Annotated in this window: 29 protein-coding genes (2 of these 29 cut by a window edge); 17 read left to right on the top strand and 12 right to left on the bottom strand. The window is 72.5% G+C overall.

Features of this window, described 5'->3' with window-relative positions; all coding sequences use genetic code 11:
- Positions 1 to 810: the 3' portion of an SCO2522 family protein gene (locus AB0C02_RS15340; RefSeq protein ID WP_357548548.1), read on the top strand. Its footprint begins 159 nt before the window's first position; the window shows 810 of its 969 coding nt (coding positions 160-969); its start codon lies off the left edge, out of view; its stop codon occupies positions 808 to 810.
- Positions 811 to 816: 6 nt separating this feature from the next.
- Here AB0C02_RS15340 and AB0C02_RS15335 read toward each other — a convergent pair whose 3' ends face one another.
- Complete coding sequence (locus AB0C02_RS15335) at positions 817 to 1,773, bottom strand: SCO2521 family protein (protein ID WP_357548545.1); 957 nt, start codon at positions 1,771 to 1,773, stop codon at positions 817 to 819.
- Between the two features lie 308 nt (positions 1,774 to 2,081).
- On the opposite strand from AB0C02_RS15335, the gene AB0C02_RS15330 reads away from it, so the two are divergent.
- Complete coding sequence (locus AB0C02_RS15330) at positions 2,082 to 6,281, top strand: HEAT repeat domain-containing protein (RefSeq protein ID WP_357548544.1); 4,200 nt, start codon at positions 2,082 to 2,084, stop codon at positions 6,279 to 6,281.
- 44 nt (positions 6,282 to 6,325) lie between these two features.
- Here the strand turns inward: AB0C02_RS15330 and AB0C02_RS15325 are convergent, their stop codons facing one another.
- Positions 6,326 to 8,941, bottom strand: a complete 2,616-nt coding sequence (locus AB0C02_RS15325; protein WP_357548542.1) for a CHAT domain-containing tetratricopeptide repeat protein — start codon at positions 8,939 to 8,941, stop codon at positions 6,326 to 6,328.
- Positions 8,942 to 9,111: 170 nt separating this feature from the next.
- On the opposite strand from AB0C02_RS15325, the gene AB0C02_RS15320 reads away from it, so the two are divergent.
- From AB0C02_RS15320 to AB0C02_RS15310, 3 genes are read left to right on the top strand one after another with little or no spacing between them, the layout of a single operon-like run.
- Complete coding sequence (locus AB0C02_RS15320) at positions 9,112 to 10,422, top strand: S8/S53 family peptidase (protein WP_357548540.1); 1,311 nt, start codon at positions 9,112 to 9,114, stop codon at positions 10,420 to 10,422.
- Between the two features lie 22 nt (positions 10,423 to 10,444).
- Positions 10,445 to 11,080 carry a sigma-70 family RNA polymerase sigma factor gene (locus tag AB0C02_RS15315; RefSeq protein ID WP_357548538.1) on the top strand — a complete coding sequence of 212 codons (636 nt, stop codon included), beginning with the start codon at positions 10,445 to 10,447 and terminating at the stop codon, positions 11,078 to 11,080.
- The gene (locus AB0C02_RS15310; RefSeq protein WP_357548537.1) at positions 11,055 to 11,519 is read left to right on the top strand and encodes a hypothetical protein; all 465 of its coding nucleotides are present in this window, start codon (positions 11,055 to 11,057) and stop codon (positions 11,517 to 11,519) included. The genes AB0C02_RS15315 and AB0C02_RS15310 overlap by 26 nt, the downstream gene beginning before the upstream one ends.
- Positions 11,520 to 11,615: 96 nt before the next feature.
- Here AB0C02_RS15310 and AB0C02_RS15305 read toward each other — a convergent pair whose 3' ends face one another.
- Together AB0C02_RS15305 and AB0C02_RS15300 are read right to left on the bottom strand one after the other, a co-directional pair.
- Complete coding sequence (locus tag AB0C02_RS15305; protein WP_357548535.1) at positions 11,616 to 12,653, bottom strand: hypothetical protein; 1,038 nt, start codon at positions 12,651 to 12,653, stop codon at positions 11,616 to 11,618.
- Between the two features lie 178 nt (positions 12,654 to 12,831).
- Complete coding sequence (locus AB0C02_RS15300; RefSeq protein ID WP_357548533.1) at positions 12,832 to 15,663, bottom strand: condensation domain-containing protein; 2,832 nt, start codon at positions 15,661 to 15,663, stop codon at positions 12,832 to 12,834.
- Positions 15,664 to 15,802: 139 nt separating this feature from the next.
- Between AB0C02_RS15300 and AB0C02_RS15295 the strand changes: the two genes are divergently transcribed.
- From AB0C02_RS15295 to AB0C02_RS15280, 4 genes are read left to right on the top strand one after another with little or no spacing between them, the layout of a single operon-like run.
- Positions 15,803 to 21,313, top strand: a complete 5,511-nt coding sequence (locus AB0C02_RS15295; protein ID WP_357548531.1) for an amino acid adenylation domain-containing protein — start codon at positions 15,803 to 15,805, stop codon at positions 21,311 to 21,313.
- Position 21,314: 1 nt separating this feature from the next.
- On the top strand, positions 21,315 to 22,880 hold the full coding sequence (locus tag AB0C02_RS15290) for a class I adenylate-forming enzyme family protein (protein ID WP_357548528.1): 1,566 nt from the start codon (positions 21,315 to 21,317) through the stop codon (positions 22,878 to 22,880).
- A 14-nt stretch (positions 22,881 to 22,894) separates the two neighbouring features.
- A complete protein-coding gene (locus AB0C02_RS15285; RefSeq protein ID WP_357548526.1) occupies positions 22,895 to 25,981 on the top strand; it encodes an amino acid adenylation domain-containing protein in 3,087 nt (1,028 codons plus the stop codon).
- The gene (locus AB0C02_RS15280) at positions 25,981 to 26,232 is read left to right on the top strand and encodes an acyl carrier protein (protein WP_357548523.1); all 252 of its coding nucleotides are present in this window, start codon (positions 25,981 to 25,983) and stop codon (positions 26,230 to 26,232) included. The genes AB0C02_RS15285 and AB0C02_RS15280 overlap by 1 nt, the downstream gene beginning before the upstream one ends.
- 8 nt (positions 26,233 to 26,240) lie before the next feature.
- Here the strand turns inward: AB0C02_RS15280 and AB0C02_RS15275 are convergent, their stop codons facing one another.
- Complete coding sequence (locus AB0C02_RS15275) at positions 26,241 to 27,536, bottom strand: MFS transporter (protein ID WP_357548522.1); 1,296 nt, start codon at positions 27,534 to 27,536, stop codon at positions 26,241 to 26,243.
- A 177-nt stretch (positions 27,537 to 27,713) separates the two neighbouring features.
- Here AB0C02_RS15275 and AB0C02_RS15270 point away from each other — a divergent pair, with 177 nt between their 5' ends.
- Positions 27,714 to 28,931, top strand: a complete 1,218-nt coding sequence (locus AB0C02_RS15270; RefSeq protein ID WP_357548520.1) for an Ig-like domain-containing protein — start codon at positions 27,714 to 27,716, stop codon at positions 28,929 to 28,931.
- A 6-nt stretch (positions 28,932 to 28,937) separates the two neighbouring features.
- On the opposite strand, the gene AB0C02_RS15265 is transcribed toward AB0C02_RS15270, so the two are convergent.
- The 4 genes from AB0C02_RS15265 to AB0C02_RS15250 form a co-directional block, all read right to left on the bottom strand.
- A complete protein-coding gene (locus AB0C02_RS15265; protein ID WP_357548519.1) occupies positions 28,938 to 30,425 on the bottom strand; it encodes a hypothetical protein in 1,488 nt (495 codons plus the stop codon).
- A 3-nt stretch (positions 30,426 to 30,428) separates the two neighbouring features.
- Positions 30,429 to 30,869, bottom strand: coding sequence for a hypothetical protein (locus AB0C02_RS15260; protein WP_357548517.1), 441 nt, complete (start codon positions 30,867 to 30,869; stop codon positions 30,429 to 30,431).
- Between the two features lie 58 nt (positions 30,870 to 30,927).
- Complete coding sequence (locus AB0C02_RS15255; protein WP_357548515.1) at positions 30,928 to 40,692, bottom strand: pre-peptidase C-terminal domain-containing protein; 9,765 nt, start codon at positions 40,690 to 40,692, stop codon at positions 30,928 to 30,930.
- A 317-nt stretch (positions 40,693 to 41,009) separates the two neighbouring features.
- Positions 41,010 to 44,096, bottom strand: a complete 3,087-nt coding sequence (locus tag AB0C02_RS15250) for a discoidin domain-containing protein (protein ID WP_357548514.1) — start codon at positions 44,094 to 44,096, stop codon at positions 41,010 to 41,012.
- A gap of 210 nt (positions 44,097 to 44,306) precedes the next feature.
- Here AB0C02_RS15250 and AB0C02_RS15245 point away from each other — a divergent pair, with 210 nt between their 5' ends.
- The 3 genes from AB0C02_RS15245 (at position 44,307) to AB0C02_RS15235 (ending at position 50,001) form a co-directional block, all read left to right on the top strand.
- Positions 44,307 to 46,121, top strand: a complete 1,815-nt coding sequence (locus AB0C02_RS15245) for a discoidin domain-containing protein (RefSeq protein ID WP_357548511.1) — start codon at positions 44,307 to 44,309, stop codon at positions 46,119 to 46,121.
- A 43-nt stretch (positions 46,122 to 46,164) separates the two neighbouring features.
- Positions 46,165 to 48,366, top strand: a complete 2,202-nt coding sequence (locus AB0C02_RS15240; RefSeq protein WP_357548510.1) for a discoidin domain-containing protein — start codon at positions 46,165 to 46,167, stop codon at positions 48,364 to 48,366.
- Between the two features lie 84 nt (positions 48,367 to 48,450).
- Positions 48,451 to 50,001 (top strand): ricin-type beta-trefoil lectin domain protein, encoded by a 1,551-nt coding sequence (locus tag AB0C02_RS15235; protein ID WP_357548508.1) that lies wholly within the window; start codon positions 48,451 to 48,453, stop codon positions 49,999 to 50,001.
- A 112-nt stretch (positions 50,002 to 50,113) separates the two neighbouring features.
- On the opposite strand, the gene AB0C02_RS15230 is transcribed toward AB0C02_RS15235, so the two are convergent.
- The 3 genes from AB0C02_RS15230 to AB0C02_RS15220 all read right to left on the bottom strand — a co-directional run bounded on the left by AB0C02_RS15230 (position 50,114) and on the right by AB0C02_RS15220 (position 53,912).
- Positions 50,114 to 51,724 (bottom strand): NAD(P)/FAD-dependent oxidoreductase, encoded by a 1,611-nt coding sequence (locus AB0C02_RS15230; RefSeq protein WP_357548506.1) that lies wholly within the window; start codon positions 51,722 to 51,724, stop codon positions 50,114 to 50,116.
- A 121-nt stretch (positions 51,725 to 51,845) separates the two neighbouring features.
- Positions 51,846 to 52,823, bottom strand: a complete 978-nt coding sequence (locus AB0C02_RS15225; protein ID WP_357548503.1) for an SIS domain-containing protein — start codon at positions 52,821 to 52,823, stop codon at positions 51,846 to 51,848.
- Between the two features lie 12 nt (positions 52,824 to 52,835).
- A complete protein-coding gene (locus tag AB0C02_RS15220) occupies positions 52,836 to 53,912 on the bottom strand; it encodes a hypothetical protein (protein WP_357548502.1) in 1,077 nt (358 codons plus the stop codon).
- A gap of 132 nt (positions 53,913 to 54,044) precedes the next feature.
- Here AB0C02_RS15220 and AB0C02_RS15215 point away from each other — a divergent pair, with 132 nt between their 5' ends.
- The 4 genes in view from AB0C02_RS15215 to AB0C02_RS15200 are tightly spaced (each overlapping or abutting the next) and all read left to right on the top strand, a layout consistent with a single transcriptional unit that may run on beyond the window.
- Positions 54,045 to 55,157 carry a spermidine/putrescine ABC transporter substrate-binding protein gene (locus tag AB0C02_RS15215; RefSeq protein WP_357548501.1) on the top strand — a complete coding sequence of 371 codons (1,113 nt, stop codon included), beginning with the start codon at positions 54,045 to 54,047 and terminating at the stop codon, positions 55,155 to 55,157.
- Positions 55,158 to 56,081 (top strand): ABC transporter permease, encoded by a 924-nt coding sequence (locus tag AB0C02_RS15210; protein WP_357548499.1) that lies wholly within the window; start codon positions 55,158 to 55,160, stop codon positions 56,079 to 56,081.
- Entirely contained in the window at positions 56,074 to 56,844 is a 771-nt protein-coding gene (locus AB0C02_RS15205; protein ID WP_357548495.1) for an ABC transporter permease, read from the top strand. Before AB0C02_RS15210 ends, AB0C02_RS15205 begins: the two co-directional genes overlap by 8 nt.
- Positions 56,841 to 57,671 carry the 5' portion of an ABC transporter ATP-binding protein gene (locus AB0C02_RS15200; protein ID WP_357548494.1) on the top strand. The gene runs 228 nt beyond the window's last position, so only the first 831 of its 1,059 coding nucleotides appear in the window; its start codon is at positions 56,841 to 56,843; the stop codon falls past the right edge of the window. The genes AB0C02_RS15205 and AB0C02_RS15200 overlap by 4 nt, the downstream gene beginning before the upstream one ends.

The following is a 57,671-nucleotide window of genomic DNA, read 5'->3' as shown; positions in this document are numbered from 1 at the left end:
GCCCAGGCGATCCCGGCGCTGGCCCGTCGGGGGCTGCGTCCACACCGGCAACCACGGATCAGCACCTGCTTCCTGGTGGACGACTACTTCCACCGGTTCGGCAGCCCGGGAGAGGTGATCCCGCAGGTGCAGGATGCCGCGGCAGCACAGGGTCTGATGCTGGACTACGTGGCCCGGGAATCCACCTTCGCCCGGCACGACGATGTCGAGCTGGCCCAACTGATGCTCGACACGCTGGTCGTGGAGCCACCCCGGCATACCACCGGGAGCCGCCCGCCGCTGAGCGAGTCGGGCTGGCTGTCCAACGGCAAGCGCTCGCCGGGCCACGCTGCCGCGCCGGCGATGACCCTGCCGCTGCCCTGGTCCCCGCCGGCGCAGTCCGGTGACCCCCGGCATTCCATCTTCGTCGATGTCGAGCTGTGGACCGACGAGCCGGACGGCCGGGTGTGGGCCTGTGCGCTGCTCGCCTCGGTATGGCAGCTGACCCGGCTGGGTGCGCTGCGCCATCGCGGCGACACGGTCGCTCAGCCGTACCGGCTGCCATCCGGCGAGCCGTGGCCCGCCGACTGGGACGACCTGCCGTCGATCGTCCAGTTGAACCCGGCCGCCGCACCGTTCTGCGCGTACCGCACGGTGACGATGATGGACACCCGGTACCTGCCGGTGGAGCTGGCCGTGCGGACCATCCTCGGCCAGGTGGCGGTGCCACCGGCGGTCACTGAGCAGGTCGCCAAGCGGGCCAGCGGAGAGGGCCTGCAACTGCCCGGCGAGCTGGTCGACCGGTTGAGCTACGTGTTCATCGGCGACTGAGGCCGGTCAACGAGGGCACGGCTGGGTGATCTCCACCCGGTCGGCCAGATCGCGCAGCAGGGCCATGTTCGCCACGCTGATCTGGTCCCGGATCCAGTTGACCGACGACTTCCACTGCCGGCTGAACCCGGGCACCTGCTCCAACTTGTCCCAGATCAGCCGTAGCCGTGGGTCCACCCGCGCGCCGGGCAGCCACAGGTGCAGCAGGTGCTCCAGCACCGGTCGGAGCCGCTCGATGTGCTCCCGCGTCGGCACCGCTCGGGTCACCGCGACCTCCATGAGGGCGGACAGCGTGGTGAGCAGCCAGTCGTGCAGGGCGAGATCCTCGCAGAGGCCGGCGACCGCGGCCGGCACGTCCTGTGGGCCGACCACGAGTTCGACCGTACGCAGCGTCGGGGTGTCCACCGTGACCACCGCGCTGCCGGCCGCCTGCGGCCGCTGGTCGACCTGCGCGGTCCAGCGCAGCCGGGTGCGCGCCGCGCGCAGCGGCGGCCGTCGGTCCAGCAGATCGGACATCTGCACGCCGTCGAGCACCCGGCCGGTGATCGCCTCCAGGTTCAGCACGTCGGCCGCGTTGCCCAGCCGGAAGCCCCCGGCCAGGTCCGCGGCGTCCAGCTTGCCGACCGTCTCCAACACGCCGGGATTGGCCAGATAGTGCGACCACGGCCGGCGGCGCTCCCCCGCGACGACCTGGACGATCGAGGAGGACTGCACGATCCGGCCACCGGTGATGACCGCCCGGGTGACCACCGCACCCACCCCGCGCAGCTGACGGTTTTTGGCGCTGGGCAGCCAGCAGTCCACTCCCGTGCGGAGGTCGGGCGAGACCGCGTACAGCGACGGGCGTCGGGACGTCAGCACGGCCTCGCCCTCCACCAGGTTGAGCACCTCGGAGCTCTGCTCCTGGGCCAGTGCCGTGCTGTGCTGCAGCAGGCTGGTGTGCACCTCGCCCACCGTGAGCATGTTGGCCTCCGCATCGCTGCCACCGGTCCGCGGTCACTCCGCGGAATGCGGTCTCATGATGATCGACGTTCGCCGCCATGGCCGGCATCGACACGGACCCGCGTGCGAAACACCGGGACACCGGCAAGCCCCCGGCACCGACCCCGCGCCGGGTCGGAACCCGTCCCGTGGGCCATCATAGGCCCAACGGCGCACGGAACCGCGTATCGCCACGGGTGGCGGTCGTCCGCGGGGACAAATGGAAGTGAACGCGGCTGATATTTTGAAAGTGCGGTCGCCAGTCAGCCACCCCCTGGAGTTCTGCTGACATGAAGGTCTACATTTCGGCCACTCAGCTGGACCTGCTGGATTATCGAGCCGCCGTGCACGCCGCGGCCCGTCGCCTTGAGATCGAAGACGTGGCCATGGAGGCGTACGGCGCCGACGTCCGGCCACCTCTGGAACGCTGCCTGGCCGACGTGCGCCGGTGCGACCTCTACGTGGGGCTCTTCGCCTGGCGGTACGGCTACCGGCCGCAGGGCCAGAAATCCTCCATCACCGAACTGGAATATCGAGAAGCGCTCGCGGCTGGGAAACCCTGCCTGATCTTTCTGCTGGCCGAAAATGCGCCGTGGCCGGTGGACATGGTCGACAAGGACAGGCAGCAGATTCTCGCGTTGCGCCACGAGCTCAAGGAACAGCATCTGTGTGACTTCTTCACCAGCCCGGACGACCTCGCGGCCAAGGTGACCGCGGCCCTGGCCGACGTACGCGGCGGCCGGTCCCCGGCACGCGAGCCCGGCGACCCGGACACCCATCTGCCGGAAGCCACGCGCGACCAGTACCACAAGCGTCTGCGGCAGATGTACCAGGCGGTGCCCCTGGACGCGGTCTCGCCGCGGCCCACCATCGGCTACCTCACCGTGGGCCTGTCGAACGTGTTCGTGGAGCCGCGGGTGCACGAGGACGCCCGGCCGGAGATGCCGCTCGCCTGGTGGCGCTGGGCCGGCGCCACGGCCGGCGGCGACGCCGGCCGGTTGCCCGGCGTGGTGGACACGGAGGAGGTGGAGCGGCTCTGGGCGGAATACTCCGCGAAGGATGCCCTGGCCCTGTTCGACGTGGTGTGCGATCCGAGCCAGCGCGCGATGGTGCTGCTCGGTGACCCCGGCTCCGGCAAGTCGACGGCCGTGCGGTACCTGGCGCTGGCGCTGGCCGGGGTCTGCACCGAGCCCAGGCTGGCGGCGCTCGACGGGCACCTGCCCGTCCCGGTCGAGCTGCGCTCGTACTCGGCGCATCGCGGGGACGGCCGGTGCGACGGGCTACTCGACTACCTCGGTCACCGCCGCCAGCAGGGGCTGGCCGGCATCGACCGGGGCGTGCTGGAGGCATACCTGCGGCAGGGCGGTCAGGCGCTGTTCCTGTTCGACGGCCTGGACGAGGTGTTCGACCCGGCGCACCGGGAGGAGGTGGCCGAACAGATCGCCACGTTCGCCAGCGAATATCCGGGGGTGCGCACGGTCGTCACCTCGCGGGCGGCCGGATACCTGCGGCACACCTTCGCCAACGCCGGCTTCGACCATTTCACGTTGGAGGATCTCGACGACGAGCGGATCACCCGGTTCCTCGGCAACTGGTACCGCGATGTCATGCCCACCCCGAAGGCGGAGGCCGACCGGCAGCGGCGGCAGATCCTCGACGTGGTGCGCCGATCCCGCGCGATGTACGAGATCGCCGGCAACCCGCTGTTGCTGACGCTCATGGCGATCGTCGCCCGGGGCCACCCGCTGCCGCGCAACCGGCGCCGGCTCTACGCGCACGTCGCCGATGTGCTGATCTCCGAGTGGGACGTGACCAAGCAACTGCGGGAAAGCCACGGGGATGTGCCGCCGCTGGACCCGCAGGCGAAGCTGCGGCTGTTGCGCCACCTGGCGTACCGGATGCAGTGCCGGGAATCCGGCCCGGCGGGCAACTATATTGAATCCGACGAGTTGTCGCGCGTCTTTCGGGACCACCTGGTCGAGTTCTACGGCTTCGAGAACGAGCGGGCGCACGGCATGGCCAACTCGATGATCGAGAAATTGCGCGAGCGAAGCTTCATCCTGGAGCGGTACGGGCTACGACTGTTCGGGTTCGTGCACCGCACGTTTCTGGAGTTCTTCTGCGCCGAGGAGATCGTGGACAGGTTCGAGCACGACCCGGATGTCTGGAGCCTCGACCAGCTGCGCGCGCTGTTCCGCGAGCACTGGGCCGACCCGTCCTGGCGGGAGGTGCTGCGGCTCGTCGCCAGCGCGCTGCCGGCCGGGGCCGCCGACGACCTGATCACCCTGCTCGCGACCGAGGTCAACCAGCCATGGCCGCCGTTGAACCTGACCAGCCCACCGTGGAACCTGATACTGGCCGCGCAGTGCGTGGCGGAGGCGTCGCAGCCGGCCGATCTGGCCGGCGCCGGTGACGCGGTGCTCCGCCAGGTGGTGCTGCTGGTCGAGCACGGCATCTCCGCCGACGACCCGAACCTCGTGGAGCTCACCGAGCAGGAGTTGCTCTCCTCGATCCGGGCGCTCGGGTCGCGCTGGCCCGGCCGCGGCGTCTTCCTGTACTGGTACCGCCGCCGCGGGTTGCGGACCAGTTGGCACTCCGGCTCCACGTTCGCGACCCGGGCCGCCGCGATACTGTCCACCCCGAATGAGCGGTTGGAGGAGCTGCTGGTCCGGGAGCTCGGGCAACGCCGCGAACGGCAGGCCCGGATAACCCTGGTCGCCGGGCTGGCCGAGGCGGCCGGCCGGCCGGACAACACCGGCAGCAGCCATCGATACTGCCAGGAGCAGCTGTTCGCCCAGGCGCGGGCGGAGGGCTCGACCGCGGTACGACAGGCCGCGGTACGCGCGCTGGTCGCCCACTTCGGCGCCGCCTCCGACCTCGTCGATCTGTTGCGCGACCTCACCGGTTCACCCGATTCCGCGGTGCGGGCGCTCGCCGTGCAGTCCCTCGGCGGCCGGGCCGAGTCGTCCGAGGACATCCGCCAGTTGCTGACGCGCGTCACCGAGGACCGGGACACCGCGGTACGGCGGGCCGCCACGGCGGTGCTCGCCACGCGGGCCGCCCTGCCCGGCGTACCCGAGGCGTTGCAGCGGCTGCTCGCCGCCGACACCGACCCGGTGGTGGTGCAGTGCGCTGTGAAGTGCCTGTTGACGCTGCCCGATTACGCGGAGGTGGCCCGAGCGCGGGCCCTGGCTCGGGTGGCCGGCGACGGCCCGGACGAGGTGCGGCGCTGCCTGGTGGCCGAACTGCTGCCCGGTCGGCCGGGCGCGGAGGCGACCGAGCTGCTGCTGACGCTGGCGGGCTCGGACTCCGCCGCACCGGTCCGCGCGGTCGCCGTGCAGCGGCTGGTGCTGATGCCCGACCCGGAGGGGCGCTGCCGGGACCGGCTGGTGGACCGGATCGAGCAGGACGAGGACGCGTCCGTCCGGGCCGCGGCGGTGACCGGGCTGGTCGACCGGTACCGCCCGGACGACACCGGGTGGGCGGTGGCGGCGCACGCGGCGCGCGCCGACGAGGATGCGACGGTGCGCCTGGCCGCGGTGCGCGGGCTGGCCGAGTCCTGTCCGGACGACCGCACCGGGAAGCTGCTGTTGGAGCGGGCCCGCCAGGACCCCACCGCGAGCGTCCGACTTGCCGCGGTCGAGCTGCTCACCGGCCGGCCGCTGCTCGAGCGTGCCACGCGTGACCTGCTCATCAGCCGGGCCGCCGAGGAGCGGGATCCGATCGTCCGGTTGCAGGTCACCCGCAGCCTGACCCGCACCTCGATGGACGCGGACGTGCGCGAGTGCCTGGCCGAGCAGGTCCGGCGGGACCCCGATCCCAATGTGCTGCGGGCGGCCGCGCAGGCACTGGCCCGTCACGGCGAGGGCGGCGGCCTGGTGGCGGCGCTGTCTCGCCGGGCCCGCCGGGACAGTTACGCCGGCATCCGGCTGGCCGCCGTGCAGACCCTCTGCGCGTACGGGAGCGACGATGTGGTGACCGACGTGCTGCTGGAGTGCGTCGAGTCGGACACCGACCCGGCGGTGTTCGACGCGGCGGTGCACTGCCTGACCGAACGAGGTTCGGCGTCCATGGCCGTCACGCTGCGGCTGATGCGCCGGCTGTCCGACCCCGATCCGGCGATCCGGGCCCGCATCGCCGCCGCGCTCGGCGAACACTTCGGGGCCGACCCGGAGGTCCGGGTGCTGCTGGTGGGGCTGGTCCGCGACGATCCGGCGCTGGAGGTCCGGCGCCGGGCCGTGGCGCAGCTGGCGGCCACGCTGGCCGACGGGGTGGGGGTACGGGAGCTGCTGATGCGGCTGGTGGACGACGACGACTGGGAGATCCGCCGGACGGCCCTGCTGGCGATGGCCCGCCACTACGGTGCGGACGCCCGGACCCGTGAGGTGCTCGTCCGGCTCGCGCATCGGGAAGACGACGACACCGTCCGGCGGTTGGCCGCCCAACTGCTGGCCACGCTGCCGGGCACCGCCCCCGACGACTTCCCGTGACCCACTCGGCCGGGCGCTCGGACTCAGGGCGTGCCCCGCGCCGGTCAGCCGGCCCCGAAGCAGACGAAGGCCGCGGCGGTGGCCCGGGCCGGGCCGTCGCCGGCCGCGCCGAACGCCCGCTGGGCGTCGGCAAGGGCCAGCGCCGGACGGGCACCTGCCCGCATCCGCCCATGCAGGTCCAGCATCAGCGCGGTGGTGGGCTCGGCCGGCACCGGCAACACGGTCGCGATCAGACACCGGGTGCCGAGCGCGAGCAGCACCCCGGTGAACCCCAGGACCTCGTCGCCCGGGCGCACCCCGGTCAGGCCCGAGTCGCAGGCGGAGAGCACCACGCAACCGGGCGGGCGAGCCACCCGCTCCCACTCGTACGCGAACAGCGGCCCGTCGGCCAGCTCGAGCGTGGAGAACTGCGGATTGTCCGCGCGGAAGGTGCCGTGGGCGGCGATGTGTACCAGCCCGGCCCCGTCCAGGGCGGCGGTCAACGCCGCGGCGGTGGCGTCGGAGCCGGTGAGCAGCCGCGTCCCCGGCAGCACCTGCGCAAGCCGGCATACCTCGGCGTGCGCGGCCGGCAGGCGCGGGCCGGCGGCCAGGACCGGCGGGCCGGCCGGCGGCTCCCGCCGGTCCGCCGCGAGCCAGACGGTTGCCGACGGGGCGACCGCCACGGCACGCCCCGCGCAGGTCGGCAGCGCCGACCAGGGCACGGCGTGCAGCGCGCCGACCGGGACGATCACCAGAGGCCGGTCGGCCAGGCGCCGCCGCAGCGGGTCGAACAGTTGACGGTCCAGCGCCGCCGCGGCGTGTGCCGCCCCGGCCCGCGCGGCGGCCGCGTCGCCGGTGGTGACCAGCCGACGCAGGGCGAACCGGTGTCGCCGGGCCAGGTCCACCGCGTCGGCGAGCGGGCCGAGGTCGTGCAGGCTGGCGCGGCCCTCGCGGACCAGCACCGCCCGGAGCCGGTCGCCGTGGGCCACCAGCTCCAGCAGCACCCGGGAGCCGAGCCGCGCGGCCAGCGCGCCCACGCCGGGCGGGGCGATCACGCTGCCGCCGCCGGGCGCGCGCCGGGCCAGATCCCGGATCCGCTGCTCCAGGCGGGCCTGCCGGCCGCGCAGGGCGCGGGCCGGGCGGCCGGCCAGCACGTCGTCCTCGATCAAGCCGCTGACCAGTCGAAGTTCGGCGAGCGCCGCCACCAGGTCGGGATCGTCGGGGGGCAGCGCCGGCCGGGTCCGCAGCCCGTTGGCCCGCCACCGCTCCGCCCAGGTGAGCACCCGCGCCGGTGCACCCGCCCGGACCGCGATGTCCAGGCCCTCGGCGGCCAGCTCCTGGCCGTACGCTCCGCTGTGGGCCCGCAGCTCCGTGGCACCGAGCGACGTGCGGTGCCGGTCGAGCACGGTCAGCCCTCGGCGCAGCGCCCGGGCCGCCCCAGGGTCGTCCCCGGCGAGCCGGTGCGACACGGCCAGGGCGTACCATCCCTGCGCTCGCCGGTCGGCGATGCCCCGCCGGCGGGCCCGGGCCGCCACCGCCAGCAGGTCTCGGGCCTGGTCAGGACGCCCGAGCGCGGCGGCCAGCAGGCCGGCCTCGATCCGGGTGGTCAGCGCCGGGCCCGGCCACCCGGTGGCGTCGAGCTGCTCGGCGGTACGCGACATCGCGCTGAGCAGCGGGCCGGACCGGATCCCCCGGCGGTACGCGGCGCGCAGCTCGACGTGTCGAGCGAAGACGGCCCAGGTGCGGCGTCCCTGGCGCTGGAACCGGGACCGGGCCGCGGCGGCGGCCCCGCTCGCGGTGTCCAGGTCTTCGGCGAGCAGCGCGGCCCGGGCCCGCGCCAGAAGCGCCTCGGCGAGGTCGGAGGCCAGGCCCCGGCTACGCAGTTCCCGCACCGCCGTGCGGGCGACCTCGACCGCCTCGTCGACCAGCGGCACCGACAGCAGCAGCTCGAACCGGTCCAGCAGCAGCGCCGGCCGGGGGACGGCGAGCCGCCGGTACTCCTCGTCGACGGCGGCGAAGCAGCGCAGCGCACCGGCGATGTCGCCCCGCCGGCCGGCCGCGATCCCACCATTCCAGCGGGCGTCTGCCGCCGCCAGGTCCAGCCCCAGCCGCTGGAAGGCGGCTGCCGCACGCGACAGGTCGTCGTCGGTGCCGCCGGCCGCGCCCCGGTGGGCGTTGAGCAGGCCCCGGTTGTTGCGGGACCGCGCCTCCAGCAGCAGGTCGCCCTCGCGCTGTGCGATCTCGATGGCCAGTCCGTAGTCGCGCACCGCCTCGTCGTAACGCCCGCGGTAGTGCAGCACCACGCCCCGCTGCATCCGGGCTCGGCCGGCGTCGGCGCCGTTGAGCCGGGGCAGCGCGGCGGTCACGGCCCGCAGGGCCGCGCCGGTGCGGCCGGCGTTGGCCAGCACGTAGCCCAGGCTCATCCGGGCCAGGGCCCGGGCCCGGGGCGTTCCGGCGACCCGTACCGCCCGCCGCAGGTGATGCAGCGCGCCGGGCAGGTCGTTGAGCTCCCGCAGAGCCAGGCCGACGGCTCGTTCGGCGGTGGAACGCTCGTCGGCGGCGACGAGGGACCCGGCGGCCAGCACCCGCTGGGCGATCGCGATCGCCTCGCGTGGGTAGCGCTGGACGGCGTCGAGCGCCGCCTGGGCCGTACCGGCACCGGAACCGGTGCTGTCGGGCATGCCCCACAGACTCCCCCACTGATTCGCTTCCGTCAATGCCACCCGGCGGACGTGTCGGGAATCAAGAATCGTCATTGACATATGCCGATGCTTTGGCAGAATCGACGTCGTCCGGGATTTTGTCCACGCCGGCCATTGGCGGGCGCTTCTGTCGACCGCGTGGAGGACCCGTGTCACCTGACCACCCCGCCGCGCCGCGCCCGGCCGGCCGACTGTCCCGACGGCGGCTGTTGGCCGCGTCCGCGCTCGCCGCGGCGGCCTCGTTCGGCGTCGGATCCCACCCGACCCCAGCCCGCGCCGACGACTCCGACGACGCCGCCTACCAGCGGGCGTTCGACGAGGCGCTCGCCGCCGACCAGAACGTCCGCCGGCACACCGTCCCGGGCCGGGAGTTCCTCTACCGACCCCGGCAACTGCTCGCCGCCGACACCGACGCCCAGCGCGTCACCGCCTGGCTGCGCACCCGGGGCTACGCGGTGGCCCCCGAGAGTCGCTTCGCCGGCGTCACCCAGCTGCTGTTCGACCGGGAGACCGAGGTCCCCGCGGTCGTGACGAAGCTACGCGCCCCCGAACAGTGGCCCGGGCAGCCGGTGCCGGCGGTGCAGCCACACCACGTGTTGCTGGGCCTGGGCAACATCATGGGCAACCCGAACAGCCCACCCACGGCGGTCGCCGCGCTGCCGCCACCGGACCCGACCCGGCTCGGTGAGGGCGCGGGGGTGACGGTCGGGATCTGCGACACCGGTATCTGGCGGCTGGCCGGCAGCTACCACCCGCAGTGGCTCGGCGGGGCGTACGTGCCGGAGGTCGACGACGAAGACCCGCTGTACGTGCACACCGACGTGCTCGCCCCGCAGGGCGGGCACGGCACCTTCGTCGCCGGGGTGGTGCGGCAGGCCGCGCCGGGCGTACGCGTCGACCCGGAGCAGGCGTTGAACGCCACCGGCGTCGGCGACGAGGCGTCGGTGGTGGCCGCCATGAGTCGGCTCGCGCCGGCGGTGTCCGTGATCAACCTGTCCCTGGGCGGGTTCACCCAGGACGACCAGCCGTCGCTGCCCCTGGCCAACGCCGTGGCCGCGCTGCCCACGGCCACCGCCGTGGTCGCGGCGGCGGGCAACGCCGGCACCAGCCGACGGGTCTGGCCCGCCGCGCTGGCCCGGGTCGTCGCGGTGGCGGCGGTGCGCCAGGGCTCCGGTGGCGTGGTGCCGGCCGCCTACAGTGGGTACGGGCCGTGGGTCGACGCCTGCGCGGTCGGCGCGCGCGACAGCACGTACGTCGAGGGCCGGTTGCCCCTGGCCGGCCGGCCGACCCGGGTGTTCCACGGTTTCGCCGCCTGGGTGGGCACCTCGTTCGCCACGGCGCACGTCTCCGGCCGGCTCGCCGCACTGATGACCGCCGGCGGGCTGAGCGCCGACGCGGCGCGGCTGGCGCTGCTCGCGGCACCGCGCTGGCACCCCGACTACGGCGTGCTCGTCCCGTGAACCGCAGCCGCACGGTGTCGTCGTGACCGGCCGGAGCACGACCAGCCTGGTGGCCGCCGCGTCGGGCGGGGACGAGTCGGCGTGGGCGGAGCTGGTCCGCCGGTACACGCCGCTCGTCTACTCGGTGATCCGGTCACACGACCTGAGCCGCGCCGACGCCGCCGACGTCAACCAGACCGTCTGGCTGCGCCTCGTGGAGCACCTGAGCCGGGTGCGGGATCCGCAGGCCCTCGCCGCCTGGCTGGCCACCACGGCCCGGCGCGAGTGCTACCGGCTGTCCCGCCTCGGCCGGCGCACCCAGCCCTTCGACCCGTACGACGAGGCGCTCGACGCGTACCACGGATTCACCCGCACCGCGGAGGCGGCGGCCCCCGACGAGGAGTTGCTGCGCGCGGAGCGGCGGCAGGCGCTGCGGGAGGGCTTCGCGCAGCTGCCGCCGCGCTGCCAGGAGTTGCTGTCGCTGCTGACCGCCGACCCGCCACCCAGCTATCGGGAGGTCGCCGAACGGTTGAGCATGTCGGTCGGCAGCATCGGGCCGGCGCAGGCCCGCTGTCTGCGCCGGCTGCGCGACTGCCCGGCGCTCGCTGCGTTCCTCGGTGCATCGGCGACCCAGACGAACGGAGGTGACCGCGATGGAGCCGTGGCCGCCGGCCGGTGACGACGCCCTGACGGCCGAACTGGGCGCGGCGCTGTGGAACGCCGGGCCGGTTCCGGAGGAGTTCCTCGCCGCGGCGCATGCGGCGTTCGCCTGGCGGAACGTGGACACCCACCTGGCACTGGCCGAGCTGACCTTCGACTCGGCCAGCGACGCGGAGTTGGCGGGGCTGACCCGGTCGGCCGGCTCGGCGCGTACGCTGTCGTTCCGCAGCGGCCCGATCGTGCTGGACATCGAGGTGACCGACGCCGGGATCGTCGGTCAGCTCTCGCCGGCCACGGGTGGCCGGGTCAGCGCGCAGACCGCCTCCGGCACATACGACGAGGCCCCGGTCGACGCGGTGGGCTTCTTCTCGCTGGACGCTCCCCCGCCGGGCCCGGTCCGGCTTCGCGCCCGCACCGACGAGTACACAGTGGCCACCACCTGGGTCTTGCTGCGCTGACGCCGCCGCTCGCCGGGTGCGTCCGTCCGGCGAGCAGGCCCGGTGACGGGGTCGCGAGCCGGGATGGCCCGCGACCCCGCGCGGCGGCGAAGCAGACTAGCCCTGTCCGGCGCTGATCAGGTACTCCACCCCACCGAGATCGGTCCGCTGGGCCCCGCTGTTGTCGGGGCCGAACTGGGTCACGTCGAGCGCGAACTCCCGGTCACTGGCGGCGGCGGCCGAGAAGAGCAGCGAGAACTCGATCCGCTCGCCGGGGTTCAGCAGCAGGTTGCCCAGGCTGGCCTTGCTCGGCTCCACGATCTCCAACTGGGTCTTGCCCACCTCGCGCACGCCTGTGCCGACCTTGCCACCGGCCTGCCAGCGTTCGAAGAGGGCCTGGCCGAGGTCGACCACGACCCGGCCGCCGATGCTCTGCAGTCCGCCCTCCTTGGGCTGGGTGAAGACCAGGTCGTTCTTCGTCGCCACGGTAAGCGAGTTGCCGATGGCGAACGGCCGGACAATCTGCGGGCCACCCAGGATGTAGCGCACCGAGTCGACGTTGCGCCAGGCGATGTTGTTGTTGTAGCGGGTGTTGGTGCCGATGTCCGGGCCCTCGAAGTTCATCGGGTCGGTCGGCGACTCCCACCGGGCCAGCAGACAGAAGTGCCCGGGCCCGGGCACCCCGTTCCACGGGATGGTCACCGTCGTGGTGCCCGGATAGACGATCACGCTCGCCGCGCCGATCTGGGTCCAGTGCGTTGGCCAGACCGCGCCGCCGCCCGGCGTCGTCCGGTAGACCCGCAGCACGCCGCTGTCGGTGCCCGAGCCGTACGGGCCGGGGTTACGCAGCTTCACGAAGATGAAGTTGGTGGCGCCGACGATCGGGTTCTGACTGGCGGCGCACTCGACGGCGGTCGGGCAGACCTTGATGTCGGGGCTCTGCCACAGCGGATCGAACGAGTGCGGCTGGGCGCCGACGTCAGCGGCGACATCCCGGATGTAGACGTCGGTGCGGCCCGCCGCGACCATGTTCTCCTGCCGCTGCGCCGCGCCGGGCGCCGCGCCGGCAGAGGTGACCGTCAGCAGGGCGGCCAGCGCCGCGCCGGTGAGCACGGCCAGCGCCGAGCGGCGTACGCGTCTCCCTACATTGCCCATGACAGGCTTCTCCCATCGACGGGGGGACCGCCGGCCCGGCGTGGTCGTACCGGGTCGACAGCGATGACGGTGTTCAGGAGCGCGCCGCCACGCGGTTGATTCACCCTGATGCCGGTCACCGCCAGATGGCGTCAGGAGCGACGAACACGACAAGCGCCGCCGATGCGAGAATGCCGCCCTATATCGACATTGATGAATCAGATGACCGCGGCCAGGGCGCCTCGTGGAAGGCCGCTTCGACCAGCAGCGCCTCGACGCCGCGCAGGAACCGCTCGGCCCGTTCCGCCGAGAGGTAGCGGATGTCGGCGGTGACCACCAACTCGACCGCGCCGGGGGCGTCGAACACCTGGAGGCGGCAGCGCCAGGGGAACCGCTCCAACTCCGGCAGCCAGCGGAACTCGTCGCGGTCCACCATCGCCCGCAGGGCGGCCTCGTCCGGGTCCGCGACGCCGCTGCCGGCGTCGGGCGAGAGCCGGACGTCGTTGAGGTAGCAGAACGGTGCCAGGGCGGTCCGGTGGTCGTGGCCCAGGTCGGTGAGGGCACGCTCCAGCGCGGCCGGATCGTAGTAGGCGTGCCGGTAGGCGTCCAGCGCCGCGCGCCGGGCGCGGGCCAGCAGCTCGGCGAAGCCGGGCCGGTCGGCCAGATCGAGCCGACAGAGGCCGATCTGGTTGAGCGTGCCGACCGCGCGATCGTACCCGGGCTGGAAGCGGTTGTTCGCCATGACGACGATCCCACAGCCGTCCTGCCCGCTGTCCGTGGTCAGCACGGCGGCGGTCGCCGCCAGCAGGGCGGTGGAGCTGGTCACGCCGTGCCGGGCCGCGACCAGCCGCGCCGCGTGGTGGACCGCCGCGGAGACCAGCGAGCCGCGCCGGTGACGGGGTGCCGCCCCGGGTCCGACCGGGTCAGCCGGGCGCGCCGTGAGACCATCGAGCTGCCGGAGCCAGTACGCCACCGCCCGCTCCGAGCGTCGCGGCTCGACGCGGCGCTCGCGCTCGGCGAGGTCCAGCGACTGGAGGCCGGGCGGGGTGTCCAGCGAACCGCGCAGCAGCATCCGCAGGTCGCGCAGCACGGTCTCGGCGGCGTGGAAGTCGACGGTGGAGTGGCTGAACACCACCACGACCTGCCGTACCCGGTCGTCCACCGTCACCAGCGCGACCCGCAGCGGCCACTCGGCGACGAGGTCGAAACGTGTCTCGCCGAGCCGCGCGGCCAGGTCCGCCGCGGCGGACCGGCCGTCGGGGTCGTCCCCCGGTCGCGGCACAGCGTGCACGAGGACAGCCAGCCGACCCGTCGCCGCCGCCTCCTGGTGCAACTCCCCGTCCCGGTGGCGGATCCGGGTACGCAGCGACTCGTGTCGGGCGACCAGCGCGCCGACCGCCTCCAGCGCCCGTGGCACGGCCACGTCGGCCCGTGCGGAGACAGCCAGGGTGCGGGGCAGGCTCAACACGCGGTACGCGGCGGGGGACTCGAACTCCTCGACGGTCCGCCACATCGCCCGCTGCCCCCAGGTCAGCGGCCCGCTAGCGGCCCGTCCGCCGTGGAACTGCGCGTACGCCACCTCCTCGACGCCCTCGACATCGGGCGTCGCCGGAGCGGGGACGGCCACGGGTGCCGTGCCAACGGGCGACCACGGCCAGGGCACCTCGGCGAAGGCCGCCTCCACCAGCAACTCCTCCAGCCCGCGCAGGAACGGTTCGACGGTGTCCAGCGCGACGTGCCGGGTGTCGACGGTGAGCGTGACACCCAGCCCGGCCGGCTCGTCGACCACGTGGGTCAGCAGATGCCAGGACGCCGCGTTCAGCCCGGCGGTCCAGGAGAACGTGCTGCCCTTCGTCGCGGCCCGCAGCTCTTCCCGGGTCACCGCCGGCACCGGATCGACGCCGCCCACGGTCAGCCGGACGTCGTTGAAATAGTAGTGCGGTAAGAATGCCGAAACCTGGTCGACGCCCCGTTCCTCGAATGCGTGGCGCAGCGCGGCCGGGTCGTAATAGGCGTGGCGCAGGCCGTCCAGGGAGGCAGCCCAGACGCGGGACAACAGCTCGGCGAAATCGGGGCGTCCCGCCAGGTCCACCGCGCAGAAACCGATCTGGCCGAGATTTGCGACAGCATTCGCGTATTCGGTGCGGAACCGGTTGTGGGCCATCGGAAAGAGGCCGCAGATCTCTCGCCCGGAGCCGCCGGCGGCCAGCGCCGTCACGCCGGCCTGCAGCACCGCGGAGACGCTGACCCGGTGCCGGGCGGCGATCAGCCGGGCAGCCGTGTCGGCGGCCGAGGAGACCAGCACACCCCGGCGCAGCGGCGGCTCCAGCCCGGGGCCGACCGGGGACCAGGCCTCCGCCGGCAGCCGGTCGAACTCCCGCAGCCAGTGCGCCACCGCCCGCTCCGAGCGGCCCCGGTCGGGCCCGTGCTGCAACCGGGCCACGTCCGTCGACTGGGGGCCGACCGGAATCGACAGGCCACCGCGCAGCAGGATCAGCCGCAGGTCCCGCAGCACCACCTCGGCGGCGTGCGCGTCCACGGTGGAGTGACTGAACACCACCACGACCTGCCGTACCCGGCCATCGACCGTCACCAGCGCGACGCGCAGCGGCCATTCCGCGCCGTGGTCGAACGCCACGTCGCCGAGCCGGCCCGCGGCGTCCCGGGCGGCCTCGACGCCGTCGCCCGCGCCCACCTGGACCAACAGCGGCAGCACCCCGGCCGCCGCTGTCTCCTGCCGTGACCCGCCGTCGAACTCCCGGACGCGGGTGCGTAGCGACCCATGCCGGCCGACCCACGCGCCCACCGCGCGGGCCACGGCGGCCGCGTCCGCGCCGGCCCGCGCGGACACCGGCACCGTACGCCGCAGGTTGAGGAAGACGTGGTTCGAGCCGTACCGGGCGATCGACCGCCACATCACCTGTTGGGCCCAGGTCAGCGGCGCCACCCCGGCCCCCGCGCCGGAGAACTCGGCGTGGACAAGCGTCTCCGATGCCCATTCGACGGGCACCACCACGTCAGCGAATCGCATTCCCGACCATACGACGGCCGGCTCCGCGGCGAATCGCTCGATCGTGTTCTACATAGTGGACCATTCAGCCGATCCAGCGCCTCGCGCACGGCGGGCAGACTACTGACTCCTGCCCGTCATCCGCAGCGAGAAGGCACGCGTGACCAACGTTTACGTACCGGCGCGGGCCGCCCCCATCCCGCCAAATTCGACCATTTCCCGCTGCACCGGAAATCCCCGGCTGTCATTCGGGCAGGAACGGATCTGGTTCACCGAGCAGCTCACCCCCGGCACCGCCGCGTACGTCGTCTACGCCACCGTACGGCTGCGCGGGCCGCTGGAGGTCGAACTGCTGCGCGCCGCCCTCGACGCCACCGCGGCCCGGCACGACAGCCTGCGCATGCGGTTCACCGAGAACGCCGACGGCGAACCCGTCGTGGACGTGCTGCCCGAGGTGCGGGTACCGGTCACCGTCACCGCCGCGCCGACCGAGTCCGACGCCCACGAACTGGTGGCCGCCGGCGTCCGCACCCCGTTCGACCTCGGCGCCGCTCCCCTGCTGCGGGCGCTCGTCGTCCGGCTGTCCGACGAGGACCACTTCCTGCACCTTGCGATGCACCACATCGTCAGCGACGGCTGGACGCTGGACCTGCTCCTCGGCGAGGTCGCGGCCACGTACGCCGCCCTGCGCGACGGGGGCGCCCCGCCCCCGGCCCCGGCGATCGCCTACGCGGACTACGCCGCCTGGCAGCGGGACCGGCTCGACGGGCCGGCCACCGGCGACGGGTTCGCCTACTGGGCCACCGCGCTGGCCGGCGTGCCACCGCTGGAACTGCCCACCGACCGGCCCCGCCCGGCCGTGCAGTCGTATTCCGGCGACACCCACCGCTTCACCATCGACGCCGACCTCACCGACGGGCTGCGCCGGCTGGGCCGCGCCCACCGGGCGACCCTCTACATGACCCTGCTCACCGGTCTGCAGGCCGTGCTGTTCCGCTACAGCGGCCAGCGGGACTTCGCCATCGGCTCCCCCGTCGCCGGACGGGTGACGCCGGAGCTGGAAAACCTCATCGGCCTGTTCGTCAACACCCTCGCCCTGCGCGCCGACCTCTCCCCGGCCGGTGCGACAGGCGACGCCCCGGGCGTCGAGCCCAGCTTCGCGGACCTGCTGCGGCGCACCCGGACCACCGTCGTACGCGGCCTGGCCCACCAGGAGATCCCGTTCGAACGCCTGGTCAAGGAGCTCAACGTGGCCCGGGACGTCAGCCGCGCCCCGGTGTTCCAGGTGCTGTTCGCCCTGCAGAACTACGCCCGCGGCGACAGCCGGTGGCCCGAGGACCTGCGCGCCGAGGGCGTCGGCACCGACGCCGCCACCGCCCGCTTCGACCTGTCGCTGTACGTCGGCGAGACCGCCGACGGCCTGCGTGGCATGTTCGTCTACAACACCGACCTGTTCGACGAGCCCACCGTACGCCGGCTGGCGGCGAGCCTCGCGACGCTGCTGCGCGCCGCGGTTGCCCGGCCGGACCTGCCCGTCGCCGACCTGGACCTGCTCGGCGCGGACGAACGGGACCGGCTGCTGGCCCTCGCCCGGCCCGACCACGACGATCCGGCCGTCGGGGTCACCGGCACGGCGACCACCCTGGCCGATCTCGTCGGCCCGCACGTCGCCACCACACCCGACGCGCCGGCCGTGGTCTGCGGACCGGACGCGGTCAGCTACCGGGAGCTGGACCGGCGGGCCAACCGGCTCGCCCAATGGCTGCGCACCCGTGGCGTCGGCCCGGACCGGCTGGTCGGGGTGCTGCTGGAACAGTCGGTCGAGCTGGCCGTGACGCTGCTCGGGGTGCTGCGGGCCGGCGGGGCGTACCTGCCGCTGGACCCGGAACAGCCCGTCGCCCGGCTGGGCCTGATGCTCGCCGACGCCCGGCCGACCGTGGTGCTGACCAGCTCCGACCTGCGCGACCGGCTGCCCGCCGAGGCGGCGGCAACCACCCTGGACGAGATCGCCGCCGAGGTCGCCACCCGGCCCGACACCCCGCCCGCAAGCGGGACGACCGGCGGGAACCTCGCGTACGTCATCTACACCTCCGGCTCCACCGGCACCCCGAAGGGGGTGGCCGTCGCGCACCGGCAGGTGCTGCGCTACCTCGACGGGGTGGCCGACCGGTTCACGGTCGCCCCGGCCGCCCGGTACGGGCTGCTGCAGTCGATGTCGTTCGACTTCAGCGTCACCGTCTTCTACCTGGCGCTGGCCACCGGCGGTGCGGTGCACCTGCTGCCCCGCCGGTGCACCGGCGCCGAACTCGCGCAGCGGCTACGCGCTCACCGCATCGACTACCTGAAGATCACCCCGTCGCATCTGACCGCGCTGGCCGCCGACACCGAGCCGGACGGCCTGCTGCCCGCCCGCGCGCTGGTCCTCGGCGGCGAGGCGTCCGACCAGGACCGGGTCGCCGGGCTCGCGGCGGCCGGCCCGGCCCGGGTGTTCAACCACTACGGCCCCACCGAGGCCACCGTCGGGGTCGCCACGTACGAGGTGACAGCCGACGGGCCGGGCAGCGGCCCGGTGCCCACCGGCCGGCCCCTGCCACACGCCCGGGTGTACGTGCTCGACGAGCGGATGCGGCCGGTGCCGGTCGGGGTGCCCGGGGAGCTGTACCTCGGCGGGGACCGGCTCGCCCGCGGCTACCTGAACCGGCCGGGCCTGACCGCCGAACGGTTCGTGCCCGACCCGTACGGGCCGCCGGGGTCCCGCCTCTACCGCACCGGCGATCTGGGCCGCTGGCGCTCCGACGGGCAACTGATGTTCCTCGGCCGCCGCGACCACCAGGTGAAGATCCGCGGCTACCGGGTCGAGCTGGGCGAGGTCGAGGCCGCGCTTCGCGACAGCCCCGGCGTGGGGCAGGCCGCCGTGCTGCTGCGCGACGACCGGCTGGTGGCCTACCTGGAACCGGCGCCCGGCGCGGTCGTGCCCGACCCGGCCGAACTCCGCCGGGCCCTCGCCGACCGGCTGCCCGAGCACATGATCCCGAGCCGCTGGGTACGCCTGGACCGGCTGCCGCTGCAGGAGCACGGCAAGGTGGACCGGCGGGCCCTGCCCGAGCCGACCGACGACGGGCCGACCGGCGAGCGGGTCGCGCCGGCCGGGCCGGTGGAGACCCTGATCGCCGACATCTGGCGGGCCGTGCTGGGCGTGGCCGAGGTCGGTGCCACCGACGACTTCTTCGACCTGGGCGGGCACTCCCTGCTGGCCACCCAGGTGGTGGCCCGGCTGCGCCGGGAACTGACCGCCGTCGGCGGCGACGCCGCGCCGGCCGTCAGCGTGATGGACCTGTTCCGCCACCGCACCGTACGCGAGCTGGCCCACCTCGTCGCCGGTGCCGACGCCGGGACCGGTGGGCTGCTGCACGAGCTGACCCCGCCGGTGCCCGCCGCCGAGCGGGTCGCCACCCTGGTCTGCGTCCCGTACGGCGGCGGCAGCGCGGTGGTGTACCAGCCCCTCGCCGACGCGCTGCCGCCCGGATACCGGCTGCTGTCGGTGGCCGTGCCCGGGCACGACATCGGCATCGCCGACGACCCCGCGCCCATCGAGGACGTCGCCACGGACGTGGTCGAAGAGATCCTGGCCCGGGTGACCGGACCGCTGATCCTGTACGGACACTGCGGCCCCGGCGGGGCGCTGGCGGTGGAGGTAGCCCGTCGGCTGGAGGCGGCCGGCCGGGACCTGCTGGCGGTGTACCTCGGCGCGGTCTTCCCGTTCGGCCGGCCCGCCGGCGGGCTGCTCGGCCCGCTGCTGCGGCTGCGGCTGGCCGAACGCCTGCGCAGCGACCGGATCTACCGCACCTGGCTGCAGGCGCAGGGCACCGCCGTCGGGTCGCTCGCCCCCGACGAGGTCCGGTTCCTGATCCGCGCGATGCGCCACGACGCCCAGGTCTCCGAGGACTACTTCACCGAGCTGATGCGCCAGCGGGTCAGCCCGCTGCGCGCCCCGGTCGTCTCCGTGGTCGGCGAGCGCGACCGCAGCACCGACTACCACGAGGAACGCTACCGGGAGTGGCACTTCCTCACCGACCGCACCGCGCTGGCCGTGATCGACGAGGGCGGTCACTACTTCCTCAAGTACCGGGCCGGTGAGCTGGCCGAAATCGTCACCGGCGTGCACCGGCGGCTCGACGCCCCGCCCACGCCGGCCGGGCCCGACGCCGCGGAACCCGCCTGGCAGCTCGCCGGCGTTTCCCAGCGGCCCGCCGACGGGCACCCGACGCCGGACACGCCGACCCCGGCGGCCACCGCGCCGCCGCCGAGCATGCGCCGCTTCGGCCTGATCGCGGCCGGCCAGGTCGTCTCGGGCATGGGCACCGCGCTGACCAACTTCGCGATCCCACTGTGGATCTACACCCAGACCGGGTCGCTCGCCCGGTTCGCGCTCTTCGCCGTGCTCGGCCTGCTGCCCGGCCTGCTCGTCGCACCGCTGGCCGGGGCCCTGGTCGACCGCACCAGCCGGCGGCGCGTGCTGCTGCTCGCCGGTGCCGCCGCCGGCGGCGCGAACGCGGTGCTGGCCGGGCTGGTGCTGACCGACCGGGCCGAGGTGTGGCACTTCTACCCGCTGGTCGCCTGGCTGTCCGTGGCGTTGGCGTTCCAACGCCTCGCGTTCGTCTCGGCGGTGCCGCAACTGGTGCCCAAACGCTTCCTCGGCCACGCCAACGGCGTCACCCAGACCGCCGTGGGCCTCACCCAGTTCACCGTGCCGCTGGTCGCCGTGGCGCTGCTGGAGGCCGTCGGGCTGCGGGGCATCCTGCTCCTCGACGTGGCGTCGTACGCGTTCGCGATCGGGGTGCTGGCGCTCGTCCGGTTCCCCCACACCCTGGCCCTGCAACGCCGCGAGGGCATCGGCGCGGAGATCGTCGCCGGGCTGCGCTACTCGCTGCGACGCCGGGAGTTCCGCGCCATGCTGGCGTTCTTCGCCGCGTTGAACCTCTTCCTGTTTCCGGCGCTGTTCCTGCTCTCCCCCCTCGTGCTCGGCTTCGCCGACCTGACCGACGTGGCGCACGTGGCGCTGACCGGCGGGGTCGGCGCGGCCACCGGCGGCCTGGTGATGCTGATCTGGGGCGGCCCCCGTCGCCGCCGGATGCGCGCGGTGCTGCTGGGCACCCTCGGCATCGCCGCGGCCGCCGTGCTGACCGGGCTGCGGCCGAACCTGCTGCTCGTCGCCGCCGGCGCGTTCGGCATGTACCTCGCCCTCGGCATCGTCAACGGCGTCTACAACACGATCATCCAGACCAAGGTGCCGCCCCGCGTACACGGCCGGGTCTTCGCGCTCAACCAGATGGTCGCCCAGTCCACCCTGCCGTTGGGCTGGGGCCTGGTCGCGCCGTTCGCCGCCCGGGTGGTCGAACCGCTGCTGCAACCCGACGGCGCGCTGGCCGACACGGTGGGCGCGGTGATCGGCGTCGGTCCCGGCCGGGGCCACGGACTGCTCTACGTGCTGTTCGGGGTGTCCATCGCGCTGACGGCGCTGGTGTCGCTGGCCACGCCCGTCCTCGCCCGGTTCGACGACGAGGTGCCCGACGCGCCGCCGGACGACCTGGTCGGCATCGAGGAACGCCGGGCCCGGACCGCCGACGTCGAAGGAAGCCAGGCCGTCGCGGCCGGACGGAAGGAGGATTGAGATGACCACGACGACAGCGCCGCCGCCCCGGACCGTGCCCGAGCTGTTGGACTGGCGTACCGCCCTGCACCCGGAGCGGGTGGCGGTCGAGGTGCACGGCGTGGCGAGGCTGACCTTCGCCGAGTGGTCCGCCGGCGCGGCCGCCGTCGCCGCCGCGCTGCTGCACCGGGGCCTGCGCCGCGGCGACCGCGTCGGCCTGGTGTTCGACGCCCGCGACTGGACCCGGTTCGCCGTGGCCTACTGCGGGGTGCTGCGGGCCGGCGGCGTCGCCGTGCCGTTGTCCGACCGGCTCGCCGCCGGGCAGCTCGGGCATGCGCTGACCCACTGCGCGGCCACCGCCGTCGTGCACGGCGACGGCACCCCCGCCCCGCCGGTCCCGCCCGGCCTGTCGGTGTGGACCTGCGGTGACCTGCTCGCCGATCCCGGCACCGCCCCCGACCCGGCCGGCGCCCACGCCACCGGCAACCCCGACCCGGCCGGCGCCCACGCCACCGGTGACCCGGGCTCGTCGGCCGCCCGCCCCGGCGACCTGGCGCAGATCCTCTACACCTCCGGCACGACCGGCCGCCCGAAGGGGGTGGCGGCCAGCCACGCCAACCTCACCGCGGGCGCGCCCCACCACCCCCGTCGGCTGGCCCTGGCCCACTCGGAACGATTCCTGCACGCCTTCGCCATCGGCACCAACGCCGGGCAGACCATGCTGCTCAACGCGCTCACCGCGAAGGCCACCGCGCTCACCCTGCCCCGCTTCACCCCGGTCCGGTTCGCCCGGCTGATCGAGGCGCCGGGCACGGGGACCGTGTTCGTCGTCCCGTCCATCGCCGTCGAGCTACTCGATTCCGGGTCGCTGAACGGCCGGGACACCGGCGGCGTACAGCTGATCGGGTCCACCGCCGCGCCGCTGGCCCCGGCGGTCGCGGCCCGGCTGGCCGCGGCCTTCCCGCAGGCCACCATCGTCAACTACTACACGTCCACCGAGGCGGCCCCGGCCCAGACCACCATGATTTACGACCCGACGCGGCGTGACGCGGTCGGTCGGCCGGTCGGCGGCCAGCTGATGGTCGCCGACGCCGACGGCAACCCGCTGCCCGCCGGGACGACCGGCGACGTGTGGCTGCGCGCCCCGTACCCCCGCGCCTACTACCGCGACGAGACGGCCAACCGGGCCACCTTCCGCGACGGCTGGGTGCGGATGGGCGACGTGGGCCGCATCGACGCCGACGGCTACCTGTACCTCACCGACCGGCACCAGGACGTGATCAAGACCGGCGCGTTCAAGGTGTCCACCCTCGAGGTCGAGGCGGCGCTGCACGAGCACCCGCTGGTCGCCGAGGCCGCCGTCGTCGGCGTACCGCACCCGGTGCTCGGCTCGGCGGTCGCCGCCGCCGTCGTGCCCCGGCCGCAGGCCGGCCCGGTCGGGCTGACCCTGCCGGTGCTACGCGGCTTCCTCGCCGACCGGCTGGCCGACTACCAGCTGCCCGCCCGGCTCCTGCTGCTGGACCGGCTGCCCCGCAACGAGGGCGGCAAGGTGCTCAAGCGGCAGCTCACCAACCTGTTCGACAACTGATCACGAGCACGACCATGGGAGAGTATGTGGGCACCGCCGAGGCGACATTCGCGCAGCACGCCGTCTGGTTCACCGAGCAGGCCGGGGTCGCCGGCACGGCGTACCACATGGCACTGGGCGTACGGTTCGCCGCCGAACTCGACCGTCGGGCCCTGGTCGCGGCGTGCGCCACGGTGACCGAACGGCATCCGGTCCTGGCCGCCCGGATCGTCACCGACGGTGAGGGCATCCCCCGGCTGGCGCCGGCCGACACCCGCCCGGCGGTCACCTTCGGGGAGCTGACCGACGCCCGGGTCGCCGAGGAGATCGCCCGCCCGCACGATCTGCGGGCCGGGCCGCTGGCCCGGTTCACCCTGCTGACCGGCGCCGACGGGACGCACCTGCTGCTCGTCACCGCCCACCACCTGGCCTTCGACGGAATGTCCAAGGACGTGCTCGCCCGGGACCTGGCCGCCGCGTACACCGCCGCGCGCGGCGACGGCCCGGCCGACCCGCCACGCACCGACGGGTACGCGGGCCTCGCGGCGGCCGAACAGCAGCGCGTCGCCGTGGACCTGCCCACCGCCCGCGCCTACTGGACGCGGCACTGGTCCGGCCCCGGCGACATCGTCCTGCCCGGCCTGCGCCGGACGCCCACCAGCGCTGAGCCGGGCACAGCCGTGACCGTCGACCTGCCCGCCGACCTGGTCGACGGCGTCGAGCGGGCCGCCCGGGCGCTCGGGGTCACCCGCTTCGAGCTGCTGTTCGCCGTGCTGCACGCCGTGCTCGCGCGCTACGGCAACCGGGGCACGCCCGTCGGGGTGGCCCTGTCCACCCGCACCCCGGACCAGGCCGACCGGGTCGGGCTGTTCGTCAACGAGCTACCCGTCGCCGCCGACCCGGCCGACGGAACGTTCCGCGACCACGCCCACGCCGTCCGGGCCCGACTGCGCGAGGCGTACCGGCACCGCGCCGTGCCGCTGGCCCACGTGGTGTCCGGCCTGCGGCCCGCGCCGGCGCTGACCCCGGTCAGCATCGGCTATCGGCGGCGCGGCGCCGAGCCGGTCTTCGCGGGGGTGGCCAGCGCGGTCGACTGGACGCTGTTCTGCGGCGCCGCCCGCAACGCCCTGCACGTGCAGATCGTGGACGGCCCCACCGGCGTCACGGTCAGCCTCCAGCACAGCCCGTCAGCCATCGACACCGACGCGGTCCGCCGGATCGGCGGGCACCTGCGCACCATGCTGACCGCCGTCGTCGCCGACCCCGACCGACCGGTGGCCGACCTGCCGGTGCTGCCCGTCGACGAGCTCGACCGGGTCACCCGCGCCTGGAACGACACCGCCCGGGCGTACCCCGCCGAGGCGACCGTGCCCGCCCTGTTCGCCGCCCGCGTCGCCACCGACCCGGACGCGCCGGCCGTGGTCGACGGCGACCAGACGCTGAGCTACGCCCAGCTCGACGCCGCCGCCGCGCGGCTCGCCGCGCTGCTGCGGCAGCGGGGCGTCGGCCCCGGGGCGCTCGTCGCGGTCGCGTTGGACCGGTCCTGGCAGGCGGTGGTGACCGTGCTGGCGGTGCTGCGCTGCCGCGCCGCTTACCTGCCGATCGACCCGGGCCACCCGCCGGCCCGGCAGGAACTCGTGCTCGCCGACGCCGCCCCGGCGCTGGTGGTGACGCCCGCCGCGACCCAGACGGCCCGACCCACGCTGGCCCTCGACTCGGTCGACCTGCTCGGTGGCCCCGCTCCGGGCGAACCGGTCGGCGTGCCGGCGGCCGACGACCTCGCGTACGTGCTCTACACCTCCGGCTCGACCGGCCGCCCGAAGGGCGTGGCGGTGCGGCACGGGGCGCTGACCAACCTGCTGCTGGGCGTACGGGACCTGTTGGACAGCGGCCCGCAGCACCGTTGGCTGCAGCTGACCTCGCTGTCGTTCGACATCTCCGCCGTGGAGGTCTTCCTGCCACTGATCACCGGCGGTCGGGTGGTCGTCGCCTCGACCGTCAGCGCCCTGGACGGCGCGGGCGTGCTGCGACTGATCCGCAGCGCCGGCGTGACCCACGCCCAGGCCACGCCGTCGGGCTGGCGGGTGCTGCTGGAGGCCGGTCTGGGCGCGTCCGCCCCGGGCGGGGTCGCCCCGCAGCCGCTGGTCGCGGTCGCCGCCGGCGAGGCGCTGCCGGTCGCCCTCGCCCGGGACCTGCGGGCCCGCACCGCCCGCCTGGTCAACGGGTACGGGCCGACGGAGGCGACCGTGTACGCGACGACGGCGGACCTGCCCGCCGACCCCGGCGAGGTCACGATCGGGCGACCGCTGCCGAACGTGCGCGCGTACGTGCTGGACGAGGTGCGTCGGCCCGCACCGGTCGGAGTGCCCGGCGAGTTGTACCTGGCCGGCGCCGGGCTGGCCGCCGGCTACCTGGGGCGGGACGACCTCACCGCCGAGCGGTTCGTGCCGGACCCGTTCGGGCAGCCCGGCGAGCGGCTCTACCGCACCGGCGACCGCTGCCGGTGGCTACCGGACGGGCGGATCGACTTCCTCGGCCGCACCGACGACCAGGTCAAGATCCGAGGTCACCGGATCGAGCTGGGTGAGGTCGACGCCCGGCTCCTCGAGCATCCCGGCGTGGCCGCGGCGGCGACGGTACTGCGCCCGGACGCCGACGAGCCCTGCCTCGTCGCGTACGTGGTGGCCGCGGCGGGCACCGCCCCGGAACCGGCCGAGCTGCGCCGGCACCTGGCGCTCAGCCTGCCGCAGGCCGTGCTGCCGACCGACTTCGTGGCGCTCGACCGGCTGCCGTTGAGCCCGAACGGCAAGGTCGACCGGGCCGCCCTGCCCGCCCCCACGCCCCGGGACCCCGCCGCCGACGCGCCCGAGGACCTCGCTGACACCGGCGATGACCCCGTGGTGGAGCAGCTGCGGCTGATCTGGCAGGAGGTGCTGCGGATCCCCGACGTCGGCGTACACGAGGACCTGTTCGACCTGGGCGGCCACTCGCTGACCATCACCAGGATCAGCGGCCGGATCCAGCAGCGGCTCGGCGTCGAGGTGCCGCTCGACGCCTTCTTCGACACCCCGACCATCGCGGAGATCGCCGAGATCATCCGGCAGTCCGGAAAGGAATTCTGATGGGTGGCACCGAACTGCGCGAGCGGATCGCGGAGCTGGTCAGCGAAGCCACGGGAGGCGAGGTGTCGGCCGGCGACGTGCTCGCCGGCGGATCCATGATCGCCCTCGGCGTCGACTCGCTCGGGCTGCTGCGCCTGGTCGACGCGATCGAACTGGAGTACAGCGTCGAGATCGAGCTGAACCGGCCCGGTCGCCCACTGGACACCCTCGACGACCTGTTGGCGTTGCTGACCGACGCCAGCGTCACCTGAGCGAGGAGTCAGGTACGGGCGGCCGACTCGGCGGGTGCGGTGGGCGAATCGTCACCCGGCCCGCCGTCGGCTGTCTCGGTCGGTGCTGTGTCGGCGGCACGGGCGGGGGCCACCGCCCGCAGCCGGCGAACGTCCCGGCTGGACAGCATGCCGAGGACGGAGAGCACCACCAGCCCCGCGAGGAGCAGCAGCGTCTCGCGGGTGCCGACCGCAGCGGCGACCGGCCCGACCGCCACCTGGCCGAGTGGGATGGCGACGAAAGACCCCAACATGTCGTACGAGTAGACCCGCGCCAGTCGATCGGCCGGGATGTGCTGCGCGATCGACGTGTCCCAGGCCACCGCGAACTGTTCGACCGCCAGCCCGACCACGACCCCCGCCGTGACCAGCACGGCGATGGTCGGCGCCAGGGCCAGTCCCAGCAGCAGGAACGACTCGGCGAACATGCAGGCCACCCCGAGCAGCAGCAGCCGACGTACCCGGATCCGCAGGGCGATCAGCCCGCCGACGACCATTCCGGCGGTCTCCGCCGCCAGCACCACGCCCCAGGCGCCGCGGCCGATTGTCTGGTCCGCGACCGCCGGGCCGAGCACGTTCACACCACCGGCGAGCGCCGCGTTGAGGATCATGAAGCCGAGCACCACCACCCAGACCCAGGTCCGCGCGGTGAACTCGGTCCAGCCCTCCCGGAGGTCGGCCACGATCCTCGCACCGGTCCTCGTTCTCGGCGGGGTGGTGACCCGTACGCCGGTGAACGCGGCGGCCGCGACGGCGAAGGTGAGCGCGTCGATGCCGAGGCCCCATCCGGGTCCGACGGCCGCCACCAGGAGCCCACCGAGGGCAGCGCCGCCGATCATGCTGGCGTTCATGCCGAGCCGGATGAGCGCGGTCGCGGGCTGAATCAGCTCCGGCGGCACGGTCTGCGGCGTCGCGGCGGCCGAGGCCGGCTGGGCCAGCGCGCTCACGATGCCGTTGGCCGCGCTCACCGCCAGCAGCAGCGGGATCGTCGCCGTACCGGTGAGCACCAGGGCGGCCACCGCCGCCTGGGTCAGCGCGCCGAGCAGGTTGGAGCCGACCAGCACCAGCCGGCGCGGAATCCGATCGGCCACCACCCCGCCGAAGAGCACGAACAGGACGTTCAGCAGCGATCTCGCGCCAACCACCAGGCCCAGGTCGCGCACCGAGCCGGTCAGGTCGAGCACGGCGAAGGCCAGCGCGATGGGGGCGACCCCGTTGCCCAGCATGTTCACCAACCGGCCGGCAGCCAGGTGACGGAACGCGGCATATCGCAGCGGAGCGAACATCCGATCCTCCCTCCGGAACAGGGCTGACGCTACCGCCGCCGTGGATCGCGCCGTAGGCGCGTGGCGCCGGGTCCGGTCCGCCCACGGCGCGCACCAGGTCGCACTTCGGACAAGGATCCGGCGGCGGGCTCCCATGGCGCGCCGCCGGCAAGTACTCTCCCCGCGGAGAGGAACACGATGATCAGTCGTCGAAAGTTGATCGCCACCGGCCTGGGCGTCACGGCCGGCCTGGCGACGGCAGGTTGCAAGCAGGAAGCCTCGTCCGACGCCGCGTGGTCGCAGCCCGGTTCGGCCGAGGCGAGTCCACCCGCGGAGGAGGTGCGGGTGACCGTCACGCCGGCCGCCGATGCCACTAAGGTGTCGCCGCTCGACCAGATCGTGGTGGCGGCCGAGGGCGGCACGCTCAAGGACGTCGCGGTGGCCACGGGAGGCAAGACCGTCGCCGGCAAGCTCGGCGACGACGAGACCTGGCGGTCGACCGGCAAGCTGGCCTACGGCAAGACCTACACGGTCACCGTGTCGGTAGCCGACTCCGCCGGCGCGCTGACCGAGCACAAGAGCAGCTTCAGCACCGTCAAGCCGTCCGGGGTCGCTTCCGTCACCTTTCAGGCCAACGCGCTGGCCGCGCTGCAGACCGGCGGCACGTACGGGGTCGGTCAGCCGGTCATGGTGAACTTCAGCAAGCCGATCAAGAACCGCGCCGAGGCCGAGAAGGCGATGCTGGTGGAGACCACGCCGGCCGTCGAGGGGCGCTGGCGTTGGATCGACGGCCAGAACGCGCACTGGCGGCCGGCGAAGTACTGGACTCCGGGCACGAAGATCTCGGTGAAGGTCGCTCTCTTCGGCCAGAATCTCGGCAAGGGCGTCTACGGCGGCTCCAACGCCAGCACGAACTTCACCATCGGCCCGTCCCGGATCGCCATCGCCGATGCCAACACCCACCGGATGAAGGTCTACATCGGCGGCAAGATGGTGCGGGACATCCCGATCAGCATGGGCAAGGGTGGCACCACCAAGGGCGCCGACGGGCAGGTCATCGACTTCTGGACCCGGTCCGGCCCGCACGTGGTGGTGACGCGCGAGCCCTCGCACCAGATGAGGTCGGCCAGCTTCGGGATCAAGGATCCCAAGGACCCCAACTTCTACGACGAGGTCATCCAGCTCTGCCTGCGGATCTCGTACTCAGGCGAGTACGTGCACATGGCGGACTGGAACATCGGTGCGCACGGCAACCGGAACACCTCGCACGGCTGCATCAACGTCGGGCCGGCCCACGCCCGTTGGTTCTACGACACGTTCCGCCTCGGTGACGTGGTCGACGTGCGCAACACCCCTAAGCAGTTGAGCCTCACCGACGGGCTGGGCGACTGGACCATCCCGTGGGACAAGTGGTGACCACGCTCAGTCCGCGAGTTCCACCAGCGGGAAGGCCCGGTGCCGCCGGGGCGGGACGAGGAAGTTCTGCCGGCGGGTGCAGGTAAGGAAGCGTTCCAGGCCGTTGTCCTGCTCGGCCACTCGGTGCTTGCGGGCCAGGTCCACAGCCGCCTGGCTGCGCCGCATCCGGGCAAAGAAGTCTGCGGTCGGCACGAAGACGCTGAAGTGCAGCTTCGGGTGGCTGCTGCCGTCGGGCACGTCCAGGGCGTCGAAGCCGGGGCCGTCGATGCGCAGGTGCATCGGGGTGCCGTCCGACGCCCGGGACGTGCGCTGGAGGGTGGACAGGTGCCCCATCCGGCGCTCGCCCCGGGGCAGGCCGATCCCCTGGGCGGTCCGCTCGGCGTAATCCGGGCCGCGGTTCTCCGCCGGCAGGAACGACGGCCCGCCGCCGTCGGTGAGCTGGTCGGGGTTGCCGGGGTGCACGGCCGGGGCGTGGAACATGTACTGCACCCGTTTGGTGAAGTTGCCGTTGTCGCTCGGCGGGGTGTCCGGCGAGGCCATGTCATAGAACTGGAGCATGTCGAGGATGACGTGCGACAGGTGCTGGATGCCGCCGTTGTCCAGGTAGTCGCCGGCCCGGGCGGTGGTCAGCCGGGCCGAGGGGTGGCCGGCGAAGGTGCAGATCGCCGGCGGGCCGGAGGCGTTGGACTGCTGGTCGGAAAAGCCCATCCACATCGGCGAGTCGGGCTGGATGAACCGGGCGTAGGGAAGATGGTTCTGCTCGGCGACCGAACGGGGCAGACCGACCTGGGTGAACATGTGCCGACTCGAGGTGACGGTGAGCAGCCCGGCGAAGGCCGGCGAGGGCGTCGGCTGGGCGGCCAGGGTGTCGCTGCCGTCGAACCAGGCCAGCACGTCCTGGATGACCGTCGCCCGGTCGCTGCGGAAGGTGAACAGCAGGTCGTTCTGCTCGATCCGCACCGGCACGGTGAAGCGTCCCTTGGTGACCCCCGCGTTGTCCGGGTGGACGTCGGTCGGGCCAGGTGTCGCCTCCTCCAGCACAGACCGGGACGGGTCCGCGAGCAGCCGCGGCAGGTGCGCGCCGACCAGGTCACCGGTGAGCCCGCCCGGCAGCCGCCGGAAGTACGGCAGCCCGTACGAGACGAACGTCATCAGGCCGGCCGCGCCGAACGGGTACCGCGACTCCAGCGCGGCGAGCACCCGGGTCAGCTCCCGCTGGTCGTCCCGGCCGGGGCTGCGCGACAGCGCGGCGGTGAGATAGACGGTGTGCACCGGCGGCATGACGAACGGGCCGCCGGTGGGCGAGGTCTGCTCGGGCGCGCTGAACCGGGCGACGTCGAACTGAATGTCGGGCAGGCCGGCCGCCGGGTCGGGCACGGCGGGGCGGTCCGGGGTGCGGGCGCCGGTGGAGCAGGCGGCGAGGGCGGACGCGGCCATCGCCAGCGCGCCGCCGGCCAGCACGGTCCGGCGGCGGATCCGGGACTCGTCAACCATGCGTCAGCGGGACCGGTCGAGTGCGGCGAGCAGGGCCTCGCCCAACTCCGCGTCGCCCGGGTCGGTCAGCCGCACCGCGTGCTCGGCGAGCCCGACGAAGCCCTCCCGCGCGCCGCCGTTGCGGGTCGGGATCACCGTCACCGCGCCGGTGTCCTGCTCGACGTGGACATGCCGGGTGCCCCTGGCGTAGCCGTTGAAGGAACGCAGGCCGAGCGCGTCGAGGATGGGCGCGAACTGCGACGGTCCCTGGAAGTCAGGCGTGGGGACGCCGCCGCGTGAGGCATCGAGCATCCGGCGTACGGCCGCGCCCAGGGTCGGGGCGTCGGCCGGCCCGTCGAGGATCTCGAAGACTCCGTTGGCGATCCACATGCCGTCGGTGGTGCGCGAGGATGAGTACGCGACGTACTGCCCTCTGCGCAGGTCGAGCGCGGCGAGTCTGGTCATGGTGTCCTCGGTGGGGAGGGGAACGCCCCCAGATTACCCTCGGAGCGTCCCCGTCGGTCTATCTGATGGGGATGATGCGGACGGTGACCCCCCTGCCGGCGCCGTACTCGACGATCTGGTTGAGGACGTTCTGTTGGGCGGCGGTGGCCGTCCCGTGGGGAATCGCGACCTCCAGTTCCCGGGCGCGGACCATCCCCTTGGTGTATGTGTCGCCGCCCCAGGTGACCGGGCTTTCCTTGGCGAAACCGGCCACCTTGTCGACGTAGCCCTTCAGCCGGCTGGTGAGCTGGCTGGCATTCTGATACGTCTTCGCGGTCAGGTCGACGCTCTTGATGCTGGTGGCGGCGCCGGTGCTGGGGGTGAACCGGTCGATGGTCGGGAAGCCGGGGCGCAGGTTGCCGCCGAGCCTCTTCTCGATCTCCAGACCGCGTTCGAACTGGTTGAGCTTCCAGACCGAGCTGCCGCCCTTGAGGGCCGCCCCGAGACCGCCGCTGAGGGCGCCCAGCGCGCCGCCGATGGCGAAGTCCGTGAGGGCGTCGCCCAGGGAGTACTTACGCCCGGTCAGCGCCGCGATGCCGGCGCCGATGCCGACGGAGGTGGCACCGCCGATCAGCGCCCCGATCACCATCGGTAGGCAGACGGGACAGTCGCCGTTGGGGTCGGAGAGGTTGACCGGGTCGTTGAGGGCGTAGGTGTAGAGGTTGGTGCTGCCGCCGCCGAACCCGGCCGGGTCCTGGCTGAGGAAGCGGCCCGTCTCCGGGCTGTACCAGCGGGCCCGGTGGTAGGACAGCCCGGTGTCGGCGTCGTGCTCGCGGCCGGTGAACTGTTGGGTGTTGCCGCTGGCCGCGCCGCCGGTGGTGACCGCGCCGAACGGGTCGTACTGATACTCGGTGGTCAGGGCGCCGGCGGCGTCGGCGAGGCCGAGGATGCTGCCGAGCGCGTCGGTGACCGGCACTCGGGCGCCGTCGGCGTCGGTGCGGACCAGGGTCTGGTCGAGCCCGGCGGTGAGCCGGTCGACGGCGGTCGCGCCGGTCACCTCCCGGACCAGGTTGGGGCCGTCGTAGAGGTAGCCGGTGGTGGTGCCGCCGGCAGTCCGGCTGGCCAGCCGCCCGGCGGCGTCGTAGCCGTAGGAGACGGCCAGACTCGGGCCGGTGACGCCGGTCAGTTCGCCCCGGGCGTTCCAGGCGTAGCCGAGGACTCCGTCGCCGGTCAGGTTGCCCTCGTCGTCGTAGCTGAACGTCTGGGCGCCCCGGCTGGTCAGCCGGTTCGCGGCGTCGTAACTGGCCGGCGGGCCGGTGCTGGGGATGGTGACGTGGGCGAGGCTGCCGGTGAGGCCGAGCACCCGGCCGGCGCCGTCGTAGGAGTAGGCGAGGTTGCCGATCGGCACGCCGCCGGTGCTCTCGTAGGACATCCCGGTGAGCTGCGACGCCACGTCGTACGCGTACCGGGTGACCACGCCGGCCTGCTCGACGCGGTCGGTGCGGCCCGCGGCGTCCCGGTGCCAGGTGGCGGTGGTGCCGCCCTGGGTGATCTGCTCGATCAGGCCGGTCGGGTCGTAGCGGTAGGAGATCGCCGACTGTCCGGGCACGGTCATCCCGGAGCGGCGGCCGTCGGCGTCGTAGGAGTAGCCGACGGTGCCGGCCGGGCTGGTCACGCTGACCACCTGGTCGAGGTCGTTCCAGTCGAGGGTGAGCAGCCCGCCGGCCGAGTCGTTGATGGTGGTGAGCCGGTCCAGCCCGTCGTAGCCGAACCGCTTGGTGCTCTCGTAGCCGCCGCCGGTGATCGCGCCGTAGCCGATGAAGGTGGTGCGGCCGAGGGGGTCGTACTCGGTGCGGGTGGTCTTGCCGCGCCGGTCGGTGGCGGAGACGATCCGGCCGAGCTCGTCGTACGTCTGCCGGGCCTGCTTGCCGAGCGGGTCGGTGACGGTGACCGGCCGGTCGGACTGGTCGTACGCGACCGTGGTGCTGTTGCCCCGGGCGTCGGTGACCTTCGTCAGGTTGCCGTTGGCGTCGTACTCGTAGCTGGTCACGCGGCCGAGGCCGTCGGTGCTGGTGACGACCTGGTTGTCGGGGTCGTAGCGGACGTGTTCCTGAACGCCGGTCGCGTCGGTGACCGCGGCCGGGCGGCCGACGGCGTCGACGAAGCTGCGGGTGGTGCGGCCCAGCGGGTCGGTCACCGCGACGAGGTCGCCGTGCTCGTAGGTGTACCGGGTGGTGTTGCCGAGCGGGTCGGTGACCGCGGTGACCTGGCCGGCGCCGTTGTAGGCGTAGCTGCGGGTGCGGCCGGCGGCGTCGGTGGCCGCGGTGAGGTTGCCGCGGTCGTCGTACGTCATCCGGGTGGTGTGGCCCTGGGCGTCGGTGACCGAGGTGACCTGCCGGTATGGCCCGCCGGAGGTGACCGTGGCGGACTGCGCGGCGGCGGTGCCGGCGAGCGAGGTGAGCGAGGTGAGCTGCCCGGCCGCGTTGTAGTCGAGGGCGGTCCGCCGCCCGTACGGGTCAACCAGCCCGGTGGGCAGGTGGGTGACCGGATCCCGCGCGGTGGTGGAGGTCCGCGCCTGGGCGGTGCCGGCGGCGGTGGTCTCGGCGACCACCCGCCGGTTCTCGTCGAAGCTGGTCTCCCGGACCTGGCCGTCCGGCTCGGTGACGGCCGTCTTGACCACCTTGCCCGCGGCGTTGGTGGTGTAGGCGAACCGGTAGGTGACGCCGTTGGGCATGGTCTGGGTGGCCACCCGCCCGGCGGTGTCGTAGGTGTTGGTGAGGTAGGTGATGCCGCGGGCGTCGGTGACGGTGGTCATCCGGTTGGCGGTGTCGTAGGTGTACGTGGTGGTGCGCCCGCCCGGCGAGGTGACCGTGGTGAGTCGGCCGGAGCTGTCGTAGCCGTACTGCACGACCCGGCCCGCGTTGTCCTGGGCCCGGGTGACCCGGCCGCTGGTGTAGGAGAGTTTGATCCAGCGGCCGTTGGGCGAGGTGATCTGGGTGATGTCGCCGGACTGCCCGCCGCTGGACCGGGTGAGGGTGATCTGGTTGCCGTGCCGGTCCCGGATGGACTGCAACGGCGCGTTCTCGCCGAAGACGTAGGTCATGCCGTCGGTGCGGACCAGGTCCCAGCCGTTGCCGTTCCAGGTCATCACGGAGTCTCGGAACGGCCCGGTGGTGTCGACGGCCTTGTACACGGCGTCGGCCCAGCCTGTCCCGGGGCTGATCCGGTCCATGTGGACCTTGCCGCTGTCCGGGAAGACCAGGTCGGCCTCGCTGTACTGCTGCTCGGAGTAGATGAAGATGCCGTAGGTGAAGTTGGCGCCGATGCCGAACTCGCGGGTCTGGGTGTCGTTCTGCCGGTAGGTGCGGGTGATCGCGATCGGCAGGACGTCGTTGACCGCCAGGTCGGTGTGCTCGTCGACGAAGAGGCCGCTGGCCAGGTCGACCGGGTCGCCGCCGGAGTCGCCGTCCTCGCCGGGGCCGGTGCCGGCGGGCCGCTTGCCGCTGCCGTTGAACATCGCGCCGGTGAACTCCCAGACCCGCACGTCCGGGTCGGGCATGATCTGCCGGCCGTCGGGGGTGACGGTGCCGTGGCCGTAGATGTACCAGCCGGCCTCCGCGCCGGTCACCGCGCAGACCGAGGGCGCCTTCGCCGCCTTGGCCGGCTTCTTCGGGTACGACTTCACCGGCGCCTTGACGCACGGCACGCGGCCCGGGTCGTAGTCCCAGAAGTCGAGCCGGCTGCCCGGCGCCAGGCCCTGGGTGTTCGGGTAGATGATCTGCGCGCCCTCGGGCAGGATCACCGAGCCGCCGGGCTGGACGGTGAAATAGACCGGGGTGCGTACGCCGGCCGGGAGCGGGAACGGCGGCTGGTCCACCGGAAGGGCGGTGATGGACAGTTCGGTGACCCGCTTGCCGGCCCGGTCGCGGATCACCGCCCCCTTGGGCAGCCGTACCTCGAAGCCGGGGATGGCCGGGGTGGTGATGACAGTCTGCTTACGGGTGGGCGACGGGAAGCGGACGCTGTGGTCGGTGTCGAGCCGGGTCATCCAGATCGGGTACGACAGCTCGACCGTCTCCCCCGCCCGCAGGTCCACGCCGGTCTCGAAACGGCCGAAGGCGCGGCCGGGGCTGCTGGCCGTCGCGCCGTCGATGACCAGGACGTGGTGCCCGGCCGTCAGCCCGGTGAGCAGGAACCGGCCGCTGGCGTCGGTGCGGGTGCTGCGCCGCCCGACCGAGAGGGTGACGTCGGCCAGCGGCCCGCCGTTGAGCAGCAGGGCCTGCCCGGCCAGCGCGGTCACTCCCGCGTCGGCGCGCAGCGCCGGCTGGAGGTGGCCGTACGCGCCGGTGCGGTGGCTCGCCCAGTCCTCGCCGGCGAGGTTGAACCGGTCCGGCGTCCAGATCTCGGTCACGTCGACGGCGGCCCGGGTGGCCGTGCCCGTCGAGGCGACGCGCTCGGCCGACGTGGTCCGCGCGTTGACGCCCTTCGCGGCGAGTCCGGCGGGCAGCCGGACCTCGCCGGTCAGCGCACCGATGCTGGTGGACGCCGGGTCGATGAAGACGGTGTACGTGCCGGTGACCGGCAGGGTGACCGAGGTGAAGGTGCAGGTGTCGCCGCAGTAGACGCTGCTGCCGAGGTTCGACCCGTCCGGCTTCCGGATGACCACCGTGGCGTTGTAGCGGGTGTACGTGCCGGCGCTCATCACGACGGTGACCACCTGGCCGGCCGTGCCGGGGAAGGTGAGCGCCGCGTTCTGCCCGGGGACGGTGGTGGTGAGGGTGACCGCCGGTCCCCCCGGGGTGGTGCTGGCGGTGGCGTCGGCGGGCACGTCGTACACCTGCAGGGTGACCGCGCCGAGGTAAGCCGCGTCCGGGTTCAGGAAGACCGTGTACGTGCCGGTCACCGGCAACGTGGTGACGTCGATGAAGCAGGTCGCCCCGCAGTACGCGTTACTGGTCAGGTTCGACCCGTCCGGTTTCCGCACGTTCGCCGTCGCGTTGTACGTCCCGTACGTACCGCCCCTGCCCTCCACCGAGATCCGCTGACCCGCCGTACCGGCGAACGACAACACCGCGTTCTGGCCCGGCACAGTCGTGGTCAGGGTGACCCCGGCCCCGCCGGGGGTGACGGTCGCGGTCGCGTCGGCGGGCACGTCGTACACCTGCAGGGTGACCGCGCCGACGTAAGCCGCGTCCGGGTTCAGGAAGACCGTGTACGTGCCGGTGACCGGCAACGTGACAACGTCGATGAAGCACGTCGCCCCGCAGTACGCGTTACTGGTCAGGTTCGACCCGTCCGGCTTCCGCACATTCGCCGTCGCGTTGTACGTCCCGTACGTACCACCGGTCCCCTGCACCGAGATCCGCTGACCCGCCGTACCGGCGAACGACAACACCGCGTTCTGGCCCGGGATGGTGGTGGTGAGGGTGGCACCGGCCCCGCCAGGGGTGACGGTCGCAGTCGCGTCGGCAGGCACGTCGTACACCCGTAGGTTGACCGCACCGATGTAGACCCCATCGGGGTTCAGGAAGACGGTGTACGTGCCGGTCACCGGCAGGACCGTGGTGTCGACGAAGCACGACGCCCCGCAGTACGCGTTACTGGTCAGGTTCGACCCGTCGGGCTTGCGCACGATCGCCGTCGCGTTGTACGTCCCGTACGTACCACCGGTCCCCTGCACCGAGATCCGCTGACCCGCCGTACCGGCGAACGACAACACCGCGTTCTGGCCCGGGATGGTGGTGGTGAGGGTGGCACCGGCCCCGCCGGGGGTGACGGTCGCGGTCGCGTCGGCGGGCACGTCGTAGACGCGGACGGTGAGCGCGCCGGTGTAGGTGCCCGGGCTGAGCAGCAGGGTGTACGTGCCGTCGACCGGCAGGACGGTGGTGTCGAAGATGCAGGAGCTGCCGCAGTAGGTGCTGCCGATCAGGTTGGACCCGTCCGGCTTGCGCAGCACCGCCGTGGCGTTGTACGTGCCGTACGTGCCGCCGGTGCCCTGGATCAGGATGCGCTGGCCGGCGGTGCCGGGGAACGACACCACGCCCTTCTGCCCGGGAACGGTGGTGGTGACGGTGACCGGGTCGCCGCCCGGGGTGGTGCTGACGGTGGCGTCCGGCGGCACGTCGAACACCTGGACGGTCAGGCTGCCGACGGCCGCCGCGGCCGGGTCGACCAGCACCGTGTAGGTGCCGGCGGCGGAGAGCGACACCGAGCTGAACGAGCAGCTCGTGGCGCAGGACGAGGTGCTGGTGACGGTGCTGCCGTTGGGGGCGCGCAGCGACACGGAAACGCTGCCGCCGCCGAACGCGCCGGCGGAGGCGTTGATGGTGACGACCTGCCCGGCGGTCGCCGGGAACGAGACGACCGCGTTCTGCCCCGGCACGGTGGTGGTCACCGTGACGGCCGCGCCGCCGGGAGTGGTGGTCGCCGTGGCGTCGGCCGGCACGTCGTGCACCTTGACGGTGAGCGCGCCGACGGCGGTCGTCCTGCCGTCGATGAGCACCGTGTACGTGCCGGTGGCTGACAGGGTGGTGGTGTCCAGGAAGCACGACGTGCCGCAGGACGAGTTCGACACGATCGACGTGCCGTCGGGCCGGCGCAACGTCACCGTCGCCTCCGACGACCCGAACGTGCCACCGGAGAGCTGCACCGACACCCGCTGGCCCGAGGTGCCGGGGAACGACACCACCGCGTTCTGCCCCGGCACGGTGGTGGTCACCGTGACGGCCGTGCCGCCCGGGGTGGCGGTCGCCGTGGCGTCGGCCGGCACGTCGTACACCTTGACGGTGATGCTGCCGACGACCGTGCCCTTCGGGGTGATGAGCACGGTGTACGTGCCGTCCGTGGGCAGCGCGGTGACGTCGAAGAAGCACGACGTGCCGCAGGACGAGTTCGACACGATCGACGTGCCGTCCGGCCGGCGCAACGTCACCGTCGCCTCCGACGACCCGAACGTGCCACCGGAGAGCTGCACCGACACCCGCTGCCCGGCGGTGCCGGGGAACGACACCACGCCCTTCTGCCCCGGCACGGTCGTGGTCACCGTCACGGCCGTGCCGCCTGCGGTGGTGTTGGCGACCGCGTCGTTGGGCAGGTCGTACACCCGGGCGGTGATCGCGCCGAGGGTGGTGCCGGTCGGGTTGATGTACACCGTGTACGTGCCGGTGCTCGGGAGCGTCACGGCGTTGAACGTGCAGCTCGTGCCGCAGTAGCTCTCGCTGACGATGGTGGAACCGTCCGGGGCGCGCAGCGTGACGGAGGCGTTGTAGGTGCCGAAGGTGCCGTTGGCCAGGGTGACCGAGACGGACTGTCCGGCGGTGCCGGGGAACGAGACGACGGCGTTCTGCCCGGGGACGGTGGTGGTCACCGTGACGGCGGCGCCGCCAGGGCTGGTGGTCGCCGAGGCGTCCGCCGGGACGTCGTACACCTGCGCGGTGACCTCGCCGATGTAGGTGCCGTCCGGGTTGAGGAAGATCGTGTACGTGCCGTCGACCGGCAGCACCACCGTGTCGAAGAAACACGACGCCCCGCAGTACGCGCTGCCGGTCAGGTTCGACCCGTCCGGCTTCCGGATCACCGCCAACGCGTTGTACGTCCCGTACGTGCCCGCGCTGAACTGCACCGACACCCGCTGCCCGGCGCTGCCGGCGAAGGAGATCACCGCGTTCTGCCCCGGTGTGGTGGTGCGTACGGTGACCGCCGCGCCGCCCGGGGTGGCGGTCACCGTGGCGTCCGGCGGCACCACGTGAACCTGCGCGGTCACCTGGCCGCGGTAGACCCCGTCGGGGTTGAGGAAGATCGTGTACGTGCCGTCGACCGGCAGCACCACCGTGTCGAAGAAACACGACGCCCCGCAGTACGCGCTGCCGGTCAGGTTCGACCCGTCCGGCTTCCGGATCACCGCCAACGCGTTGTACGTCCCGTACGTGCCCGCGCTGAACTGCACCGACACCCGCTGCCCGGCGCTGCCGGCGAAGGAGATCACCGCGTTCTGCCCGACGGTGGTGTTCACGGTGACCGCCGCGCCGCCGGGCGTGGCCGTCACCGTCGCGTCCGCGGGCACGTCGTACACCTGCGCGGTGACCGCCCCGACGTAGCTGGTGTCGGGGTTGAAGTAGATCGTGTACGTGCCGTCGACCGGCAGGACGGTGGTGTCGAAGATGCAGGAGCTGCCGCAGTAGGCGCTGCCGGTCAGGTTCGACCCGTCCGGCCTGCGCACGATCGCCGAGGCGTTGTAGGTGCCGTAGGTCCCGCCGGTCAGGTGGACGAGCACCCGCTGGCCGGCGGTGCCGGGGAAGGTGACGGCGGCGTTCTGGCCGGGCACGGTGGTGGTGACGGTGACCGGGTCGCCGCCCGGGGTGGCGCCGGCGGTGGCGTCCGGCGGCACGTCGTACACCTGGACGGTGATGGATCCGGTCGCGGTGGACTGCGGGTCCACATAGACGGTGTAGGTGCCGTCGGTGGGCAGCACAGTGGTGTCGAAGAAGCACGACGTGCCGCAGGAGCCGTTGGAGACGAGCGTTCCGCCGCCGCCCGGCTTGCGTAGCGTGACGGCGGCGTTGTAGGTGCCGTACGTACCGCCGCTCACCTTGACCGAGACCCGCTGGCCGGTGCTGCCGGGGAAGGTGACGGCGGCGTTCTGGCCGGACACGGTGGTGGTGACGGTGACGGCGTCCCCTCCCGGGGTGGTGGCCGCGGTGGCGTCGGCGGGCACCTCCCGCACGGTCGCGGAGATCGAGCCGGTGGCCGTGCTGGACGCGGCCAGCAGCAGCGTGTACGTGCCGGCGGTGCGGGCCGTCACGGTGTCGATGAAGCCGGTGGCGCCGACGCAGCCGGACGAGGCCGCGGTGCGCCCGAAGGGGTCGAGAATCTTCGCGGTGGTGATGCCGCAGGAGCCGAAGGTGCCGTCCGCGAGCTGCACGCTGGCCTGCTGCCCCTCGGCCAGGTCGAACACGACCAGCGCGGCCCGGGCGGCGGTGGGGATCGACACCGTCCTGGTGCCGCCGAGCGCGACCCGGGCGGTGTACACCACATCGGCGACCGTGTACGGGGCGGGCGCGACGAAGACGTCGGTGGCGCCGTCGCCGCTGCCGTGGCGGGTGCGTACCCCGATGCGGCCGGAGGCGACGCCGGAGGGCACCTGGACGGTCAGGCTGCCGGCCGCGACCGCGGAGGTGAAGGCCCGGGTGCGGTTCAACGTGACGGCGTTGTCGGCGGCGTCGGGGGCGAAGCCGGTGCCGGTCACGGTGACCGTGCCGCCGGGGGCGACGACGGTCGGGGTGACGCCGGTGACGGTGGGCGCGGACTCGTCCGGGCCGGTGACCACGAAGGACTGCGGGCTGGTCGCGGTGGCGCCGCCGACGGAGACGGTGATCGGGCCGGTGGTCGCACCGCCGGGGACCCGGGCGACCAACCGCCGTCCGCCGGCCGAGGTCACCGTGGCCGGTACGCCGTTGAACTCGACGGTGTTCTCGCTCGCCACGTTCGAGAAGCAGCCGCCCTGCAGGGTGACCTCGGCGCCGACCGCCGCCCGGGCCGGCACCACGGACAGCAGGGCGAGCGCCGGACTTCCGTCGTTGTTGACGGAGGTGATGTTGCCGGCGGGGTCGTACCGGTAGCGGGCGGTGCGACCGGCCTGGTCCTGAACGCCGGCCAGCTGCCCTACGGCGTCGTAGGCGTAGCCGACCGAGTCGCAGGAGACCGAGGCCGGGACCATGTCGGGCAGGTCCGCCCGGGCCGCGAAGGCCAGCAGCAGGGCGAACGCGCCGAGGCTGGCGGTGAATCGTAGGCGGGCTCCGGCCCAGATCCTCGATCGGATGCTGCGGCGGTCGAGTGGTCCTGACACGATGCCCTCCCCAGACGCACGACTGCTGTCTGCAAGGTAGGCGAGAGCCATCGGCGGGCATAGATTCGTAAGGGAAACGGAGATCGGACAATCGGAATCACGCTCGGTGACCGAACCATCTACCGGCTGAAACGGCCGGGCCGCCCGTGATCGTGTCGGCTATCTGACAGTCAGTTGCGTTGCCCGATCCCCGCAGAAAAAGGGCAGGTCAGACCGATCCCCGCAGCGTGCCCGAAGCCGGCCCGAATGGCATGGCCGCCGGTCCGGTTTCGCGGACCGGCGGCCATGCCGCCGAGATGGCCTCGATCGGTCGGGGCTCAGAAGCCGGTCAGCCCGGCGCCGTACGGATAGAGCGGATTGCCGTACGTCGTCGCCGGTGGCTGGCCGGCGTCGATGCTGGCCCGGATCTGGTTGCGTTCGGCCGCGGTGGCCCCCAGGTCGTACGGCAGGTCCCAGGCCTCGACGGCGTCGGCCGGCACATCGGTGCCGCCGGGCCGAAGCACCTGGTCCAGGCTGCGTGGCAGCTGCCACGGCAGCTTGCCGCTCGGCGGGTAGTCACCGAAGAGCAGGCTCGCCAGTGCCGGGCCCATCTCCTCGCCGCCCCGGTAGGTGACGACGATGGCGTTGGCCAGGTCACGCCACTCGGTGATGACGTACGGCCGGGGCAGCACCAGCGCCACGACCACCGGGATCCCCCGGGACCGGAAGCCCTGGATCAACGCGAGCTGATCCGGTGGCAGGTACGGCTGCTCCTTGGGCCAGTTGGTGGCGTGCGTGTAGGAGGCCTCCCCCACCGCCACGACGGCCAGCTTCGGGTTCGGCCCGTCTCCCGAATAGACGTTCACGCCGTTCTTCGTAGCCCTGGTCCGGATCGCGTCGAGAATGGTCTGCGAGCCGTACTCGGAGTGGAAGAAGCTGGTCCAGACACAGCAGCCGGCGGGGTCGGCCGCCCGTGGCCCGGCCACCACGATGTTGTCGCCCGAGTTCAGCCGGATCGGCAGCACCCCGCCGTCGTTCTTCAGCAGCGTCATCGCCTCGCGCGACGCCTGGTTGGCCAGCGTCGTGTAGGCCGGCTGGTGGAAGCGGTACGGTCCGTTGACCGGGTCGCCGTACGGATTCTCGAAGATGCCGAGCTGGAACTTGATCCGCAGCACCCGCCGTACCGCGTCGTCGATCCGGGCGGCCGGCACGTTCGCGGTGAAGGTGGCCATCGAGAAGCCGGCCGCGCCGGGGTCCGCCCCGCCCATGACGTCGGAGCCGGCCTTCGCCGCGCCGACCCACGAGCCGGACGGCAGCCAGTCGGTGGTGATCAGACCCTGGTAGCCGAGGTTCTGGCGCAGGTACGCGAGGATCGGCGCGCTGTCACCGGCGCCCGGCCCGCCCGGGTCGAGGAGGGAGCTGCCCGCGTACCCGGGCATGATGTTGACCGCGCCCGCCTCCATCGCCGCACGGAACGGGATCATGTGGTATTTGATCGTCACCGCGTCGTAGACGATCAGCGCCTCGCCGCCGGCGCCCTCACCGGGCCAGTGTTTCACGGTCGCGAGCACCGACTGCGGGTTCAGCTCCGGGCCGCCCTGCAGCCCGGCCACCAGCGCCCGCACCTGGGCGGCGGCGACCTGCGCGTTCTCGCCGTTGCCCTCCTGGATGCGCGGATAGATCACCTTGGTGCCGACCTCGGCGAGCGGCCCGAGCACGCCCCGCGTGCCGACTTCGAGCTGTTCCCGCCGCTGCATGTCGCCGAGCTTGTAGTCCAGGGGGTAGTCCTTCGCGGCGGCCAGGGCACTCTGCATGGGATAGGTGGTCTGGTAGCCGTGGATGGTGTCGCCCGCCGAGACGAACGGGATGCCCAGCCGGTTGCCGGACGACGCGAGGAGTTGACTGTGCAGGTCCTGCGCCTGCGCCGGGCCGAAGTGCCAACCCGAGCGGGGATACGCCTGGGCGTTGTAGAACATCTGGTACGCCTTCTCCTCGGCCGTCATCCGGCTCAGGAGGTCGTTCACCCGGGTCTCGACCGGCTGCCGCCAGTCCTCGTACGGCTCGATGGTGCCGTTCTTGTTGAGGTCCCGGCTGCCGGCGACGATGTTGACGCCGTCGGCGACGGTCTCCAATGTGGGCAGGTAGACGCTGAACCGACGGATGTTCGAGGTGGTCGTGGTGGTGCCGACCGAGGTGACGTACCACTTGTAGGTCCAGCGGTCCGGCAGGTCCCAGGTCGGTGTGTAGGAGGTGCCGGTCGGTTCGGCGACCTTGGTGTAGAGATCGAGGAGGTTGCCGGACGCGGTGAAGTCGTAGTCGGTGCGGCTGATGTTGATCCACACCTGGTAGCGGGTGGCTCCGGCCACGGCGGCCCAGGAGAGGGCGGGCCGCCGGGTGGTGGTGATCATGGCGGCGTCCGCCGGGGCGGTCAGCGCGAACTGGTTGAGCGTGCCGGGCGCCTTGGTGGGGCCGGAGAGCATGGGCGCCGTGGCCGCCGCGTTGTCGACGGTGCCGTAGACCTGGAACTCCCACAGCGAGTAGCCGTAGCCGGTAGCCCGGGCGGTGCCGTAGAACCGCAGGTAGCGGCCGGTGCCGGCGACGGTGACCTGCTCGACGCCGCCGCGCCCGGTGGTGGTGGAGTAGATGGTCGTCCAGGTGTTCCCGTCGTTGGACGTCTCCAGCCGGTAGCCGGTGGCGTACGCGGCCTCCCAGTTGAGGACGACCCGGTTCACCGTGGCGACACCGCCGAAGTCGACGCTGAGCCACTGCGGGTCGCTGAACTCGCTCGACCAGCGGGTGCTCGTCCGGCCGTCGACCGCGGCGGCGGGTGCGTTTCCACCCTCCCAGGAGGACGCGGCGACCTTCTTGAACTCCGAGATCGGCTGGCCGCTGGGGGGCGGGCCCGAACTGCCGGTGTTGCCGTAGACCTTGAACTCCCAGAGCGAGTAGCCGTAGCCGGTGGCGCGCGCGGTGCCGTACATCCGCACGTAACGCCCGGCACCGGAGACGGTCAGCGTCTGGGTGCCGCCGGTCGCGGTGGTGGTGCTGTAGATGGTCGTCCACGGCCCGCCGGGATCGGCGGCGACCTGGATCTGAAAGGCCCGCGCGTACGCGGCCTCCCAGACCAGCTCGACCTGGTCGATGGTGGCGGACGAGCCCAGGTCGACCTGGAGCCATTGGGGATCGCTGAACGCGCTGGACCAGCGGGTGCCGAGGTCGCCGTCGGTGGCGGCGGCAGCCGGGGTGGCGGCCTGCTCGACGGAGGACGCCGTGGTCGGCCGACCTTGCGAGAGCAACGATCCGGCGGCGCCGGCGGGCTGGACGGGTACGACCAGAAAGGCGGCGATCAAGACGAGAAGCGCCGCGATCGAGTGGGCGGGGCGGGGCCGCGGACGGGGTGATGACGGCCGAGGGATCGTCGGCATGGCGGGGCTCCCGAACGGCTGGGGCGGCGATGGACGGAGAGCGCTCGGCACCAGGGTCATCGAGCCATTTCGATCAGTCAAGGGTGCTGAGGAAGTCCGGTTCTGATCTTCTCCAGCGCGGCGACGTGCGCCTTGACAGAAGCGGGGACCAGGGTGACTCTTCCTCAGAGAGCGCTCTCCGCCGGATCCCACCCCCCGCAGGAGACATCCATGATCACCACTCCCCCGATCCCCCGCCGGCAACGGCCGGCCGCCACCGGCCGGCGCCGTCCGGCCCGCCTCCTCCTCACCGCCGCCGCCATCCTGACGCTCCTCGCCGGCTACGTGGCGGCGACCACGTCCACGCCCGCCGGCGCCGCGTCCGCCCTCCTCTCCCAGGGCCGGCCCGCGACCGCCTCGTCCACCGAGAACGCCGGCACACCCGCGTCCGCCGCCGTCGACGGCGACCTCGGCACCCGCTGGTCCAGCGCGTTCAGCGATCCCCAATGGCTCCAGGTCGACCTGGGCTCGTCCGCCACCATCGACCAGGTGCAACTGGCCTGGGAGGCCGCGTACGCGCGGGCCTTCCAGATCCAGGTCTCCGCCGACGGCTCCGCCTGGACGACCGTCTACAGCACCACCGCCGGCACCGGCGGCACCCAGACGCTGACCGTCACCGGCACCGGGCGCTACGTGCGGATGTACGGCACCACGCGGGCCACGGCGTACGGCTACTCCCTGTGGGAGTTCAAGGTCTACGGGACCCTCGCCGCCGGCTGCACCGGCAATGCCGCGCTCAACCGTCCGGCGGCCGCCTCGTCCGTGGAGAACGCCACCTTCCCCGCGTCGGCGGCATTCGACGGCGATGCCGGCACCCGCTGGTCGAGCGCCGCCGCCGACCCGCAGTGGCTCCGCGTCGACCTGGGCAGCGTGCAGACGCTCTGCCAGGTCGTGCTGCAGTGGGAGGCGGCCTACGCGCAGGCGTTCCAGATCCAGGTCTCCACGACCACCGCCGACGGACCGTGGACCACCATCTACAGCACCACCAACGGGACCGGTGGCACCCAGACGCTCACCGTCTCCGGCACCGGCCGCTACGTGCGGCTATACGGCACGACCAGGGCCACCGCGTACGGCTACTCGCTGTGGGAGTTCGTCGTGCGGACCACGTCGTCGGGCTCGACAACGCCCCCGACGACCCCGCCCGCGACGACCCCGCCGCCCACCGGCGGATTCTGGGGCGACACCAACTCGATTCCCGCCGCCCAGAACGTGCTCATGGTGAAGGTCCTCAACCGGACCAACGGCAAATACCCCGACAGCCAGGTCTACTGGAGCTACAACGGGCAGACGCACTCGATCGCCGAGCAGCCGTACTTCGACATGCCCGTGAACACCGCCGGCCGAATGTACTTCTACCTCGGCTCGCCGAACAGCCAGTACAGCGACTTCATCGAGTTCACCGTCGGGGCGAACCAGTTCAACGGCAACACCACACGGGTCGACGCGTTCGGGTTGAAGCTGGCGATGCGGCTGCACTCCCGCACCGGGTACGACGTCTCCGTCGGCGAGAACGAGGCGACCTTCACCGAGGACCGGTCGGTGACCTTTCAGCGGTTCTCGGACGCGATGCCGGCCGAGTTCAAGCACCTGGCCACCATTCAAGCGCCGTACCGCATTCCGTCGCCGGGCAACACGCCGCAGTTCCGCGCCGGCGGCCAGTACGCCAACTACCTGAGCGGGTACGCCTCCTCGGTCGGGCTGCCAGCCGCCACCTCGGACATCTTCGGCTGCGCGGGCTCGCTTGCCGGCGACCCGGCCGGTTGTGCCGCCCTCAACCGGCACGTCGCACACCTGCCGCGGGCCCAGTGGTCGGACCCGAGCCTGTTCTACCAGCAGGCCCCGGCCAACTACTACGCGAAGTTCTGGCACGACCGCGCCATCAACGGCCGGGCGTACGGCTTCCCGTACGACGACTACGCCGACCAGTCCTCGTTCGTCTCGGCCGGCAACCCGCAGTGGCTGCTCGTCGCCGTGGGCTGGTGACCGCCGGAATCCGCCGCTCCGATCGCCCCGCTGAGGAGACGCGATGACTGTTCTGCCCGTACCCGCCCTCGAACCCCGACCCCCCACGTCCACCCGCCGCCGGCTCGCCGCCGTCCTCGCCCTGGCGGCCGTCACGATCGCCGGCTTCGTCGCGGCCGTCACCACCACCGCCAGTGCCGCCGATCCGCTGCTGTCGCAGGGTAGGCCGGCCACCGCATCGTCGGTCGAGAACGCCGCCTTCCCCCCGTCAGCCGCCGTCGACGGCGATCTCGGCACCCGCTGGTCCAGCGCCGCCGCCGACCCGCAGTGGCTCCAGGTCGACCTGGGGGCCACCGCCGGCATCACCCAGGTCACCCTGAACTGGGAGGCCGCCTACGCGACGGCGTACCAGATCCAGGTCTCCGACAACGGCTCCACCTGGTCGACCATCTACAACACCACCACCTCGACCGGCGGCACCCAGACGCTCACCGTCTCCGGCTCCGGCCGGTACGTGCGCGTCTACACCACCGCCCGCGCCACCCAGTACGGCGTGTCGCTGTGGGAGTTCCGCGTCTACGGCACGAGCAGCGCCACCGGCTGCGACACCACCGGCAACGCGGCGTTGAACCGCCCGGCCACCGCCTCATCGATCCAGAACGCCGGCTTCCCCGCGTCGGCCGCGGTCGACGGCAACACCGGCACCCGCTGGTCCAGCGCCGCCGCCGACCCGCAGTGGCTCCAGGTCGACCTCGGCTCGTCCCGCGCGATCTGCCGGGTCGATCTGAACTGGGAGGCCGCCTACGCCACGGCGTACCAGATCCAGATCTCCGACAACGGCTCCACCTGGTCGACCGTCTACAGCACCACGACCTCGACCGGCGGCACCCAACTGCTCACCGTCTCCGGTTCGGGCCGGTACGTGCGCGTCTACACCACCGCCCGAGCCACCCAGTACGGCGTGTCACTGTGGGAAGTCGCGGTACGCGTCTCCGCCGGCTCGCCACCCACCACCTCACCGCCCACCAGCGCGCCGCCCACGACCGCGCCGCCCACGACCGCGCCACCGTCGAGCCCGCCGCCGGGCGGTGACGTGCTGCTGTCGTACGGCAAGCCGGCATTCGCCTCGTCGTACCAGGACGACAGCGCCTGCTGGCAGTGCTACCCGTCGCGGGCCTTCGACCTCGACCCGGCCTCCCGATGGGCGACCAGTGCCACCACCGGCTGGGTCGACCCGGGCTGGATCTACGTCGATCTGGGCGCCACCGCGACCATCCACCGGGTGGTCCTGCAGTGGGACCCGGCGTACGCGACCGCCTACCAGATCCAGACGTCGAACGACGCCGGCACCTGGACCACCATCTACAGCACCACCACCAGCAAGGGATTCAAGCAGACCTTGAACGTCACCGGCACCGGTCGCTACGTGCGGATGTACGGCACCGCCCGCAGCAGCGCCTACGGCTACTCGCTGTGGGAGTTCCAGGTGTACGGCACGGGTGGCGCCCCGACCGCGCCGCCGTCCGTGCCGCCGGACCCGACCTTCCCCGCCACCCGGCTCGTCTTCGCCGACGAGTTCAACGGTCCGGCCGGCAGCAAGCCCGACCCGGCGAAGTGGACCATCGACTCCGGCACCGGCCAGAACGGCGAGTTGCAGTACTACACCGACAACGCCAACGCCGCCATGAACGGCAGCGGTCAACTGGTCATGGAGGCCCGCCGCGAGACGGCCGGCGGGCGGGCGTACACCTCACACCGGATGAACACCAGCAACAAGTTCCACTTCCAGTACGGCCGGGTGGAGGCCCGGATCAAGGTGCCCAAGGGCAACGGGTTCTGGCCGGCGTTCTGGATGATGGGCGCCGACTTCCTGACCGGGCGCCCATGGCCGTACAACGGCGAGATCGACATCATGGAGATCCTCGGCCGCGACACCTACCGCAGCTACACCACCCTGCACGCGCCGGCGTACAACGGAGGCGGCGGCTACGGCCAGGAACGCGTCTGGACCACCGACCTGTCCGCCGCCTTCCACGTGTACGCCGTGGAGTGGGACAGCAAGGGGATGCGGTTCTTCGTCGACAGCACGGAGGTCTTCTACGCCAGCAAGGAGACCGTGGAGGCGACGCGTGGCCCATGGGTCTACGACCACCCGTTCTACCTGATCCTCAACCTGGCGGTCGGGGGTGACTGGCCGGGGCCGCCGGACGCGTCGACGCCGTTCCCGGCCCAGATGCTCGTCGACTACGTCCACGTCTACCAATGACCGGTGCCGTGCCGGGTGGGTCCGCCCACCCGGCACGCGCCGTCTGCCGCTGGGCGCACCAGCCGCCCGGCCGGAAGGAGATCGATGAACAAGCTCCTTGGGCTGGTCGCCTCCGGCATCCTCGCCGCCGGCCTGACCGCCCCACCCACCACCCCCGCGTCGGCCCCGGGCGCGTCGAGCAACGCCGGCACCGCGCCCGGCGAAGCCACCGGCCTCGCCCCCGGCATGGCCGAGGCCATGCGGCGGGACCTCGGACTCACCGATCGCCAGATCGCCGACCGGCTCCGTGTCGAGGCCGCGGCGGCGCTGATCGACCGACGGCTACAGGCCCGGTTGGGTACGCGGTACGCCGGCTCCTGGCTGGCCGACGGTCGTCGGCTGACCGTGGCGGTCACCGAGCGGTCCGCCGCCGCCAGCGTACGGGCCGAGGGCGCCGAGCCTCGGCTCGTCAACCACGGTTTGTCCACCCTCACCTCCACCCGTGCCACCCTCGACCGGTACGCGGCCCGCCACCGGCCGGCCGCCGCCGTGCGCGGCTGGTACGCGGATGCCGTCGACAACTCGGTCGTGGTGCTGGTCGAACCCGGCCGCACGGCGGCAGCCCGGTCCTTCGTGGCGGCCAGCGGAGCGCCCGGCACGCTCATCCGTTACATCGCCGAGCCGCAGGCGCCGCGACCCCTGTATGACATCCGTGGCGGCGACCAGTTCGTGATCAACGGAAACATCCTCTGCTCGGTGGGCTTCGCCGTCGCCGGCGGCTTCGTGACGGCCGGACACTGCGGTGGGGCCGGCAGCTGGACCCTGGGCTACAACAACGCGTCACAGGGCACCTTCGTCGGCTCGTCGTTCCCGGGCAACGACTACGCATGGGTCCGGACCAACGGCGACTGGATCCCTCGGCCGTGGGTCAACAACTACGCCGGCGGCAACGCGCCCGTGGCCGGCTCCGCGGACGCGGTGATCGGCAGCTCGGTGTGCCGCTCAGGCCGGACCACCGGCTGGCGCTGCGGCACGCTCCTCGGCCGCAACGAGACCGTCAACTACGCCCAGGGCGCGGTCTACGGGCTGAGCCGCAGCAACGCCTGCGCCGAGGGCGGCGACTCCGGGGGCGCCTGGCTCTCCGGCGACCAGGCGCAGGGAGTCACTTCCGGCGGCACCGGCAACTGCTCGACCGGCGGCACCATGTGGTTCCAACCGGTCAACCCGATCCTCGGTGCCTACGGGCTCGCCCTGGTCACCACCGGCGGCGGGGGTGGGACCCGGTTGATCAGCAACTGGAACAACAGGTGCATCGACGTGCCCTATTCGAACTTCTCCGACGGGGTGCCCTTGCAGACCTGGACCTGCAACGGCACGTCCGCGCAGAGCTGGACCTTCACCGGCGGCGCCCTGCGGACCCAGAACAACATGTGCATGGACGTGGCCTGGGGCTCCCGCGACAACGGCGCGGTCATCCAGATCGCCTCGTGCAGCGGCAACCCGGCCCAGCAGTTCGTCCTCACCGCCGCGGGTGACCTGGTGAACCCGCAGGCCAACAAGTGCGTCGACATCAAAGACTGGAACAACTCCGACGGCGCTCGGCTGCAGCTGTGGGACTGCGCGGGCACGGCCAACCAGAAGTGGCGCACCGGCTGAGCACACCGGCCGGCCCGAGGCACGAGGATCAACCTGGACGTGGTGCTGCCTCAGCGTGCCGGGACACACCCGGGATGAGGCAGCACCACGCACTGCCGTCGGCACCGGTCGGCTACGGGCCGGCGACCTCCTTGGCGGCGCGTTCGCCGGATTCGACCGCCCCGTTCAGGTAACCGAAGTAGTCGATCGAGGTGTGCTCTCCGGCGAAGTGAACGTTGCCTTCACGAGCGGCCTCGATGCCGAAGAAGCGGGTGTATTGGCCCGGCTTCTGAGCCGAGTAGGCGCCCTTCGACCAGGGGTTGAGCGGCCAGGCGTCCCGGTAGGCCTTGCCGTTGTAGGCGGCCGTGATGCCCGGATAGATCGGTTCCAGCTGGTTCAGCAACGCCGTGACCTGGGCGGCCGGGGCCGCGCCGAACGCCGCTCCGGTCCACGCCTTCGTCTGGCTCCCACCCGGGAACTCGCAGAGCACGCCGGTGCTGGTCGGCTGGTTGACGGTGTCATCCCAGGCGCACTGGAATCCGGTGGCGTTGGTGTAGGTGGAGCCGCCGTAGCCCTGTGCCACCCACGGCCGGCTGGTGAACTGGACGTGGAGCTTCGCGTTGCTGCCCAGGTCGAACTCGTTGATGGAGCGCATCTTCACCGTCGAGAACCCGGCCTTGGACAGGTCACACTCGCGCAACATGGTGAACGGCAGGGCAAGGATGACCTTGTCGGAGGTCACGTCGGTGTACTTGTTGCCGGCCTGGAAGGTGCAGGTCGCCGAGCCGTTGGCGTTCGCCTTGACCGCCACCAGCTTGCGGTCCAGCGTCACGGTGCCGGCCGGCAGCTGGCCGACCATGGCGGTCAGCAGTTGGTCGTTACCGCCGACGATCGTGTACTTCTCGTCGTCGCCGGCAATCGGAGACAACGAGTTCGGCCCGTTCGAGCCGAGCAGGTAGATGAGGTTGAGCGCCGACTGCTGGTCCGGGTCGAGCCCGTACTCGGCGAGGGCATCGCTCTGCATCAGCTTCGCGAACCGGCTGGCGAGCCCGCCCGGCATGTTGGCGTCCAGCCACTCGTTGACGGTCTGGTTGTCCAGCGCCAGCCCCGCCGCGGTGTAGCTGTCGTACCGCTGCGGATACGGCGCGGCCTGCTGGGCGGCCTTGAACGCCTGGTAGACCTGTCTCCAGTCGGCGCTCGCGTCCTTGTAGGTGTATTCCGCGCCGTCGATCCAGTATTTGTCGCCGCCGGGGGGCTGGTTGCCGCCGTTCACGGTGCGAAGGCTGAGCCCGAGACTGTTCGCGAGGCTACGAATGGTGTTGTGATCGGTGTTGATGAACGCGCCGCCGTGCTCGACGACCACCCCGTCGTCGAAGAAACCACGCAGGCTGTAGCAGCGGCCCCCGATCCGGGAGTTGCCCTCGTAGACGGCGGCTCGGATGCCCTTGACCTTGTAGAGCCAGTGGGCGGCGCGGATACCGGCGAGCCCCGCCCCGACGATGGTCACCGACGGTGGCGGAGTGGGCGCGGCGGCAGCGGCGGCGGGACGGGGCAGGCCGGCCGCCGAGGCGACGGCGGCCGCGCCGACGACGGCGGCACCGCCGAGCAGCTTACGGCGGGACAGGCCCGCGGCGTGCATCTCGATGACTTCGTCGACCGGGATCCCGGTCCGTTCGGATTCGGCGTGCGCGGCGAGCGTGGCACGCAGACGGCTGGTGAGTGGTGTTCGACCCCTGGAACCCATGACTGACCTCCGGTCGCGAGCGCCTGAGCTGGCGTGCCCGACATTTAAAGCCGGATTCAGTTAGGTAGTCAAGAACTTCGTTGGCCATTAAGGGAACGGCCGGACGGAGCTGATCTTGGCTTCAGGAGCTGGCCCACCACCGGGCGGCCACGAGTTCAGCGATGAGCGTCTCGGTAAGCAGGCGCACGCCGGGGTCGTCGTCGCCGTGGTAGCGGAGCACCGCCGCGGCGTCGGCCACCTCGGCGCCGACGGCGAGCACGGTGGCCTTCCGCTGTCGCAGCCAGTCCAGCGCCGGCGCGTCGTACCGGGAGCCGGGGAAGAGCACCGCCCGGTAGTCAAGCGTTTTGGTGAGGTAGACGTCGACGTGCGACCAGTCACCGGTCTCGCATCCGACGGCGGGACGGCGGGGGCCCTCGCGGACCATCAACGCCGACTGCAACGCGGAGGAGAGCCGCTCGGCCGGTGCGAGGGTGTGGACGCCGTGCGGGCCGTCCAGGAGATCGGCGGTCGCCGGCAGCCAGGCGTCACGGCGGGCGAGCAGGTCCTCGGTGGCGTCGGCGGCGCGCCGGGCGAGGTTGACGACGTCCCGCCGGCCGAGATTCACGACGTCCCGCCCCGCCGCCAGCCGGGCCACCAGGTCCAGCAGCAGCACCAGGGTGTGCTGGAAGGTTCGGCACGCCACCCCGCCGGTCTCGGCCCCGGCGTGCATCGGGACGACGAGGTCGGCGGCGTCGGCCAGCGGCGAGTCGGGCGCGTTCGTCAGCGCGACGAGCCGGCCCGACCCCTGGTAGCGGCTCGCCGCGTCGAGGGTCTCCTGGCTGTTCCCGGTGGCCGAGATGGCAACCACCAGGGTCCGTGGTCCGGGTGGATAGCTGCTGGCGGCCGAGGCGTACTCGGCGACCGCGTCGACGCCCGCGGCGCGCAACCGCAGCGCAGCCATCTCAGCCGCGTAGCGGGAACTGCCCATGCCGAGCAGGAGCACCCGCTCGCTCGGATCGGGAAGTCCGTGCCACACGTCGCCGTCGGCGAGCACCGCGGCCAGGCGGCGCAGCGACTCCGGTTTGGCTTCCAGGTCGGCCAGGAACAGGCGCGGGTCCATCAGGCTCCTCGGTCAGTCGTACCAGCCGTGCAGCACACCCATCGGGGCGTACCGCCAGCGGGGCAGGAAACGGGCGGCGTAGCACAGCTCGCGGCACTCCTGCTCGACCTCGAACGGCCGCAGCAGCCGCTCGTCGAACAGGTACGCCATACCGCGCTCGTCCAGGATGCGGAGGTACGCCGCGAGCAGTTCGTCGCCCGCCCGCTCGCACCAGTCGGTCACGGCCGATCGGTGTCGGTCCTCGGTGCGCCGGTTGGCGATCTGCCCGACGTGCAGCAGGCTGGTGCGCAGCTGCGCCACGTCCCGCGCGGCCGGCTCGGTGAGGGGGCCACCGCCCGGCGCCGCGAGGGTCGGGTTGCCGTCGAAGTCCGTCACGGCGAGCCCGCCCCGCCACCGCAGGACCTGCCCCACGTGCAGGTCGCCGTGCGGCTGGATCACGTACGCCCGGTCCACCTCGCGGGACCGCTCGATGTCGGCGGCGAGCCGGGGCACCCGGGCGGCGAACCAGTAGGCCTCATCGTCGTCGGCGGCAGCGGTGAGCCGGTGCGCCTGGTCGAGGACCGCCAGGCCGTCGGCCGCCCAGTCGCGGTGGCTGACCTGGACCGGCGCCGGGATCGTCTCGGACGGCGTGGCCAGGGCGCAGTGCAGCTCCGCGGCCAGCACCCCGAGGTCACCGGCCAGGTCGGCCGGCGGTCCCCCGTCGAGCTGGTCGAGCAGGGCGTCGACGCACCAGTCCCACCCGTCGGCGGCGTCCGGCAGAAAGCCGGTCACGACCGCTGCCAGGCCGGTCTCCGCCCCGTCGCGGTAGACGGCCGCGTACGGCGTCGGCGTGCGGGTGAAGCCGGTGGCCGCCAGATGAGCCAGCAGGTGGGGAGCCCGGCCGGGTACCTCGCCGCCGGTCGCGGGCCGCATCCACTTCACCACCACCCGCTCGCCCACCACGACCGAGGTGTTGGTCTGGTCGACGGTGATCAGCCGTTCCTCGAGGGGCCCCGCGGCGAGCGGAACGAGGCGGCGCACTCGCAGACCGGCTGCGGCGCCACCGGTGGCGATGGCGTCGACGAGCGCGGCGGAGGCACCGGGGGGCACTCGGGCGTGTGTTGAATCCAAGTTCAGTTTCCGACGTAAAACTCGGCTGCAAAAGGCAGCATGAGTCTTGCGCACGTTGACTCTCGTTGCAACACTCCGGTTCACTGTCTCGACTCCCGACAGGAGTACCGAGTGTCACTGTTGAAAAGAGCCCGGCGTGGCGCCGTCCCGGCAGCCCTCGCCGCTGGCCTCGTGCTCGCCGTAGCGGCGTGCGGCGGTGGCGCCGACAACGCTGGCGCCGCGAGCCCGGATATGCTCGACCCGAACGCCGACCTGGGCAAGCAGAAGCTCACGGTCTCCAACTGGGACGGCTACATGCCGGAGGACCTTCCCGCGAAGTTCAAGGCGGCGAAGGGGCCGGCGGTCACCGTCACCAAGCACGCCACCAACGAAGAGATCATGGCGAAGCTGACCGCCGGCGCGGACAGCGGCATCGACGTCGCGTTCGTGTCCGGGCAGTTCGCCCAGGCGCTCGCCGAGCAGGGCCTGCTGGAGCCGATCCACGCCGACCTCGTGCCCAACCTCAAGAACCTCTACCCGGAGGCCGGGCAGCTGGCCTACGACAGAGGCAACAAATACTCCGTGCCGTACACCTGGGGCACGACCGGCCTGTGCTACCGCACGGACCTGACCGGCTACACCCCGGACAGCTGGGACGACCTGCTCTCGCCCAGGCCGCAGCTGGCCAAGAAGGTGACCATGATGGCCACCGAGCGGTGGCTCATGCTCCCTGCGCAGAAGACGCTCGGCTTCTCGGCCAACACCACCGACGCCGAGCAGCTGGAGCAGGTGAAGCAGAAGCTGGTCACGGCGAAGAAGTCGCTGCTGGCCTACGACGACACCACCTTCGGCGACCGGCTCAAGTCGGGCGAGGCCGCCCTGGTAGAGGCGTGGGACGGCTGGTGCCCCACCGACGACCCGAAGATCAAGTTCGTGGTGCCCAAGGAGGGCAGCGACCTCTGGGTGGACACCATGGTCATCCTGAAGACGTCGAAGAACAAGGAGGCGGCGCATGCCTTCATCAACTACGTCCTCGACCCCGACAACCACTCCTGGGCCGCGGAGAACATCCTCTACAAGGTGCCGAACGGCGCCGCCATGGCCAAGGTCGACGCCAAGCTGCTGGAGACCCACCCGCAACTGAAGATCACCCCGGCCGACCTGTTGAAGCAGGAGGTGCCGGTCGACCTGGGTGACGCCGCGCCGGTCTACACCCGGATCGCGACCGAGGTGTCGGCCAGTTAGATGAGTTCGACACTGACCCCTCAACGCGCCGCCCGGGCGGACGTCGGTCCGCGCGGGCGGCGTGCCGCCCGCCGCGAGCGACTCGTCGGGCGGCTGGCCACCCTCGGACCCGGGCTGGGCTACCTGATCGTCTTCATGCTGGTGCCGCTCGCGCTCGTACTCAGCTACACGCTCTTCCACCGGGGCCGCTTCGGCGGCATCGTCTACGAGGCCTCGACGGAGAACTTCACCCGCGTCGCGGACGGGCTCTACCTCGGCGTGGTCTGGACCTCGGTGAAGCTGGCCGGGATCACGACGCTGCTGGCGCTGCTGCTCGGCTATCCGACCGCGTACTTCATCGCCCGGCTCCCCCGCACCTGGCGCACGGTCGCGCTGGTCCTCGTGGTGCTGCCGTTCTGGACCAACTTCCTCATCCGCACCTACGCGTGGATCATCCTGCTCAACAGCGAGGGCGTGATCAACCGGGCGTTGACCGGAATCGGGCTCATCGACCGACCGCTGGAACTGCTCTACACCCCCGGCGCCGTCGTCGGCGGTCTGCTGTACGCCTACCTACCGCTGATGGTCCTGCCGCTGTACTCGGCGATCGAACGCCTCGACCCGCAACTGGGCGAGGCCTCGGCCAACCTCGGCGCCCGCCCGGCCCGGACGTTCTGGTCGGTCACCCTGCCGCTCACCCTGCCCGGCGTGCTGACCGGCTGCGTCTTCGTGTTCGTGCCCAGCCTCGGCAACTTCGTGATCCCCGAACTGCTCGGCGGCGGTCGGACCATGCTGGTCGGCAACCTCATCCGCGACCAGTTCCTCAAGGCGCGGGACTGGCCGTTCGGCTCGACTCTCGCGCTCATCGTGATCGCCCTGCTCGTCCTGCTGCTCATGGTGCAGGCGTGGGCGGCCCGACGGCTGGCAGGGGGCAACCGTGCGTAGATTCAGCTGGCTCTACCTGCCCGCGGGCCTGACGTACGTCTTCCTCTACCTGCCGATCGCGGTCCTCGTAATCATGTCCTTCAACACGGCCGACACCCCATACCGGTGGGACGGGTTCGGCACCGCCTGGTACGGGCGGCTGTTCGCCGACTCGGCGGTGCGCGAAGGGCTGATCAACACGCTGATCGTCGCAGCCGGCGCCACCGCGCTGTCGACGGTGCTCGGCACCCTGCTCGCCGTCGGGCTCGCCCGGTACACCAGGTCGAAGCTGCTCGACGCGATCGCGGTGGCGCCCGCGGTGCTGCCCGACATCGTGCTCGCCATCGGCCTGCTCGCCTTCTACACCGCGGTTCAGTTCACGCTCGGCCTGCACTCGATCCTGCTGGCGCACACGGTGTTCGGCACGGCCTTCGTCGCGGCCGTGGTACGCACCCGGCTGGCTCACGTCGACGGGTCGCTGGAGGAGGCCTCCCGCGACCTGGGCGCCACCCCGCTGCAGACGTTCGTCCGGATCACGATCCCGTCGCTGGCCCCGGGCATCATCGCCGGGGCGCTGCTGGCCTTCTCCCTGTCCATCGACGAGTTCGTCATCGCCTTCTTCACCGCCGGTCCGCAGGACCCGACGCTGCCCATCGTGATCTATTCGATGGTGCGCTTCGGCGTCACTCCCGAGATCAACGCCCTGGCCACGCTGCTGCTGGCAGTCAGCTTCACGTTCGTCATCGCGGCCCAGCGCCTGTCCCGCCTTACGGAGTCGATTTGAGCGAGCACCACGCCGAGGAGCCCCTGGTCAGCATCCAGTCGGTCAGCCGACGCTTCGGCGACGTCCGGGCGCTGGAGCAGGTGAGTCTCGAGATCCGCCAGGGCGAGTTCTTCGCCCTGCTGGGCCCGAGCGGCTGCGGCAAGACGACCCTGCTGCGGATCCTCGCCGGCTTCGAGCACCCCGACAGCGGGTCGGTGACCCTCGACGGCGCCGATCTGCTCGCCATTGCACCGCACCGGCGACCGGTCAACCTGATGTTCCAGTCCTACGCGCTGTTCCCGCACATGACCGTGGCCAGGAACATCGCGTACGGGCTGGAGCGCGAGCGGCTGCCGAAGGGCGAGATCCGCGAGCGGGTGGAGGCGGTTCTCGACACGGTCGGTCTCACCGGCCTGGCCCGCCGCCGGCCCCACCAGCTCTCCGGTGGCCAGCGGCAACGGGTCGCGCTGGCCCGAGCGATCGTGAAGCGTCCCCGGCTGCTGCTGCTCGACGAGCCCCTGTCCGCGCTGGACAAGAAGGTGCGCGCCGAGATGCAACTGGAGCTCAAGCGGTTGCAGCACGAGGTCGGCATCACCTTCGTGGTCGTCACCCACGACCAGGAGGAGGCCATGTCGCTGGCCGACCGGATCGCCGTGATGAGCGAGGGCCGGGTGCGTCAGATCGACGCGCCGGTGCCGCTGTACGAGCGGCCCGGCGACCTGTTCGTGGCGGACTTCATCGGGGCGAACAATCTGATCGCCGGCGTGGTCACCGCGGACGGCCTGCGGGTGCCCGACGTCGGTGTGCTGCCCTGTCCCACCTCGCCGGACGCCGTCGGGGCCACGGCG

The sequence above is a fragment of the Micromonospora sp. NPDC048999 genome (assembly GCF_040649295.1).
Classification (GTDB): domain Bacteria; phylum Actinomycetota; class Actinomycetes; order Mycobacteriales; family Micromonosporaceae; genus Micromonospora.
This window is presented reverse-complemented; position numbering and strand designations above follow the sequence as displayed.

Coding starts and splice junctions, on each gene's coding strand:
- AB0C02_RS15335 (WP_357548545.1), bottom strand. CDS start 1,773: ATGCTCACGGTGGGCGAGGTGCACACCAGCCTGCTGCAGCACAGCACG.
- AB0C02_RS15330 (WP_357548544.1), top strand. CDS start 2,082: ATGAAGGTCTACATTTCGGCCACTCAGCTGGACCTGCTGGATTATCGA.
- AB0C02_RS15325 (WP_357548542.1), bottom strand. CDS start 8,941: ATGCCCGACAGCACCGGTTCCGGTGCCGGTACGGCCCAGGCGGCGCTC.
- AB0C02_RS15310 (WP_357548537.1), top strand. CDS start 11,055: ATGGAGCCGTGGCCGCCGGCCGGTGACGACGCCCTGACGGCCGAACTG.
- AB0C02_RS15305 (WP_357548535.1), bottom strand. CDS start 12,653: ATGGGCAATGTAGGGAGACGCGTACGCCGCTCGGCGCTGGCCGTGCTC.
- AB0C02_RS15300 (WP_357548533.1), bottom strand. CDS start 15,663: ATGCGATTCGCTGACGTGGTGGTGCCCGTCGAATGGGCATCGGAGACG.
- AB0C02_RS15290 (WP_357548528.1), top strand. CDS start 21,315: ATGACCACGACGACAGCGCCGCCGCCCCGGACCGTGCCCGAGCTGTTG.
- AB0C02_RS15285 (WP_357548526.1), top strand. CDS start 22,895: ATGGGAGAGTATGTGGGCACCGCCGAGGCGACATTCGCGCAGCACGCC.
- AB0C02_RS15280 (WP_357548523.1), top strand. CDS start 25,981: ATGGGTGGCACCGAACTGCGCGAGCGGATCGCGGAGCTGGTCAGCGAA.
- AB0C02_RS15275 (WP_357548522.1), bottom strand. CDS start 27,536: ATGTTCGCTCCGCTGCGATATGCCGCGTTCCGTCACCTGGCTGCCGGC.
- AB0C02_RS15270 (WP_357548520.1), top strand. CDS start 27,714: ATGATCAGTCGTCGAAAGTTGATCGCCACCGGCCTGGGCGTCACGGCC.
- AB0C02_RS15265 (WP_357548519.1), bottom strand. CDS start 30,425: ATGGTTGACGAGTCCCGGATCCGCCGCCGGACCGTGCTGGCCGGCGGC.
- AB0C02_RS15260 (WP_357548517.1), bottom strand. CDS start 30,869: ATGACCAGACTCGCCGCGCTCGACCTGCGCAGAGGGCAGTACGTCGCG.
- AB0C02_RS15250 (WP_357548514.1), bottom strand. CDS start 44,096: ATGCCGACGATCCCTCGGCCGTCATCACCCCGTCCGCGGCCCCGCCCC.
- AB0C02_RS15245 (WP_357548511.1), top strand. CDS start 44,307: ATGATCACCACTCCCCCGATCCCCCGCCGGCAACGGCCGGCCGCCACC.
- AB0C02_RS15240 (WP_357548510.1), top strand. CDS start 46,165: ATGACTGTTCTGCCCGTACCCGCCCTCGAACCCCGACCCCCCACGTCC.
- AB0C02_RS15235 (WP_357548508.1), top strand. CDS start 48,451: ATGAACAAGCTCCTTGGGCTGGTCGCCTCCGGCATCCTCGCCGCCGGC.
- AB0C02_RS15230 (WP_357548506.1), bottom strand. CDS start 51,724: ATGGGTTCCAGGGGTCGAACACCACTCACCAGCCGTCTGCGTGCCACG.
- AB0C02_RS15225 (WP_357548503.1), bottom strand. CDS start 52,823: ATGGACCCGCGCCTGTTCCTGGCCGACCTGGAAGCCAAACCGGAGTCG.
- AB0C02_RS15210 (WP_357548499.1), top strand. CDS start 55,158: ATGAGTTCGACACTGACCCCTCAACGCGCCGCCCGGGCGGACGTCGGT.